Genomic DNA, 52412 nt, shown 5'->3' with positions numbered 1-52412 from the left:
CGACGCGGAACAACAGCCCCGCCGCAACAACTACCACCGACGCGAATAAGACATCCTCACAAAGCCGGGTGACCTGCGTGAGCGAGGAACGTTGCGTGGGTGTCGTCACGGCGTCCACAGCGGATGCGTAGGCGTTTCATGGCTGCGTTTCATGGCTGCGTCTCATGGCGACGTCTCATGGCGACGTCTTATGCCCTGGTGCCAGGCTCCGGCTCGCTCGATCACCCACCTGAGCTTCGGGCCGAGACCGGAGCCGCGCGGCTGACGGCGGACGACGCGCGTGTCGATGCTGCTACTCGATGCGCTGCCACAGCCCACTCGATGCGCCGCCACAGCCCACTATGCGCTGCCATCCACTCGATGCGCTGCCGCGGCCCACTCGAGGCGGTGCCACAGCCCGTCCGAGACAATCCACGGCGGCTGTTCACCCTCCTCGCAATCGAGGATTATCCACATAGGACATTCAGCCCGCTAGTCAACTTGTGAGGAACTCTTAAACCGACTCCCGACCTGCGCCGGGACGCCAGCCGGACCGAGCCCGCCGGCATCCGGCCTGGCGACGTCTAGAACACCGGAATCCGGCCCGACAACGTCCGGAACGCCAGCATCCAGCCCCGCCCAGGAGCGCATCAACCGGCCACCGATCGAGTCCGACGGACCCGAGCCCGGGCCGGCGACGATGCGCTCCACCAGTTGTTCCCTGGTGAACCAGCGCGCCTCCCGCAGTTCGTTGCCGTCCACCTCGATCCGCTCGTCGAGCGCCTTCGCGAAGAAACCCACCATCAGCCCGGCCGGAAACGGCCAGCCCTGCGAACCCCGGTACGTCACCTCACCGACCGCGACGCCCGCCTCCTCCGCCAACTCGCGGCGTACCGCGCCCTCCAGGCTCTCCCCGATCTCCACGAATCCCGCCAACAACGAGAACCCGTCAGGGCCCGCGCCGTGATGCCGGGCCAGCAGGCAGCGCGCCGGCGGCTCAGGCGACTCCACCAGGACGATGACCGCCGGCTCGATGCGCGGGAAGTGCTCCCGGCCGCATCCGGCGGCGGAGCACGCCCGCACATGTCCCGCGCTGCGGCCGATCGTCGGTGCGCCGCAGGAGCCACAGAAGCGCTGATGCCGGTTCCAGTAGAGGACTCCGCGCGCGTACGCCAGAGTCGCCGCCTCCGGCAGCGGCAACGCGGCGGCCAGCCTCCGCACGTCCGCGGTCGACTCGGCGTTCCCGAGGCGCACGGCGTCAGCCTCGCTCAGGTGCGACAGGTCCGCGGTGAAGACCGTCCGCGGTCCGTCCAGGCCGAGCAGCGCGACCTGCTCGGATTCCCCGGCCACCGCTTGCGCGGCCGCGCCGGCGAGATCAACCGGTGTACCGTCGGACGACAACAGGCAACGGTCACGCCACAGCGGAATGACGCGGGTGTCTGCCCGCGCCAGCCGATCGGCGGTCCAGCCGGGGTCGCCGCGGCGGTCGGCTGCCCGGTCATGCGGCGTACCCGTGTATGCCAGACCTTCGAATCCCATACCGAGATCCTGCCGGGCGGCGGCGTGATTCTATAGTCTCTGAGACCGGAGAGTCTTCGGACCTTCGGGGCGTCAGGTCGTCGGGTTCTTCGGATCGTCAAGGAAGCCGGAGACCGGAGACCGGAAGACGCGACCCGAGACCGGAGAATGCGCCTGCCCTGAAGGGAGTGCCCGGTGGCCACGGTCAGCGTACGGTACATCGTCGATGACGTCGACGCCGCAATCGCCTTCTACTGCCAGGAGCTCGACTTCCGGGAGGTGATGCACCCGGCCCCCACGTTCGCCATGCTCTCCCACGGTGACCTGCGGCTGGTGCTCAGCGCCCCGGGCGGCGGGCCGGGCGGTGGGCAGGCGATGCCTGACGGCACGGTACCCGCGCCCGGCGGCTGGAACCGCTTCCAACTGGAGGTCGCGGATCTGGACGCCCTCGTGGTGAGGCTGCGCGCGCACGGGGCCCGTTTCCGCAACGACATCATCGCGGGCGTCGGCGGCAGGCAGGTCCTGGTCGAAGACCCGTCCGGCAATCCGGTCGAACTGTTCGAGCCGACACTGCCCGAGGCACGCCTCGGGGCGCGTGACCCGCAGGATACGGCGTGAGCCCTTGCGGGCCAGCCACCTTTCTGGAACGGTACCTTCGCGGCGACCGCGAGAGGGTCTGGACGGACCTGCGAGACCTCGGTTCGGCGGTCCGCGACGAGTCGCTCTTCGCCGACGCTTGGGGCGTGGCCGTCGAGACGATGCGGCGGGTACGCGACAACGTCGACATCCTGCACCGGCGCCTACAGGATGTCGGCTACCAGTTCCACCAGCCCGAGCGGGCGCACGCGCCACCCGAGGCCGATGCCGCCACGCGGCTCGACACCTTCGAGACGCGGCACGGGCCACTACCGTTGTCGCTGCGCGCTTTCTACGAAATCGTCGGCACGGTCGACTTTCGGCAGTCCTGGACGCAGTTGGCCGACCGGTACCTAGGCCAGAACCGAGCGGTGGCATCCGTCGAGTATCTGGGCGCGTACGACCCGCTGGTCGTCGAGCCACTCGTCTGCGAAGACGCGGTGTGGGACCCGGACCATGGCAGGCGCGCCTGGTTCCTCGCGCCGGACGAGTGTCACAAGGCGAACCACAGCGTCGGGATGAACTACCACGTGCTGCTCCCCGATGCCGGTGCGGACTTCCGTATCTACGGGATGCCGACGAGCGAGGGTCACCTGTTCGGCGACTACTTCGTCGGGTACCTGCGGGAGACGTTCAGCGGTGGGGGCTTCCGTGGTGTCGAGACCGGGGACGACGGCGACGGGTACCGGAAGATTCCCGACTTCGACATCACCCGGCGCCTCGCCGAAGGTCTGCGCCCCATCGGAACGCCGCCCATCGAAGCACCGAACAATCGGCCTCAGCCGTTCGGCGAGTAGACGCCCTGCCGCAACACGCCCTGCCGCAACACGCTCAGCGCACACATCATGAGCCGCACGGCCTCGGCGTCACGAGAAGCGTTCGACGGTCACCGGGATCAGCCCTTGCCGGCGCATGTCCGTCCTCAACTCACGAAGCATCGGCCCGATTCCGCTGCCGGAGCTGTCACGCAGATACGCGGTCAGATCGACGCACCATGCGACAGAGGCTCCGATGCGGCGTAGGTCCCAGGTGAAGACGTCGTCAGAGACGTGACGCGAAGCGGTACCGAGGACCCGCGCCCGTGGATCGGTCAGGTCATCGACCGGCGCCAGCTGCCAGAGCGTCACGAGGTTTGCCAGCCGTTCGGCGCTCAACTCCTTGGCGAACAGGATCCGGTAAACGCGCTTGTCGATGAAACCGTCGGGTACGTCGCCGGATCCGAGGTGCAAGGGAGCGGAGTCGGCGAGCGGCTCGTAGCCGTCGAAGTGGGTACGCAGTGTGGTCTCGTCGGGCAGGTCTCCCCCGCCGAGTTGGCGATAAGCGGCTTCGGCATCGTTCCGGCCGACGGGAACGACTCGGGCGCGCAGTGCCGGGTCGACGCGCATGCCACGGCTGAGCGCCCTGGAACTCCACCAGTCAGCACCCGACGGACCGGCCGATCCCTGAGCCGAGCCCTGAGCCGAAGCCGGCGACGAAGACGACGAAGAGGGCCCCGAAGACGACGACAGAGCCGAAGCCGACGACAGAGCTGGAGTCCAACCGGTGCTGTGCAGCCCGATCGCGGAGAAATCCTCGGCGAGGACGAACTCTTCGACCACAATCCCATCGGGCGACGCCGCCATCCCTTGACCCGCCGTCCCGTGACCAGCCGTCCCGTGACCGACCGTCCCATGACCCGCCGTTTCGAACGGCGCTTCGGGAAGGATGAGGTAGTAGTCCAACGGCGGACCAACCTCGGTTGCGAGTACCGGAAGCGGTGTCGCCGTATCCATGTGCCTCAGTCCTCTCAGTGTGAAGGCTCGCTGTGCGGACGAGCCCCGTTCAGGCGGGCGGCCAAGCCGCCAAGGGCCGCGTTGAACTGAGCCAGAGTATCGGTGGCCAGCCTGCCACGAAGGAAGGGGACGAGCACGCCGCCGAGTTCACCGCCGGTGCGCACCACCTCCCGTTGGCGGGCACCGACGCGCAGCTCGCCGCTGGTCTCCACGATGGCCGGGTGCCAATCGGGGTAACTGGGCAGGTCGACGAGCACGCCAGACGTCCTCGGGGGTGGCGGCACACTCGATTCTCAGCGCGTACCCGATAGGACAGCGGACTCATTCCGGTACCTCCGCTTGCCCGGCGACGCCGCTCAACGCGGCGTCGGCCATTGCCCTCACGTAGTCGTCGGTGATCGGGTCTCCGGTGACGAGAACCCGGTAGTACAGCGGTCCGACCAGCGCGTCGATGAGCATCGCCGGATCGGTACCGGAACGCAGTTGGCCTCGCGCGGTCCCGCGCTCGATCAGTTCGGACGCGGCCTGCCGCCGCTGCGTCCACAGCTCTCGCAGGAAGCTGCCGAGGTCGTCGTGGCGAGCGCCGTAGGCGACGAGTTCCGCGATCAGCGCCCGGGTCTGCGCGCGCAGGCCGGCCGCGATGTCGAGGGTCGCGCGTACCAGATCGGCTCGCGCGTCCCCGGTGTCCCGCAACGGCGTCTCTGCGAGCATGGTGGCGACGGCCGCGGCTACCAGGTGGTCACGGGTCGGCCAGCGGCGGTACAACGTGGTCTTCGCCACTCCGGCCCGGCTGGCCACCTCGTCGACGGTGAAGCCGGCGTACCCGCCTTCGCGCAGCAACGCCCCCGCCACGGCGACCACACGGTCGGCCACGGTCGCGTCGCGCGGCCGGCCTCGCGTCACGACGGCAGCCCCCCGCCGAGAGCCGGCGCCGTCCCCGCCCGCGCCATCCCCGCCAGCGCAGCCCAGGCCAGCGCCGTCCTCGCCAGCACAGCCCCCGCCAGCACAGCCCCCGCCAATGCAGGCCCCGCCAGCACAGAGATCCCCACTCCCGCAGAGACCCTCGCCAGCGCACGGGTCGGCATCCTCGATCCTCCCGAAGAGACTCCCGAACCCGCCGGATCATCCGCGGAGCCACGCTAGCCGACCCCTGGCGAATTCCGCAACTCAAGTAGCGTAATTGGCCGCCAAGCCGGGACGGGGCGATCGGGGCCGCCACCCGCAATACCCTCGACAACATGCCGCTTGCAGCGATCCCGAGCCCGCCGGTGAACGGTTTTCACCTGGGGCCGCTCTTCGTCCACTTCTACGGGCTCATGTACGTCGTGGGCATCGCGCTCGCGGTCTTCATCGGCCGGCGCCGCTGGCGGGCCATGGGTGGCAATCCGGCGCTGGTCGAGGAGATGGCCCTGTGGGGCGTACCGGCCGGGATCATCGGCGCGCGCATCTACTTCGACGTGACCACCCCGCAGTTCATCCCGCCACACTGGTGGGGGCCGTTGGCGGTGTGGCAGGGCGGCCTGGGCATCTGGGGTGGCGTCGCGCTGGCCACGCTGGTCTGCGTCTGGCGGCTGCGTCGGGCCGGGTTCAGTGTCACGCACATGATGGACGCCGTGGCGCCCTGCCTGTTGATCGCCCAGGGGGTGGGCCGGATCGGCAACTACTTCAACCAGGAGCTGACGGGCGGGCCGACCAGCCTCCCGTGGGGACTGGAGATATCGCCCGACCATCGGCCTGCCGGCCACCTACAGGACCCGACGTTCCATCCGACATTCCTGTACGAGCTGATCTGGGACTTCGCCCTGGCCGGCTTCCTCGTCTGGCTCGGACGTACGGGTAGGGTCCGCCCGGGCAGCCTGTTCGCCTTGTACGTCGCCGGGTACGCGGCCTTCCGCATCTTCGAGGAGTCGCTGCGCGTGGATCCGTCGCAGTACTTCCTGGGCCTGCGGCTGAACTTCTACATCGCCTCCGCGGTGACGCTGGCCGGACTGGCCTGGTTCATCGTGCTCCAGCGCCGTTCACGCGACACTCCGGTGGGCCCCGCGCAGGCCGGCCCCACGCAGGCCGTGACGGAGTGACGCGTGAACTCGGCGCCTCGACTCGGTGCTTCGGTGTCGCTGTGTCGCGCGGCCACACGGCCGGCCGGCGTGACAGCCCGCGGTCTCAGGCTTGAAGTCTCAGGGCTTGGAGTCTCAGGGCTTGAACTGGTACCCGTAGCGGTGCAGCACGGGCGCCGCCACGGTGGTCGCGATGAGCCGGTCCATTGACGGCTGGTGCTTGTACCACTCGGCACTGTCCCGCAGGACGACCTCACCGGTACGGCTGCGCACCGGATTGCCGGCGACCGCGTGACTGGTCGGCACACGTACCGTCCGCTCATCGACGAAGACGGAATCGTCCAGAGTCTCGCCGACCCAGCCGGCCAGACCGGCGATCGTGGCTCGCGGCGAGGCGATGAAGTCCTCGTACTTCATCCTGCGGCTGTGGGCGCGGCCGGTCCGGTAGGTCACCAGCTCCGATCCGAGGTTCAGCAGCAGCCACCGGAGCGTCGCGTCCAGCGAGGTGCGCTGTCGGATCTCGCCGCCGGCACCGCCCTGGTACTGCCGGCTGCGCCAGGAGTAGGCGGAGGCTCGGGGATCGCGTACCAGGTGAATGTAGTACGGCGTCAGCGCCGGCACCTGGCCGAGCACGAGGGCGTGCGACGGTCGCTTGGAGGAGTCCACGATGACGCGGCAGCCGGTCACCTTGGCGATGGCCGCATAGAGTTCGCTGGTCGCATCGCGGAAGGCGGCGAGCGCCGGCCACGATTCGGGCGCCCGGGAGCGCAGGAGGCGGGCCAGTTTCGACTCCTGAAGCACCTCCCGCTGGCACCGCACGATCCAGTCCAGATCGAGGTGAGTGAGCTCAGCGAGCACCTTGCCCCACACCGGACACTCCGACAGCTGCGCGCCGCACGCACACGGGGTGTTGTGCGTGAGTGCGGGGTCCCACAGGTACCGCACTTCGCCGGCGTAGAAGAAGCCACGGCCGGCGCCGAGTGACTGTCCGAGCGTGGTGCTGCCGCTGCGGCCACGGCCGAGGATGTAGACCACCTTGACCGGGTCGCCGCTGTCGGCGTCGACGCTGTCGTTCTGGCTCGCTCTGCTGCCGTCGGCGCCGGCGTTCCTGCTTGCGCTGTTGGCGTCGCTGGCGCTCTGGCTCGTGCCGGCGTGTTGGCTCGCGCTACTACCGGCTTGGTCGGGCTTCCCGGTGTTGCTGCTGAGGGTGGCGTCATGACCCGTGCTGTCGCTGCCCGGATGTCGGGCGCTGTCGGGGTCTCCGGTGGGGGCGGGGGTGGGGTTCACGATCAGTCTCCGGGTAGGGGGCCCACGCCTGAGAGGCGCGGCGGGGCGGTACGGCTGCCGGGGCTGGGCATGATCACGGATCAGCCCAGGGCTTCGTGCGCCGGCCGAACCCGCGCTGAGCGGGCTCGCTGTGAACGGTGGTAGCCGCGTCGGGTGGCTGGTGGCGCCCGTTGCGGCCGCGGAGCGTCAGGATCTGTGCTCACGGCCGCGGCTACGCGGGCGGCATTCGGGTGCGAGCCGACCCGCGCGGCCGGGGTGCCGGCTGGCGGGGGTACGGCCGGGCCGGCGCGAATCTGAGGAGGAGCGGGCCGAGGGATTCACGGATTTCCGCAACGTCGGGTAACGCTCTCGCTACCGGGGATGCGCCGGCCTCCGTCCGGCCGAGATCCTCTCGCGAGCCGACCGTCACCGGTCACCTGTGCGCGCATGCCGCTCCCTGCTCCGCCGGCCTCTGTTCATCCGTTCGGGACCACGGGCCGGCCAGCGAATCAGCGGCGCGCGGCACACGACGATTGTCCGTCGCGTAGCTCAAAACATGCTGAAAGTACCGTGAACCATACCTCAAAGCACGCTGAGCTAAAGGTGAAGCGTGCCACCGCTTCCGGTCCCGACCCCGACACCGGCCCCGACACCGACAGCGACACCGACCGCGACAGCGACAGCGACACCGGCACCGGCACCGGCACCGGCACCGGATAACGCGGCACCCGCCCCACTCACCGGTCGACAGCCGGGGGCTGGCAGGCTCCCGGGTGTGCTCATCTTCCGCGTGCTGGCCGCAGTGGCGTCGCTGGCGTGGGTCTGGCTGGCGCTGGCCCGCGGGATGTTCTGGCGCACCGATGTCCGGCTCCCCCGCGGGCGCCCCCCGCACCACGAGACCCGCGGGCGCGGCCCGCAGGACGAGACTCGCGGGCGCGGCCCGCGAGACGAGACCCGCGGGGGAACTCCGCCGGACGAGACCCCGCAAACAGCGCCCCCGGAAAGAGAGCCCCAGCGATGGCCGACGGTGGCCATCGTGGTGCCCGCTCGCGACGAGGCCGCGGTCCTCCCGGACAGCCTCTCCACGCTCGTCCGGCAGGAGTACCCCGGCCCGGTACGGGTGATTCTCGTCGACGACAACTCGACCGACGGTACCCGAACCCTCGTCGCCAGCCGGTGGCCGGCAGTCACCATCGTCGATCCGGGTGAACCCCCGCCCGGCTGGGCCGGCAAGCTCTGGGCGTTGACGGCCGGCGTCGCCGAGGCCGGTGAGGTGGATTATCTCCTCCTCACCGACGCGGACATCGCGCACCGTCCGGACTCGCTCGCCTCCCTCGTACGGGCCGCCGAGGAGCATCGCCTCGACCTGGTCTCGCAGATGGCCCGGCTACGGGTCAGCTCGCCCTGGGAACGCCTCGTGGTACCCGCGTTCGTGTACTTCTTCGCCCTGCTGTACCCGTTCCGGTGGAGCAACCGGCCCGGGACGCGGACCGCCGCCGCGGCCGGTGGCTGCAGCCTCGTGCGCCGGTCGGCACTGGAGCGCGGCGGCGGGCTGGCGGAGATCCGGGGCGCGGTGATCGACGACGTGGCGCTGGCACGGGTACTCAAGGGCAGCGGCGCGCGTACGTTCCTGGGGCTCGCCGACCGGGTCGACTCGATCCGGCCCTACCCGGACCTGGGTACGTTGTGGCGAATGGTGTCCCGCAGCGCGTACGCGCAGTTGCGACACAGTCTCGCCCTGCTCGCGGGTACGGTCGTGGGGCTCGCCCTGATCTTCCTGGTACCGCTGATGTCCATTGTGGTCGGTGCGGCCACGGGTGACGTACCGACGCTCGTTCTCGGGGCGGCGACCTGGTTGCTGATGGCCGGCACGTACACGCCGATGTTGCGCTACTACGGGCAGCCGTGGCCGGCGGCGCTGGCGATGCCGTTCACCGCGACGCTGTACCTGGCGATGACCGTGGACTCGGCGGTGCAGCACTACCGCGGGCGGGGCGCCGCCTGGAAGGGGCGCACCTACACCGCTGGATAGCCGCCGGCGCGAGCCGGCCAGTCGCTTCCGCAAGCTGGCCAGTCGCTCGCGTGAGCCGAATCGGCCGGACGTATCGTTGCGGCTATGCGCTTGGCGAGCAACGACGACATCGCGGCGGCGGCACGGCGCCTGGACGGCCGGATCGTACCGACTCCGCTGCTGGCGTCCCCCCGGTTGAGCCAGACTCTCGGACTACCCGTCTCATTGAAGGCGGAGAACCTTCAGCACACCGGGAGCTTCAAGGTCCGAGGCGTGCTCAACGCCCTGCTGTCCCGGCAGGAGCGTGGAGACCTGCCGCGAGGTGTCACGACATTCTCGGCCGGCAATCACGCCGCAGCCACAGCTTTCGCCGCTAACGCGCTCGGGCTGCCGTCGGTCGTGTGCATGCCGCACGGTGCCGTGGTGACCAAGGTCGAGGCGGTGCGCCGGTACGGTGGCGACATCGTCTTCACCGATGACCTCCTCGGTACCTGCCAGGAGATCGCCCGCGACCGCGGGTACGAGTTGCTGCACCCGTTCGACGATCCGGACGTCATCGCCGGTCAGGGTACGGTCGGGGCGGAACTCGTACGGGACGCGCCGGACGTCGGGCTGGTGCTGGTACCGGTCGGTGGTGGCGGGCTGATCAGCGGTGTGGCGGCGGCGGTCAAGGCGACGCTGCCGGGCGCCCGGGTGATCGGCGTGGAGCCGGTGACAGCGAACGCGATGAGTCACGCGCTGCGGACCGGCACCCCGGCCCCGCTCCCCCACCGCCCGGTGTCGATCGCCGACGGGTTGGCCGCCCCGTTCGCGGGCGAGCACACGCTGGCGCACGTTCACAAGTTCGTCGACGATGTCGTCGAGCTGCCCGAGGAGGCGATCCTTCCGGCGTGGTGGGAGCTTCTGGACGCGAGCAAGCTGCTGGTCGAGCCGTCGGCCGCGGTGGGGCTGGCGGCGCTGCGGTCGAATCTGGTGGACGTGCGTCCGGGTACGCCGACCGTACTGGTGCTGTCCGGAGGCAACGTCGCGCCGGCCGGTCTGGCGCGTCTCACCGAGGCGGTCTGACCCACACTCGAACTCACTTGCCTCTGGCAAGTGAGTTCGAGAGCTGTGCGGTGGGAGCCAGTTTGTCACGTCGCAGGCAGGCCAGCCGCGGATGCTCCGCGCGCCGCGGGCACTCCGCGAGCCGGCGCCGCGACCCGGGCCGGATCGAGCATCGCGATCGGCACACTGTCGCGCAACGCCCAGTCCCGGCTGATGTCCGCGGCCGTGCGCAGCAGGAGCGGCAGGTATTCCTCGGTGAGCCGCTCCACCGACGTCTCCGCCGCGTGGACCGTGACGTTGATGGCCGCGACCACTCGCCCGTCACCGTCGCGTACCCCGGTCGCCACCGACCGGATCCCCGCCGCGAGATCCTGGTCCGCCAGCGCCCAACCACGCGCGCGGACCTCGCGCAGCGCCCGGTCCAACTCGTCACGGTCGGGGCACCACCGCGCGGTGATGCCGGACCGCGTCGGCTGCGCGAGTACCCCGGTCAGCTCGTCCGGCTCCAGAGCCGCCAGGAGTACCTTGCCCATCGAGGTGGCGGGTGCGGGAAAACGGGTACCGATGGTGACCGCCAGAGTGACGATCTTCGGTACCGCGACCCGCGCCACGTACACGATGTCGCTACCGTCGAGCTGCGCGACGGACGTCGACTCGTTCGTCTGCGCGACCAGGCGCTGCATGTGTGGCCGGGCGACGTCCCACATGGACAGCGAGTTGACGTACGTCATTCCCAGCTCGAGTACCCGCGGGGTGAGCGCGAAGCCTCGGTCGGCCCCGCGCACGTACCCGAGTTCCTCGAGAGTCAACAGGATCCGGCGGACGGTCGGCCGCGCGAGGCCGGTCTCCGCGGCGATCTCGCTCAGCGTCATCGTGGGCTGGCCGGGACGGAAGCATCGCAACACGTCGAGCCCGCGGGCCAGGGCTTCGATGAAGTCGGGTCCCGTCTCGCGCGCCATCCTGCTCTCTTCCGTCCTGACCGAGTTCCTGAAGACCGAAGGCTAATGCTTCCACTGTGCGGAGCCGGCGTCCCACGCGGTGTACGTGTACGGGTTGTCGAGCACCTTCGTCTCCGGGATGTCGGGGTTCATGCCCTTCGCCCAGGCGTCCGGCCCCATGCTTTCGACCAGGTACTCGATGGTGCGCTCCACGTCGGTGCGCGCCTTCGCCAGGTCGACACCGACGAGCCGGTGCTCGTGCTTGACCAGCCGACCGTTGATGACCACGGAGTGCACGTCGCCGCGCTGGGCCTGGAAGGCCACGTGACCGTACGGGTTCAGAATCGGGAACATGGCCGGCGAGTGCTCGTTCTTGATGAGGACGACATCGGCCTTCTTCCCGGGTACCAGGCTGCCCACCGCATCGTCGAGACCGAGCGCCCTGCTGCCGCCCCGGGTGGCCCAGTCGATGACATTCTCGGCGCGCAGGTGGCAGTGGGTGACGGTCTCCTGCCGGCCGTGCGCCTCCAGGTGCTCGCGGGAACGGTCGGCGCCCAGCGTCGTACGCATCGCGGAAAACAGGTCGCCGCTCCACCAGACGCTGGTGTCCATCGACAGCGACACCGGGATGTCGTGATGGCGCAGCTGCCAGGTGGGCGGGTAGCCCTGTCCGGCGCTCTGCTCGCTCTCCGTGGACACGGACACCGAGCCGCCGGTGGCGGCGATCCGGTGGTACGAGTCGTCGGTGAGCGTCGCGGCGTGCACGTAGACGGTGGACGGAGTCATGAACCCGTTGTCGTACATGAGCCGGATGCCGTCGTCGTTGGTGGCACCCCAGACACCGGCGTGCGTGGTGACGGGTACGCCCAGTTCGCGGGCCACCTCGAACGCGGCCTTCTCGGGGAACGCGGGGTCACCGGTGACGTCGAACGCCATCTGGAAGCCGAGCATGTCGTCGCCGGCGTGGACGCGCCGCTCCACGAAGTCGCGGAATCCCGCGCTGGTGGCCCACTCCCACGGTCCCTGCTGGATGTTGCCGTAGGCGAGCACGAACCGGCCCGGCACGGATTCGAGGGCGTCGAGCGCGGCGTCCGCGTGCTGTGGCGTCTGGAGGCCGTGCGACCAGTCGACGGTCGTGGTGACTCCGGCGTCGATCGACTCGATCGCGGCGAGCCGGTTGCCGGCATAGACGTCCTCGGGCCGGAACAGCTTGCCGGACTCAAGGTAGTACCAGACAAAATACTGCGTCAGCGTCCAGTCGGCGCCGTACCCCCGCATGGCCGTCTGCCACATGTGCCGGTGAGTATCGATCATGCCGGGCATGAGGATGCCGCCGCTGGCGTCGATCTCCAGCGCGCCGTCGGGCGCTTCGAGGTCGGTGCCGACCTCCGCGATCCGTTCGCCGACGACGAGCACGTCGGCGCCGGGCAGCACGGTGTGCGCGTCGTCCATGGTGAGGACCAGGCCATTGCGGAAAACCACGGGGCGGTGGGTGGCGGGCGTCTGCCCGTCGCTTGCGCTCATCGCCGCTCACTCCATTCCGAAGGAGGGGTACCCTGGCCGGACAGTTGTCCGTCTGACGGTCGGAGTACGAGTGGCGCCAGTCTGAGCCGGGCACCAGGACGTGTCAAGAGGTCCGTGTCAAGAGGTCGCGCGAAGCGGCCCTGGCCTCCTCATTGACATCTTCGAGAGTGCCGCTGGCAGGCGCTGCATGATTGACAGCATCCAGGGGGCAGCAGAGACTGTGGCTCGACGGACGGGAGTCCGCACAGCGGACACGGCTCACTATTCGAGAGGCGGGCGATGACCGAGCGCGCGGATGCCGGACGGTCAGCGAACGAGCGGGCACCGGGCGAGCAGCCGCCGGGGCCGCTGTCCGGGCTGCTGGTGGCCGACTTCTCCCGCGTTCTGGCCGGCCCGTACGCGACGATGCTCCTCGCCGACCTCGGCGCCCAGGTGATCAAGGTCGAGGGTCCGGGCGGCGACGACACCCGTACCTGGATGCCACCCGTCCGCGACGGCATCTCGACGTACTATCTCGGCGTCAACCGCAACAAGCGCTCGATCGCCCTGGACCTCAAAGCCCCGGATGACCTCGCCGTCGCCCGGGAGTTGGCGCACCGCGCCGATGTCATGATCGAAAACTTCCGCCCGGGGGGCCTGCGCCGCTTCGAACTGGACTACGACTCGGTGTCCGGGCGCAATCCGGGCATCGTGTACGCCTCGATCAGCGGTTTCGGCACCGGCGCGGGCGCCGCATACCCCGGGTACGACCTGATGGTGCAGGCGATTTCCGGCCTGATGAGCCTGACCGGCGACCCGCAAGGCTCCCCCTACCGCGCGGGCATCTCGGTCTTCGACGTGATGGCCGGGCTGCACGCGAACATCGGCATCCTCGCCGCGCTGCATCATCGCGCACTGTCCGGGCGCGGGCAGCACGTCGAGATCAACCTCCTGTCCTCGGCGCTGTCCGGACTGGTGAACCACAGCAGCGGGTACGTCGCGGGCGGCACGGTGCCGTACCGGATGGGCAACGCGCACCCCAGCCTGTTCCCGTACGAGCCGCTGCCGACCGCCGACGGCGAACTCATCGTCATCGCCGGCAACGACAGCCAGTTCCGCAAGCTGTGCCAGGTGCTCGGCGTACCGGATCTGCCGGACGACCCGCGGTTCACCCGCACCCGCGACCGCACCGCCAACCGGGACCTGCTGCGACCGCTGCTGGTCGAGCGGCTGACCACGCGTACCAAGGACGAATGGTTCCGCGACCTGCTGGCCGCCGGAGTGGCCTGCGCGCCGATCAACACGATCGACGGAGGCGTGGCGCTCGCCGAGGAGCTGGGCCTGGATCCGGTGGTCACGGTCGGCGAGGGGGCGGCAGCGGTCCCGAGCGTACGCAATCCGATTACCTTTTCAGACACTCCGGCCCGGTACGAGCTGCCGCCGCCGGGGCTCGACGAGCACGGCGAGGAGATCCGCAGGTGGCTGACGAACAGCTGAGCTTCCCGACGTCGATCGGCACATCGGACGCGACCACGATCCGCCTGCTCGGGCACGATCTGGCCAGCGACCTGATGGGGCGGGTGGGGTTCGGCGAACTCGCGTACTGGCTGGTCGCCGGGCGCCGCCCGACCCCGGGCGAGGTACGGGTCTTCGAGGCGGTACTCGTCGCCCTCGCCGACCACGGCTTCACCCCCACCGCGATCGCGGCCCGGCTGACGTATCTCAGCGCGCCGGAGGCGCTTCAGGCGGCGTTCGCGGCCGGTCTGCTCGGCGGCGGCTCGCGGTTCCTCGGCGTGACCGAGGACTGCGGCCGGTTCCTCGCCGACGCTCTGGCCCGGCTCGCCGAACCTGCCGAATCCGCCAAGGCGGCGGCCAAGGCGGCCGAAGCGGCCGACAGCGCAGCGACCGAGGACGAGCCGAGGGTAGCCGAGGACAGCGCAGCCGAGGACAGCGCAGCCGACGACAGGGCAGCCGAGGACGACGCCGCTGGGGCCGGGTGGGACGTTGTCAGCTGGGACGACGCCCGCTGGGACGCGGTCGCGCTGGCGGCGGTGACCGAGGCGCACGCCCAGCGCCGGTTGATCCCGGGGCTCGGCCACCCGGTGCACAAGACCGGCGACCCGCGCACGCCGGCACTCATCCGGATCGCGGACGAAGAGGGACTGCGCGGCCCGCACCTGCGCCTGTTCGAGGCGATCGGCCGGGTACACCCGCGGGTCCTCGGTCGTACCCTCCCGCTCAACGGCGCCGGAGTGTGCGGCGCCGCGCTCGCCGACCTCGGTCTTCCGGTCGACCTGCTACGCGGCTTCGCGCTGCTGGCCCGCGCCGCGGGACTGCTCGGCCACCTCGCCGAGGAGCGGCGCAACCCGATCGCCATGGACATCTACCGTACCGTCGACCGCAACGCCCGATACGTTCCGGCGAACGAGACCTGAAGCCGAACGAGACCTGAAACCGAACCAGCCTGGGAACCGAACCAGCCCTGGGAACCGAACCAGCCGTGAGACCGGATCAGACCTGAGAGGAGCCGGCATGGCCACAGTCGTCGCGGTCATCGCCTCCACCCACCATCCGTTCTACTACCGGGCGAGCACGTCGACCGGACCGGACCGGCCGCCGTTCGCCGACGAGTGGGTGCGCAAGATAACCGCGTTCCGCGAGACGCTGACCCGGGCGCGCCCGGACGTGCTGGTGATGGTCGGCTCGGACCACTTCCACCAGCTGTGGCTGGACAACATGCCGCAGTTCCTGGTCGGCAAGGCTCCGTTCTACGACGCCAACTGGTACAACGAGGAGCGCGAATTCGGCCTGCCGCGGATGAAGCTGCGCGGCCAGGAGGACCTCTCGGCGCACGTGCTGCGGGCCGGGCTGGACGCCGGGTTCGACCTCGCGTTCAGCAACGAGCTACGCATCGACCACAGCATCACCTGTCCCATCATCACGCTGCGGCCGGACGCGGACCTGCCCGTCGTTCCGGTCTACACCAACATCTTCGCGCCGCCGCTGCCGCAGCCGAAGCGGTTCGTCCAGCTGGGTCAGGCGATCCGGCAGATCGTCGAGTCGTGGCCGAGCGACCTGCGGGTGGCCATCGTCGGCACCGGTCACCTGTCGCTGGAGCTGGGCGGCCCGCGCCAGTTCGGGCCGCACGGGCCGGATCCGGAGTTCGACCGGCGCGCGGTGGAGTGGATCGCGAACGGCGACCTCGACGGCTGCCTGGCGGAGGTGACGCTGGACAGCCTGCACGCGCCGGGCAACGCGACGCACGGCTTCATGGACTTCATGCTGATGATGGGTGTGGCCGGCGCCGGGGCGAAGGCGGACTACGTCGACAGCCTCGACCTGTTCCACACCATGGAGGCGTACTTCACCTGGTACCCGAACGGAGTCCCGGAGGTGGGCGCGTGAGCCGCTATCTCGTCGACAAGTTCCTGTACACGGTCGACCGGGACCCGGAGCTGGTCGAGCGGTACCGGGAGGATCCGCGCGGCACGGTCGCCTGGTGGGAGTCCGAGCGGGCGAACGACCTGCTGAACTGCCACTCTGGCGAGGCGAGCACCTGGCTGCGGTTCGCCGACGACGAGCGCGACGCCCTGAGTACCCACGACTATGTCCGGCTGTTCGAGTTGGGCGCCCATCCGTTCCTGACGCTGACGCTGTTCATCGCCATGTTCGAGCGCGATTACGAGGAACCGTTGGGTTTCCAGAAGCAGTACGCCGAGCGGCTGAGCGGCTTCACACTCCCCTATCCGGACATCGCGACCTGAACTCCTCGCCGCGGGGCCGGGTCCGCTGGCGGGCGGACCCGGCCCCGCACCGTCCAGATTGCACAAGATATGCTGTATCGAGTGAAGCTCGGCAGCCTCGGACACGCCACCTTCGCTTCTCTCTCCACCCGCAACTACCGCCTCTTCTTCACCGGCCAGCTCATCTCGGTCAGCGGCACCTGGATGCAGACGGTGGCCCAGTCGTTCCTCGTCCTGCAGCTCACCCACTCCGGCACCGCGCTCGGCCTGACCACCGCGGCCCGCTTCGCGCCGATGTTCCTCTTCGGACCGTGGGGCGGCCTGATCGCCGACCGGCTGGACAAGCGCCGTGTGCTGTACGTCACCCAGGCGGCCGCGGGGCTGCTCGCGGCGGCGTTCGCGATACTCGTCGGCACACACGTCATCAACCTTCCGATCGTGTACGTGCTCGCCACCGCACTCGGACTCGTGAACGTCTTCGACAATCCGGCCCGGCAGTCGTTCATCTCCGAACTCGTGCCCAGCGCCCAGCTGTCGAACGCCGTCACGCTCAACTCCGTGGTGATGAACATGTCGCGCATCTTCGGCGCCGCGGTCGGCGGCGTGATCGCGGCAAGCCTGGGCCTCGCGCTGTGTTTCGGACTCAACGCCGTGTCGTTCGCCGCCGTACTGACCACCCTGGCCCTGATGTCCAGCACCGAGTTCCGGCTCGCTCCCCGGGCCCGGCGCCAACCGGGACAGCTGCGCGAGGGGCTGCGGTACGTGCGCACCACGCCGGAACTCGCGCTGCCGCTGCTGATGATCGCGGTCATCGGTACCCTCGCCTGGGAGTTCCAGGTCAGCCTGCCGCTGGTGGCCAGCGACACGTTCCACGGCGGAGCGGGTACCTATGGCGCGATGACGTCGGTGATGGGCGTCGGCGCGGTGGTCGGCGGGCTGGTCTCGGCGTCCCGGGGCCGGGTGCGGATCCAGGGGCTGAGCCTCGCGGCGATCGGCTGGGGCATCGCCATCACCGTGGCCGCGCTGGCGCCGACGCTGACCGTGGCGTTCGTGGTGCTGTTGTTCGTCGGGTACGGCAGCATCACATTCAACTCGTACGCGAAGACCGCTCTGCAACTGGCCGCCGCGCCGCACATGCGCGGCCGGGTGATGGCCCTGTGGGCGCTGGCGTGGATGGGCTCCACCCCGATCGGCGGCCCGATCGTCGGCTGGGTGGGCGAAGTGCTCGGCGCCCGGTGGAGCCTGCTCGTCGGTGGCGTACCGACGATCGTCGTCGGGCTGGTGACCTACCCGATGCTGGCCCGCCTGGACCGGACCCGCGCCGCCGGGCCGCCGGCGGAGGTGGCCGAGCCGGCGCGGGTGACTGCAAGCTCGTGACTGGCGGCTCGTGACTGGCGGCTCGTGACTGGCGGCTCGTGAGTGTCGGCTCGTGGGCCGGCTCGTGGGCCGGCTCTCGTGAGCCGGCCCATCATCCGCGGACCCCGCTGTCCACAGTGGACAGCGGGGGGTGCTACCGGTCGATCGAGGACATGTCCGCGTAGCGGTCGCCGGCCGGCGCTTCGATCGCGGACAGCCGGGCCAGCTGAGCCTCGCTGAGCGTCAGGCCGGCGCTGCCGAGGTTCTCCTCCAGCCGGGTCACCGACTTGGTACCCGGGATCGGGGCGATGCCCTCGCCCTGCGCCAGCAGCCAGGCCAGCGCGACCTGGGCCGAACTCGCGCCGATCTCCGCGGCCACAGCCTCGACCTCGTCGACGATCCGCAGGTTCCGGCCGAAGTTCTCCTCCGCGAATCGCGGGTTGGCGCTGCGGAAGTCGCTGGGATCCAGGTCGGTACGGGAAGTGATCGTACCGGTCAGAAAGCCCCGACCCAGCGGCAAGTACGGGACGAACCCGATTCCCAACTCACGGGTCAGCGGCAGGATCTCCGCCTCCGGGTCGCGGGTCCACAGCGAGTACTCGGTCTGCAGCGCGGCGATCGGGTGCACGGCGTGTGCCCGGCGGATGGTGTCCGGGGACGCCTCGGACAGCCCGAGGTACCGAACCTTGCCGGCCTTGACCAGCTCGGCGAGCGCGCCGACGGTGTCTTCGATAGGCGTACCGGGGTCGACGCGGTGCTGGTAGTACAGGTCGATGTGGTCGACGCCCAGCCGCTGGAGCGATCCGTCCACGGCCATCCGGATGTTCTCCGGCGAGCTGTCCAGCTTCCGGATCGACTCGACATCCGTGGTGGGACGGTTGTTGCCGCCCCGGTGCGAGATCTGACCGAATTTGGTGGCCAACACCACCTCGTCGCGGCGGCCGGCGATGGCCCGGCCCACCAGTTCCTCGTTCCGGTACGGGCCGTAGATCTCCGCGGTGTCCAGGAACGTGACGCCCAGCTCGAGCGCTCGCTGAATCGTCCGGATGGACTCGGCGTCATCGCTGCCGGCTCCGCTGTAGTACGCCGACATTCCCATGCACCCGAGACCGAGCTGGGAGACCTCAAGGCCGCCAAGCCAGACGTGCTTCATGGTGCCACTCCTCACAATCGCGGATCCTCGTCCGCCGCGGGTCTGCATCCATCGCGGATTCCTCATCCACCACGGATCCTCATCCACTGCGGATCCTCATCCACTGCGGATCTTCATCCAGCCTAGCGAGGGCAGCGTCCGCCTGCTCGCGGACGAGCCCGGATCCGGGCGCCCACCAGCAGGCGGTCGGCGACAACCGCAGACCCGGCCAGCGGGTCAGGGGGCCAGCGAGTCAGCGGGTCGAGAGGTCAGGAAACCAGCGACGGCAGCGTGACTCCGTGGTTGCCGCACGCGTCGGTGAGTTCGGTCCACGCCTTCGGCACCGACTCCGTACCCGCCTTGGGCTGCGTGCCGTACGGGGCGAGCATGCCGTCCATCGCGTCGACGTAGTGGCCGCCCGCGGTGCGCAGATCCGCGTAACCGGAGTCGGCGAACTGGCCGCGTACCGTGCGGTTCGTCGCCCGGGCCATGGCCGGCTGGGAATTCGCGGCGGTGGCCGGCTTGGCGACGGTCCGGCAGGCGGTGACGCCGCTGTCCGTCTTGAGCTGGGAGACCAGAATCGGTGTACCGACGGCGAGAACGACGACGACCACCCCGGCGACGATGAGCCACAGCCGCAGCTTGCCCTTCGACCCGGTCGGCGTGACTGGCCCTGCCGGCGCGAATGGCCCTGCCGGCGCACCGGTCGGCGGCACCTGCGACGGCGGTCCCTGCGGCGCCGCGTGGGGCGGGAAGGGCTCGGTCATCGTCTCCCCTTCGTTTTGCCGAACTGTAGTCTGTCGATTCCGCACGACAGTACCGGGACGTGCCGGCTCACGGTCGAGCAGGTGGCGCGAGACCGGCGAGCCGGCCCCGCGCGCGCAGGCCCAGCGCGCGCAGACCCAGCGCGGTCAGACCCAGCGCGGTCAGACCCAGCGCGGTCAGACCCAGCGCGGTCAGGCCCAGCGCGGTCAGGCCCAGCGCGGTCAGGCCCAGCGCGGTCAGGCCCAGCTGAGAGACTCAGGCGCGACAGCGAGATTCAGGCGCGGCACAGAATCTCGCCGTGCAGCACCGAGAACCAGCCGTCCTCGCTGGCGATCCAGTCGCGCCAACCCCGCGCGATGTCCCGCAGCTCGTCCTCGGTCGCGGCGCCCGAGGACACCGCCTGCCGGGCGATGTCGGAGCGCACGATCCGCTCCGCCCAGGTCTCCCCCCACCAGCCACGGTCCTCCGGCGTGGCCAGACACCAGGTCGACGAGGACGTGGTGACGTCGTCGAAGCCGGCCGCCCGGGCCCAGGACAGCAGCCTGCGGCCCGCGTCCGGCTCCCCACCGTTGTCCGCGGCGAGCCGCCGGTACAGGCTCAGCCACTCGTCCAGCGCCGGAATGGCGGGGAACCAGACGAACCCCGCGTAGTCCCCGTCCCGCGCGGCGACCAGGCCACCGGGCCGGCACACCCGGCGCATCTCAGTCAGGGCGCCGACCGGATCGGCGAGGTGCTGGAGGACCTGGTGCGCGTGCACCACGTCGAACGCGGCGTCGGGGAAGTCGAGCGCCATGACGTTGGCAACGCGAAATTCGACGTTGTCCTGCTCACGTGCGGCGACCTCGGCGCGGGCGGCCTCCAAGGCCTGCGCGCTGATCTCCACCGCCGTGACCGGTCCGGGAGCCACCAGCGCGGCCAGGTCGGCGGTGATGGTGCCCGGTCCGCAACCGACGTCGAGCAACGACATGCCGGGCCGGAGGTGCGGCACGAGGTATCCGGCCGAGTTGGCCGCGGTGCGCCACCGGTGCGAGCGGAGCACCGACTCGTGGTGGCCGTGGGTGTAGACGGCTTCTCTCCCGGACATGGCGACTCCCTCACACGCGTCAACCTCGGCAACGCTGGCCAACCTCGGCAGCGGTGGTCAACTGCGGCAACGCTACCGGCCATCCCGAATGACAGGAAGTTCGTTCCAGAATATAGGACGTGCGCTGGGTCAGTCGCGAGCCAGTCGCGAGCCAGTCGCGGGTCAGGCGCAAGCCAGTCGCGGGTCAGTCGCGGGGCAGCAGCGACCCGAGCGGACCGAGGTCGAGGTTGAGATCGCCGGCCTCCAGACCGAAGTGCTCGCGCAGCTCCACCATCCGCTCTTCCAGCGCCATCAGCGTGACGCCGATCCGCTCGACCTGCTCGTCGGTCAGGTCGCCCTGGTCGATCCGGCGCAGCGCCTGGCGCTCCATCAGCTGGCGCAGCAGCTCGACGATGGTGAGCACCAGGCTGGCCAGACCTTTCTCGACGGAGTCCCGCTCGATGTCGAGGTGTCCGGTCGTGGCCGGCACGGCTGGCGCGGGCACGGCTGGCGCAGGCACGTCGGGCCTCACCATGGCTCCACCTCAGGCCGCCGCGACTCCCGCGCCCGTACCGACGACAGGAGCGCACGCAACGACACGTGTACCAGGTCCACCTCGGCGATCGACAGGGTCAGGTCGCCGGTGACGACGACGCCGGTCGCCAGTACCCGGTCGAGCAAGTCGACCAGGGCCACCGGGGCGGAGGCGGGACCCTCGACCTGTCCGGCTCCGTTCACGACGGTCATCGGTCGGTCGCCTCGTCCACAACCGCGAACGAGTACGGCGGCCACGGCCCGGTCAGTTCCAGCTCGAGGTCCGGGTACCGCCGCGCCAACGCGGCCACGGCATCGGCGAACCGGGTACCGAGGTCTTCGCTGACCAGGTACGTTCCGTTGAGCACCATCCAGTCGGTACGCCCGCTCAGGCCCGGCGCCTGGGCCGGGTGCCGCCGATCGGCGTCGGCCTTCTGAGCCAGCGCCCGGTGGATCGCCTCCGCGTTCGCGACCGTGGCCTGCCGCGCCTCGTCGCGGCCGGACAGTTGGGCGCGGCGCTGCCGGAGGTACCGGGTGCCCGGCCGGGCGTCGTGCGCGCCGGCTCCGGCGGCTGCGGTCTCGGATCGCGCCGCACCCGCGGCCGACCCGGCCGACGCGTACGACCTTGACGCGTACGACCTTGACGCGTACGACCTTGACGCGGACGCCTTCGCAGCTGAGGCATACGCCTTGACACCCCATTCGGTCCGGCCGGTCACCCGGTCGAGCGCCGCGGCGAAGTCCGCCCTCCGTTCGGTCAGCATCGCGGCGACGCACCGGTCGTCGCGGTAGATCGTGGCCAACCGGGTCGGGATGACCGCACCACGCCGGCCCACCGTCTCGACGACGCGATGGTGGGCTCGCGCGACGGTCTCCAGCCACTGGACGTTTTCCAGGTTGCGCGCGAGCGGCTGCTCGCCGAACTCACCCAGGTCCACTGTGGACACTATCGCGGTCAGACCCGCCGCCCGTACCGCGCGCACCCGACCGCCGCCGACGCCGGTCACGCCGTCGGTCTCAGCCGCGTCGACGCCAGCCGCGCCGGTATCAGCCGCGTCGGGGCCCGGTATGCCAATGCCTGGCATACCGGCGCCTGGCATGCCGGCGCCGATGTCGCGGATGACCGCGTGGACCCACACGCCGGTCCGCTCCATCGCCGGCTCCGGCCCGGTCATCGCGATCCGCCTTCCAGCGAGCGGGATTCCTCGCCCTCCACCGCCTCCCGGCGGCCGGTGAGCCAGCGGTCCTGCTCCCACCAGTCGATCCCCATCTGCTTCGCGGTATCCACCGACGCGATCACCAACCTCAACTTGATGGTGAGCAGTTCGATGTCGAGCAGGCTCACCCGGATGTCACCGGCGATCACCACACCGCGGTCGAGGACGCGTTCGAGGATGTCGGCGAGGTTGCCGGAATCGGGAGGGGCCGGCGGAGCGCCGGTGCTCTGCGCGAGCATCGCGCCGTGCGTTCCGGCCGTCCCGGCCATCTCGGTCATCTCACCCCCTCCTCTCTGCCGTCGCCACGACCGCGCGGGTAGCGCCTGACCCTCCGGTACCCGGTCATCGATCCGTCCGGGTCGAGCTCCACCCGGTACAGGCCGAGGATGTCGCTGGACGACGGCACGCGCCGGTCCTCGACGACCTCGACCTCGACCAGCCAACCGTCGGCGGTACGCTCCAGCGCCGTCACGCCGAGGGCCTGCCGGCCGGTCAGCTGAACGACCTCGCGCACTCCGGCCTTCGCCGCGGCGGGTGCGGGCACCACGGCGCGCTGCCGGACGTCCGGTTCGCCGTCGTCTCGGTCGTCTCCGTCGTCTGGGTCGTCTGGGTCGTCACTGTCGTCCGGGTCGTCACCTTCGGTCTCGTCGTCTCCCTCGTACTCGTCATCGCCGTCGTACTCGGCGTCGTCGTCATACGAGTCGTCGTCATACGAGTCGTCGTCATACGAGTCCTCCGCCTCAGACGCGTCGTCGGCGTCGTACTCTTCTCCGCCGGACCGCTCGCTGTCGTACGCATCGCCATCCGGCGGGCCGTTCGACCTGTCGCGGCCACGGCGACCGCGTGTCGCGGCCATGGCGCTCCCTTCCGTCAACCGGCCGATCCGCCACGCGCGTCCGGCCGGACGATGACTGATTCGATGACCTTCCGCTGTGCCTCGACCCGCTCGGCCTCGGACAGCTCGCCCGCGGCGGCGGCCGCGTCGACTGCCTCGATCCGGCGGCGCACCGCCGCCGGCGAGTACAGCTCCCGAAGTACCTCCTGACGCATCACCCGCCCGAGCGAGGTCAGCACGCGCACCGGCGCGTACGGCGCGGTGAGAACACTGAGTAGCAGCCCCATGTCACTGCCCCGCCTGCGGTACGGCCACGAAGTCGTACGGCGCGAGCGGACCGAGCAGCCGTAGCTCCACCCGTCCCCGCCACCGCTTCTCGACAGCCTCCACACCCCGCTCGAATTTCCGGCGCCGGGCGTTGTCGACGAGGACGGCCACGTGAACGGCATCCTGCTCGTGAGTGGGCGGCCGCTCGATCGCGGTCACGGTCAGCGGTTCGAGTGCCGCGATCAGGTTTCCGGTGTCGGTCGTGCGAGTGGCCTCCACCGCCTGGTTCACGATCTCACCGAGCCGCACCCGGGCGTCCATTGTGGACTGTTCCGGCAGGTCGTCCGGCGCGTCTCTCAGCGAATCCCGCAGCCGGGCGGCTTCGGGCACATCTTCGAGTATCTGCTCGAGGAGCGCCCGCTCGACGTAGCGGCCCCGGATGATGAACTCCGTACGGTCGTCGAGTTCGTTCAGCGCGGCGAGGAACGCGTCGTGGCCGTCGTCCAGCAACCGCTCCACGGACTCGCGGTCGGCCAGCACGGTACCGAACCGCAACGGCAGCACCGGCGCCTCGATGACCGTACCGTCCAGGATCCGCTGGTACGCCACGAGGTCGTCGGGCTCGCCGAGCGGACCGTCGAGCGGTACCTCACTGACCAGCGCACCGATCTCCGACCGCGTCACGGTGGTGACCGCTAGCGGCGGGTCCCCCAGCCCGCGCGCCTCTTCGGTGGGTGTCACGTCGCCAGGCACGACGCCGTAGACGAAGTACGCGGTGCTCTGCTCCGACCCCTGCGCTTCGGATTCCTGCTCTGCTTCTCTCGTACGGGTGGACACGTGTCAGTCCTCCTCTCGATCGCGGCGCGAGCGCGTCCGCTGCCGTTCCTTGCCGCCGCCGACCAGTTGGCCGATGGTCTCTCCGGCCTTCTCGATGGCGCTGGCTTTGCCGCCCGCGAGGTCGGGCAGCGCCTTGCCTTCCGACTCCCCCAGGTCCAGCCGGTTCACCGCCTCGGCGAACCGGAGGTACGTGTCGACGCTCGCGATGACGATCCTCGCGTCGATGGTCAGCAACCGGATGCCGACCACACCGACCGCGATGTGCGCGTCGATCACCAGTCCCTTGTCCAGGATCGTGTCGATGACATCGGCCAGATCCGATGATGAGTCTCCGGAGCCGGCGGCACCGCCGGTCGTCGCGACCGCAGACGTCATTGACCGCGCCCCCCTTCCCTGCCTTGCGTTGCGCTGTCCCGCGCTTCCCTGTCTCTTGTCTCGCTGTCTCGTGCTGCACTGTCTCGCGTTGTGCTGTCGCGCGTTGTGCTGTCGCGCGTTGTGCTGTCGCGCGTTGTGCTGTCGCGCGTTGTGCTGTCTCGCGTCGCTGCCGTCCGGCGCGCGGGCGCGGAGCCCGTTCGGCGGGCGGACCCAGAACCCGTTTCGCGCGTGGGCCCAGAACCCGTCTGGCGCGTGGACCCAGAACCCGTTCGGCTCGCGGACTCGGAACCCGTTCGCTGGGTGGACCCAGAACCCGTTCGTCGCGACGTGGATCCGCCCGCCGTCTCACGCTCACGTGTCGGGCTCTCCGACGCCTCCCCGGCGTCCGATCGGTCCGACCGATCCGGTGAGCGGCGCTGCGGTGACGCTTCGGGCTCGTGGCCGTGCACCACGCGTCCGTCGCGGATTTCTCCGCGCCAACCCTCCACCTCGTCTTGGTGCAGGGCCGTCTGGACGGCCACGTGACGGGCGAAGTGCTTGAGTTCCAGCCGCGCCCGCCGCCCCTGTGCCCGCCAGATGTTGCCGGTGCGCTCGAACAGCCCCTGCGGGTGGTACTCGAGGACGAGCAGGATGCGGGTCAGCTCGGGAGCGAGCTCGTGAAACGTGACGCTGCCGTCGACCGAACCCTTCTCCCCGGTCGAGCGCCACACCACCCGCCGGTCCGGTACCTGTTCCACGACCGTGGACTCCCAGCTCCGGTGGGACCAGAAGACCTGTGCCTTCCAGGTGAGCTTGTCATCGCCGGTACGCTCCACGTGCTCCACCTTCTTCGTGAAGTTCGGGAAGTCCTCGAACTGCGTCCACTGGTTGTACGCGACGCGTGCCGGAACACCGACGTCGATCGTCTCCACGATGTTGGTGACCTTGAGCTTGTTTCTCTTGCCCTGCTTGCCCTTCCCGCCGAGTGCCCGGCCGATCCGCTCCTTTACCCCGGCCATGCCGGCGTGCAGCGCCGCACTGGTCGGGGACTTCCCGGCCGCGACCTGTTTCGCGCCGGCCACCGCCGCGGCCAGCCCCGGGCCGCCGCCGTTCTCGGCGTAGTCGGTGAGGCGTTCCGTCGCCGCGCCGGCCCAGTCGTTGACCGTCGACAGCGCGCGGTTGCCCGCCGCCGCGGCGAGCTTCCCCGCCTGGCCGGCGAGCGCCGCAGTTAGCCGCCCGCCCACGCCGGCGTCGCGGCCTGCCTTACGAGTCTTTCCGGTCACCCGGCTCACCTCCGTCCTCGCCGTGCCGCCGGACGAGCCGTTCCGGTCGAGGACCGGGTGACGACCGGTCGCCGAGCGGCCTTGTCGTCCCCGGCCCGGTCGTTCCCGGCCCGGTCATCCCCGGCCCGGTCATCCCCGGCCCTGCCGTGGGCTGTGTCGCCGCGGGCCCTGTCACCGCCGGCCCGGTCGCCGCGGGCCCGGTCGCCCCCGGCCCTGCCGCGGGCCTTTCGGTCCGGCTCGTCCTCGAACTCGTCGTCACGCTCACCGTCGGACTCGTCCTCGAACTCCTCGCCGGCGTCATCGGGCTCGTCATCGGGCTCGTCATCGCGGTCGTCGTCCGGCTCGTCATCGAAATCGTCGTCGCGCTCGTCGTCGTACCGCCCGCCGGTCGCGTCGCCGGGCTCCTCGTCGGCGAAGTCGTCCTCGAACTCCTCGCCGGCTTCACGTTCGGCCCGGTCATCCTCCGGCGCAGCGGCTTCGGCACCCGCGCCTCCGGCACCCGCGCGGACCTTCCCGCGCCGCGCCTTCCCGGATACACCGGACGCGGCCCTGCGCGATGCCCGCGCCCCCGCCCCCGCCTTCTCGCTGGCGACATCTGTGGCGGCATTTGTGGCAGAGGAAGCCGGCCGGCGAAGGGAATCCGTCGCCTGCGACAGCCGGTCCGTCCACGCGTCGACCCGGCCCTCGGCGGCCGCCCGCAGAGCCGCCCTGCCGGCCAAAAGCAGCGGCCGACCGGCGGCGGCGAACTTGCCCAGTTCGGGTGCCGCTCGCAACGCCTCGACTCCGGCCCGCAACGGCCCGCTCCTGCCGCTCAGCCTCCCCATCGACGCCGCCGCCCCCAGGGCAAGTGCCCACCGCAGCCGGTGTCCGCGCCCCAAGACATAGCCCGCCGCGATCGCGGCAGCGACCTGTCCCCCACGACTCTTCATCACGCCTCCTTCGACCGCAGACCGCACCGCCTCGCGCCGGTCGCGCACAGTGGACGCCGCCACACCGCGGGACACCGCCACATCGCGCGCGACTCGGCCGGTCGACAATCACGCTTCCGCTAACTTCGATTACCGCCACCGCGGTAACCTCGCGCCGGGATTCCTACCCCCGACCGGATGTCGTTGAAACGCCTTTCGTGCGCACCATTCGCGACCGATCGCGCGCTCCGGGATCGCGAACTTGTCCGCTGGTCCGGGAATCGGGTACATCGGGCGCATCGTTCAGTCGGACACGCCTCTACCTGCGTCGACACGACGGCGACACGCCGCGCGAATGCGTCAACGGACGCTTCCGCAATACGAATGGGAAACCGTCGCGGAGCGAATCAAGCGTTACCGCGCCCATTGTTCGAGCGCGGCTATTCATCCGCCGACATCCGCGCCACGATCGTCGAATTCGAATTCATGACGGCACCGCGACCCGACAGGCTCGGCCGAGCGGGGAATCGCGGGCACATCCCACGGCGCGTCGCACGGCACATCCGGCCGCGGTGGCGGAACCGTGATGCGCGCCTATGCTGATCACGTGATCCACTTCGACAGTGTTCGATGCACAAGTCGAGAGGAGTAGCCGTGCGTCCCCTCTACCTCGCGGCGGCGGTCAAACCCTGGGAATCCCACGACACCCGGCTGATCGCGGTCACCGTGCTCGGCATCGCCATCGTCGTGCTGCTGATCGTCCTGGCGAAGATGCACCCGTTCCTGGCTCTGCTGGTCGGTTCGGCGTTCGTCGGCCTGGCATCCGGGGTCAGCCTCGGAAAGATCGTCAGCAACTTCGAGGCCGGAGTCGGCAGCACGCTCCAGGAGGTCGGCCTGCTGATCGCCCTGGGCGCCATGCTCGGCAAGCTGCTCGCCGACTCCGGCGGCGCCGACCGCATCATCGACGCGCTGCTGTCCAGGGCGCCCCGGGCCGCCGTACCGTGGGCGACCGCGTTGGTCGCGATCGTCATCGGCATCCCGATGTTCTTCGAGATCGGCCTGGTCCTGCTGTTGCCGGTGGTCGTCCTGGTGACCCAGCGCTCCGGCCTGCGCCTGATGCGGGTCGCGATCCCCGCCCTGGCCGGCCTCTCGGTGCTACACGGGCTGATCCCGCCGCACCCCGGCCCGCTGATCGCGATCGGCGCGGTACACGCCCAGCTCGGTACGACACTCGCGCTGGGGCTGCTCGTCGCCGTACCCACCGTGGTCGTGTGCGGGCCGCTGCTGGCGATCCTGGTCGCCCGGTGGGTACCGGTCGACGCTCCGGCCCGCGCTGGCGGCATCGACACCGACGCCGCCCGGTCGCGCAGCGAGGACGTGAGCCGACCACCGTCGTTCCCGGTGACACTGCTGACGATCCTCTTCCCCGTGGTACTCATGCTGCTCAAGGCGCTGGCCGACATCATCTGGACCGACGCGAAGCACCCGCCGACGGCCCGCACGGTACTGGACTTCATCGGTGAGCCTCTGGTCGCGATGACGCTGGCCGTCCTGCTGGCCATGGTGACGTTCGGGTACGCGGTGGGATTCCGCGGTACCCAGGTCTCCTCGCGGATCGCCGCGAGCGTCGCGCCGGTCGCCGCGGTCATCCTCATCGTCGGGGCCGGCGGTGGCTTCAAACAGACTCTCATCGGCGCCGGGGTCGGTGACTCCGTGGCCAAGTTCGCGAACGACGCGCACCTGTCCGTACTCGTCCTCGGCTACCTCATCGCGGTCGCCCTGCGGTTGGCGACCGGTTCGGCGACGGTCGCCACCATCACCGCCGCCGGGATCGTCGCCCCTCTCGCCAGCGGCCTGAGCCCGACCCACACCGCGTTGCTGGCACTGGCGATCGGGGCCGGCTCGCTGTTCCTGTCCCACGTCAACGACGCCGGGTTCTGGTTGGTGAAGGAGTCTTTCGGGCTGACCGTCGGCCAGACGTTCAAGTCCTGGTCGGTCATGGAGACCGCGGTCTCGCTGGTCGGCTTCGGGTTCGTCATGCTGCTGTCCGCGGTGACCTGAGACGGCCGGAAGACCCGGCCGACCGCAACGGCCGCCACCGCACCGGCTGTCACCGAGACCGCCGCGGGCGGGCCGGCGGCCCCGCTCTCACCCGAGTGGGGCCGCCGCTGGATCGGTGGTTACTACGCGGCCGGCTTCGGCGGCGACGCGGCGAGCCACGGCAGGTACTGGTTGAGCCACTCGTTGACGCTGGGCAACGCGAGTACGCGGGTGATGGCACCGGTCACCACGAGCACCTGGGCGACCGTCGGCACGGTGCCGATATGTGCCTCGGCGGCCACCTCGGGCAGCAGGGTCAGGCCGCCGACAAGGCCGGCGAATACCGTGCGGGCGGTGGCCCGCCACGGGTGCCGGGTCTGCGTCGGCGCGGCCGACGCGGGTACGGACTGGGTCATGGAATTCTCCTCGGGGTAGGCGGCGGGCCGCTCGCTGCATATGACGGACTGCTCACGACGGACTGCCGCTGCCTGCCATTACGGGGCCTGAAGGCTCCCGGAGCAGTCGCGAAGCCGACCGTCCTTGAGCCCGATGCCTGTCAGCCGAGATACCCGTCAGCTGAGATACGCCTGAGCCGAGATACCCGTCAGCTGGGCGGCGCCAGAAGCTCCTGGAGCAACGGGAGGAGTTCGTCATTCGATGCCCCGGCGAGATGGGCGAAGGTACCGGTGCTGCGGGCGAGGACGACGCCGATGAACGCCGCGATGAGCAGTTCCGCGCGCAGTTCCGGTCGGGGGTCGCCGTCGTTTTCCAGCCGCTGGCGCAGCGGCGCGACGACCCGGCGTTCCAGCTCGACGCGGGCCGCGTCCTGGGCGTCCGGGTCGCCGTACGGCCGCACCGCGGCCTGAAACACCGGACCGGGACCGTGCCGCCCGATCCGTTCGAGCAGCGAGGCCAACCGGTCCGGGTCCAGGAGGTCGGCCGGGTGCGGCCCGTCCTGCGCGTGCAGGGTGGCGATGAACAGCTGGGCCTTGCCGCCGAAGTACCGGGCGATCATCGCCGGGTCCACGCCGGCGCGCTCGCCGATGTCTCGCGCCGTGGTCCGGTCGTACCCGCGGTCGGCGAACAGCTCACGCGCCGCGTCCAGGAGCCGGTCCCGGCTGGCCGACGCGTCGCGGCGGCGGGGTGTCGCGTCCTTGGTCATGAGCAGCCGATCCTCAGTAGGGCCGCGGTCCGGGTGGGTAGCAGCGGCAGCGCGAGGCTCACAGCGGCGGTCACGACCCACACCCCGCAGCCGATGAGCCCGGCCAGCGTATAGCCGCTCGCCGCGGGAAGCAGGTGACCGGGTGCGGTACGGGTCTGGAGTACCACCGCGCTCATCGCGCTGCCGGCCGCGTACCCGACGTACCGGATCACCTGGTTGAAGCTCGTCGCGCTGCCAGTCTCGTGCGGTGGCACCGCGCCCACGATCAGGCCGGGCATGACCGCGAACATGGCGCCCACTCCGAGCCCGGCGATGCCCATCAGGACGACCAGTTCCCACAGGCTCGCCCGGGCGTAGGTGAACAGCACGGTGGCGAGCAGCACCACGACCGACCCGATCGGCAGGAGCAGTTCGGCCCGCGCCCGGCGCAGGACCACCGGCGTGATCCGGTTGGCGGCGAGGCTCCCGGCGGAGAACGGCACCAGTACCAGTCCGCCCACGGCGACCGAGGCGCCGAGGCCGTACCCGCTGCTGGTCGGAGTCTGCACGAACCGGGTGACCAGCGAGATCAGCAGGTACATCGCGATCCCGGCGAGCAGCACGCCAACGTTCGCGGTGAGGACCGCCCGCCGGGTCAGCAGCCGCAATTGCACCAGCGCGTACGGGCGGCGCAGCTCCAGGACCGCCCAGCCGGCGAGTACGGCGAGCGACACGACGATGTCGCCGATCAGCCGCGGCGACCCCCATCCCCAGCTCTCCCCCTCGCTGATCGCCAGCAGCAGCCCGGCCAGGGCCGCGCCGAGCAGGGTCGCGCCCAGGACGTCGAGGCGCCGGCGCGGATGGTGCGCGGACGACGGGATCAGGATCACGGCCACGCCCAACGCCAGCGCGCTGACCGCGGCACCGAACCAGAACGCGGCGTGCAGGCCGCCGTACTGGGCGATGAGCCCGGTGATCGGGTACCCGAGGCCGACCCCGGCGACGGTCGTGATGGACAGCATGGCGACGGTCGGGCGGGCCCGCTCCGGCGGCAGCGCGTCGCGGGCCACCGCGATGCCCAGCGGGGTGAGGCCGAGACCGACGCCCTGCAGTGCCCGCCCGACCATCAGGAGGGTGAACCCGAAGGGCAGCGCGGCGAGCACGGCACCGGCGGTGACGATGCCGAGGCTGGCGATGATGACCCGGCGCCGGTGCGGGCCGTCGCCGAGCCGGCCCATCGTCGGGGTGGCCAGCGCGCTCACCAGGAACGTCACGGTCAGTGCCCACTGGGCTGCGTCGAGTGAGATGTGATCGGTGGTGGCGATGGTCGGGATGAGCGGAGCCCCGAGGCTGCTGATGATGGCCACCACCATGCCGATGAAGATCAGGCCAGGGACGAGCAAACGCCTGGTCGACGGCCTGGTCGACGGGCTGGGCGAGGGATGGTCGGGGGTGTCCACGGCGGGAAGTCTACAAGTGATGTCTACAGGCGATGACAAGGGCCCCCAGCTCGGCCGCGACTCGAATCCAGCTCGGCCGCGACTCGAATCCGGCTTGACCCCGACCCGAATCCCGGCCCGGCCCCCACTCGATTCCGGCCCGGCCCGGCCGGTCCGCTCGGATGGCGGCGACGCTTCCGACGCGGTATAGCGGAGAGATGCGGGATCTTGTGGTAACGGAGAACATCACGGTCGACGGCGTCATCGCACCGATGGACGGTTGGTTCGACCCCGCCGCACAGGACGAGGACCTGGTGGCGACGAACGCGGAGCACCGCGACGCGGCGGACGCGCTGGTGCTCGGCCGCATCACGTACCAGGATTTCGCGGCCTACTGGCCGGCCCAGGTCGACGACCCGACCGGGATCAGCGACTACCTCAACGGAGTCTCCAAGTACGTCGTGTCCGCCAGTCTCGACCGGGCGGACTGGGAGAACACGACGATCCTGCGGGGACCGGTCGAGCAGGAGCTCGCGGCGCTGAAACGCTTACCGGGACGGGACATCGTCGTCACCGGCAGCGCGAGTCTCGCGCAACCTCTGGTGACCAGCGGGCTGGTGGATGTCGTGCGGCTGTTCGTCTATCCGGTGGTACAGGGCCACGGACGGCGGCTGTTCGACGGCCCGATGCCGGGCGGCCTGACGCTGGTCGACACGAGGACGTTCGCGTCGGGCATCGTGCTGCTGGCGTACCGGTCGATGGCTTCTCCCTCGGCGGCTTAGCGCCCGGCCCTAGCGGAGTTCGCCTTCCAGCAGGCCCATCGTGAACATGTCGTACCACCGGCCGTCGCGCCGGAAGACCTCGCGCAGCCGGCCTTCGTCGACGAAACCGACCTTCTGGTACACGTGGTGTGCCGCCTCGTTCTCGACGACGACGGTCAGCATGATCTTGTGCAGGCGCATCTTCTCGAATCCGTAGCGGCACATGGTGCGCACCGCGTCGGTGGCGTACCCACGCCCCCAGTAGTCCTTCTCGCCGAGGTAGATGTCCAGTTCGGCGCGGCCGGTCTCGGGTTCGGCGTCCCGCAACCGGACCAGCCCGATGAGCTTGCCGTCCTCGCGCACCTCGACGCCGTACAGCACGTCGCCGTACCCGTTGCGCGGCCTGCTCTCGAGCCGGCTCCGGACGCCGGCCAGCGACTGCGCGTAGCCGTCGTCCATCCAGCGGACGACGTCCGGGTCGTGGTTCCACCGCCAGAGCGCCTCCGCGTCCGACGGCTCCATCGCCCGTAGCTTGATCAAATCTCCGATCACGGTCGACATTGGTAGCACGGGCGGGCAACGCCCGCCAACCGGATTTCTCGGGCGGGGGGCCGGTTCGTGGCTTACCCGTTTCCGTCGTACCCGTTCTGTCGTACCCGGTTCTGTCGTACCCGGCGGATACCGTAGGGCCCTGCCCGATCGATGGGGCAACCGATCGATGGGGCAACCGATCGATGGGGCAACCGATCGATGGGGCAACCGATCGATGGGGCAACCGATCGACGAGGCAATCGATCGATGGGGCAATCGATCGACGAGGCGCGGGCATGAGAAGGAGCGGGAGCCTGATGGGCGAGCCGAGTGACCTGGCGACGAGTGACCTGGCGACGAGTGACCTGGCCGACCCGGCAGACGTCGACGCCGTCGCGCCGGTCGTCGACCCGAGCCGGGCCGAGCCGTTGCCCACACCGGAGGCGTACACCGAGGCGATCGAGCAGATCCGCGCCTCCTCGGCGGCCTACTTCGCCGGCGCCGAGCTGCTTCTCGACGACGCCACCTACGACGCGCTCGTCGCCCGGGTCATCGCGACCGAGGCCGCGCACCCGCAGTGGCGCACCCCGGACTCCCCCACCATGACCGTCGCCGCCGGCATGGGCGTGCCCGGCGAGGTCGAGCACAGCGAGCCGATGCTGAGCCTCGACAACGTGTTCTCCGAGGAGAGCCTGCGCGCGTGGGCCACCCGGCTGGAGCGGGTCATCGGCCGGCCGGTCGCCCGGTTCACCGTGGAGCCAAAGATCGACGGCCTGGCGATCGCCGCGACCTACCTCGACGGGCAGCTCCAGCAGGTGGCCACGCGCGGTGACGGGCGCACCGGGGAAGACGTCACCGGCCAGACCCGGCTGGTGTCCGGGCTGCCGCCCCGGCTCGCGCAGCCGGTCTCGCTCGAGGTGCGCGGCGAGGTGTTCATGACCGATACGGACTTCGAGAAGGCCAACCAACTGCGCATCGACCACGGCGAGCCGGCGTTCGCCAACCCGCGCAGCGCCGCCGCCGGCTCGCTGCGGGCCCAGCGGGTCTATGACGTACCGCTGTCCTTCTTCGCCTACGCCGCTCACGGGCTGCCAGACTCAGCCGACAGCGCGCACTCCGCCGCGATGAGCTACCTCGCCGAGTTGGGCGTCGCGACCACCGCGCAGTCGTCCGCCGGACTGCAGGTCTGCGCCGACCTGGACGAGGTCTTCGCCGCGGTCACCCGGCTCGCGGCCGTGCGCGGCGAGCTGGGCTTCGGGGTCGACGGCGCGGTCATCAAGGCCGACCTGGCCGACGATCGGGCCGCGGCCGGCTCGTCGAGCCGCGCCCCGCGCTGGGGCATCGCGTACAAGTTCCCCGCCGACACCCGCACCACGGTCCTGCGCGCCATCGAGGTCCAGGTCGGCCGCACCGGTGTCATCACCCCGGTCGCGGTCCTCGCGCCGGTCCAGGTCGGCGGGGTCACCGTCACCTCGGCCACCCTGCACAACTTCGCCGACCTGGTGGTCCGCGACGTGCGGGTGGGCGACACCGTATATGTCCGCCGGGCCGGTGAGGTCATTCCCGAGATCACCGGCGCCCGGCTCGACCTGCGCCCGGCCGACGCGGTCGCGTTCGAGCCGCCGGAAGTGTGCCCCCGCTGCGGTGGCGATATCGACCGCTCGCAGAAGCGGTGGCGCTGCGTCAACGGCCGCGCCTGCGGCGCGAAGGAGGCGCTGTCATACTTCGCCAGCCGGGACGCGATGGACATCGAGGGGCTGGGCGACAAGATCCTCGATGCGGTGATCGCCGCCGGCTTCGTCACCGATCCCGCCGACCTCTACACCCTCGAGGTGCCGACGCTCGCCGCTCTGGAGCGGATGGGCACGGTGTCCGCCACGAAACTCGTCGGGAACATCCAGGGTTCCAAGACGCGACCGCTGTCCCGGGTGCTGACCGGCCTCGGCGTCCGGATGACCGGCCGGTCCATGTCCCGCCGCCTCGCCCGGCACTTCGCCACCATGCAAGCCCTTCAGGCGGCCGGTGTCGACGAACTCCAGCACGTTGACGGGGTCGGTCCGGAACGGGCCGCCACCATCGCCGCCGAAATGGTCGAGCTGGCGCCACTCATCGCCAAGCTGGCCGGTCACGGGGTCAACATGACCGAACCCGGCGCGGTCTACCGGCCGGTGAGCGAAGCGCCCGGCGACGCGGCCGGTGGCGCGGCCGGGGACTCCACGGGAAACTCAGCCGGCGCGGGCGCCCGTACAGACGGCACCGATGGAGACGGCGCCGGCACCGACCCCGCTGTTCGGCTGCCGCTCCAGCGGGCCGACGGTGCCCCGATGACCGTGGTGGTCACCGGCTCCGTGCCGGGAATGACGCGCAACGAGGGCAACGAGGCGGTCGAACGGCTGGGCGGCCGGTCGTCGGGTTCCGTGTCGAAGAGCACCGACCTGGTCGTGGTCGGCGACGGCGCGGGCTCCAAGGCGGCAAAGGCCGAGCAGTTGGGCATCCGGGTCATCCCGGCAGACCGGTTCGCCGCGGTGCACGCCGCATACCTGGCCGGGGACACCGATACCGTGACCGCGCTGTTGGCGTAAACCGGCTGGCACAGCAGCGGTAACGGACGTGCACTCCAAACGTCGAGCCCGTAGGGTGGCGCGGATGGACGACGGATTGGACGGTGCGAGGGCTCTGTTGCCCGGTACGCCGCTGGAGTCCCTGAACACTCTCGGCGGCAGCGACCGCTCCACGGTCCAACGGGTCTCGGCCGGCTCACGCAACCCGATCGGCTCACGCAACCCGATCGGCTCAGGCAACCCCATCGGCTCACGCAACCCGGCCGGCTCACGCACACTGATCGTCAAGACGTACACCGGATCCGGTGACGGCTGGGTGCGGGAAAGCGCCGCGCTGTCGGTCATGCCGCCGGACGCGCCCGCGCCGCGTCTCGTGGCCGCCGGGGACACCCCGCCGATCGTGGTGATGTCCGACGCGGGTACCGGCGGCAACGTCGCCGACGCCCTGCTCGGCGACGACCCGGACGCCGCGCGGCACGCGCTGGTGTCGTGGGCGACGGCCATCGCGGCGCTGCACGCGACCACGGCCGGTACCCGTGACGAGTTCCGCGCCGCGCTGGCCGCCCGGGCCGGCGCGCTGCCGGTGCCCGAGTCGGCGGTACCGGACGACCTCGACTCGGCCGCGCGGGAGATCGCCAAACACTGTGCCGACCTGGGCGTGAACGTGCCGGCCGGTGCGCTTGACGAACTGCGTGAACTCGCCGGGCGGCTGGGCGACGACGGGCCGGCCGCGATCACGCCGGCCGACGCGTGCCCGGACAACAACGTGTGGGCCGGCGACGGTCTGGTACTGGTCGACTTCGAGGGAGCGCAGTGGCGCCACGTCGCGTGGGACGTCGCGTACCTCGCCGTACCGTGGCCGACGTGCTGGTGCAGTTGGCGCGTACCGGATGGCGTCGCGCGAACGGCCATCGACGCGTACCGGGCGGCGCATCCGTCGCCGTACCTGGATGGTCCCGATTTCGACCGCGACCTCGCGGCCGCCACGGTCGGGTGGTCGTTCGTGTCGGCGGCCGGGTTCCTGCCCCGGGCGCTGGCTGACGACCCGCCATCGGCCGACCCGGCGACACCCACACCGACCCGGCGCGCGATGATCCTGCACCGGCTCGCCGTCGCGCGGGACATCCCGGACCTTCCCGCGCTCGCCGAGCTGGCCGGCCGCCTGCGCGAAGCGCTGGCCGACGAGTGGGGCGAGGCCCCCCTCGCGTATGCCCCGGCGTTTGCCCGCGCGACCCACCGGGAACTCCGGCCGAGAGCTGACGAAGTCCAGAGAAGCTGAAGCAAAAGCAGTCGAGGCACAGAGAAGTCGAAGCCCAGAGCAGTCGAAGCACGACAAGCCGAAGCAAGAGAAGTCGATTCACAGCCAAGCTGACATCGAGAGGGTGGGCCGGATGGTCGCAGTCGTCTTCGGAGCCGCCGGCAGTGTGGGCAGTCACGTCGCCGCGGGTCTGGCCGCCCGGGATATCCGCGTGAGGGCGACCAGCCGGCGGCCGGAATCGGGGCGATTGCCCGCCGGCACCGAGGTCGTCGCGGCCGACCTGGAGCGCCCCGAGACCCTGCCAGCCGCACTGGCCGGTGCGGAGACGGTGTTCCTGTACGCCAAGCCGGAAGGCATCGACGGCTTCGTGGCAGCGGCCGAAGCCGCCGGGGTACGGCACGTGGCCCTGCTGTCGTCCGGCGGGGTGGTGAGCCCACGGGCGGAGGAGAACCCGATCGCCCGGCTGCACCGCGCCGTCGAGGTGGCGCTGGAGGGTTCCGGTCTGGCGTGGACGTTCATCCGGGGCGGGATGTTCGCCACGAACGCCCGGTGGTGGTGGACCGACCCGATCCGTAACGGTGACGCGGTGAGGCTGCCGTACCCGGAAGCGCAGACCGCTCCGGTCCACGAGAAGGATCTGGCCGCGATCGCGGTCAGCGCCCTGACCGAGCCGGGGCACGCGGGACAGGCGTACCTCGTCAACGGACCTGAGTCGCTGACGCTGCGGGAGCAGGTCGGGCACATCGGCCGGGCCATCGGCCGGGAGATCGCTATCGAGGCGGTACCCGAAGACGAGGCGCGCGCCGACCTCGCACGCACCATGCCGCCCGCCGCCGTCGATGCGATCATGTACGTGTGGAAGGCCGGGGTCGACGCGCCGGCGCCGGTGTCCACGACTGTCCGGGACGTCACCGGGCAGCCGCCGCACAGCTTCGCCGAGTGGGCCGGGGATCACGCCGACGACTTCCGCTGACCGCACCCGGCCATTCGCACCCGGCCATTCGCGCCTGCCAATTAGCGATGGCCATTAGCGATGGCCATCAGCGCCGGCCACCCGGCGCGGTCCGGCTGCCCCCGCCCGGCGTGGCCGCCTATTCGGTGCGGTACATGCCGACGAGCACGCCGTATCGCGGCTCGTCCGGTCCCCCATCGGTCGCCGTCTCGATCAGGCGGGACAGGGCCGCACTCAGTTCCTGGGCCTGGGCGGCGGTCAACCGCAGATGGCGCAGCACCAGCAACGGCTCATCGGCGGTCGGCACGATCTCGTCGGCGACCGCCTGAAGTAGCGCCGTGGTGGACTCGGCCGGGCGCCCGGGCACGTGGATGCGCCGGGTCGTGCGCTGGTAGGAGTGCTCGGTGCCGCCGCGCACGTGGCGCGTCCCGACCACCCGCACCATGCCGGCCGCCCCGAGCACCTTGAGATGGTGGGCGATGGTGCCCTTCTGGGCGTCGAACGCGGCGGCGAGCTGGCTCATCGTCGCCGGCTCGTCGAGCGCGTACAGCAGACGCTGCCGCAGCGGATGACCCAGCGCCTTGAGCTGCGCGGGTGTCGTCGCCTCCAGCGTCTTGTCGAGAGGCTGGGGATCGGGCTCGCCGAACATGAGGAAAGCATCCGCATCTCTTGACGCTTTGTCAACGGTCTGCTCTACTCGCCTCATGGAACAGGCTGACCTCATGGCACAGGCCCCCCTCGCGAAACAGGCCGATCGCTTGGAACGGACTGATCGCTTGGAACAGGCTGATGTCGAACGGATCGTCACCGAGACCAGCGAGCTGACCGCCGAGCTGTATGTCTTTCCGGACATCGGCGCGCGGCTGGGTGAACTGTTGGGCGAGCGGGCCGCGGCCGGCAGGTATGCGGGCGTCACGTCGCCGCCGGAGCTTGCCGGGCTCGTCACCGAGGACCTCCAATCCGTCAACGGCGACCCGCACCTGAGGCTCAAGCACCACCCGGACGAGATTCCCGACCTCCCCGGGCCGGAGATGATGGTGGCGATGATCTCCGCGCAGGCGGCGCGCACCATGGGTGGCGTGGCCAGCGTGCAGTGGCTCGACGGCAACGTCGCGCTCCTGGAGCTGCGGCCGCTGCTGTTCCCGCCATCCATGGTGGGCGGCGCCTTCGCCGCCGCGATGCAGCTCATCGCCCCGGCCGAGGCGCTGATCCTCGACCTGCGCCACACCGTCGGCGGCGACCCGAACGCGGTGGCGATGCTGTGCAGCTACCTGTTCGGCGACGAGCCGGTGCACCTCATCGACATCTACGAGCGCGAGGGGGACCGGACGACGCAGTCGTGGACGCTGCCGTACGTGCCCGGCGCCCGGTTCGGCGACACCAAGCCGGTGTACGTGCTGACCAGCGCGACCACGTTCTCCGGTGGCGAGGAGCTGGCGTACGACCTGCAGCAGCACGGCCGAGCGGTGCTGGTCGGCGAACGCACGAAGGGTGGCGCACACCCCCGGATCGGCCGCCGCGTGCACCCGCACCTGGAGGTGACGATCCCGACCGGCCGGGCCATCAGCCCGATTTCCGGCACGAACTGGGAGGGCGTCGGCGTCCTACCTGACATCGAGGTACCGGCGGACCAGGCGCTCGACCGGGCACACGAGCTGGCCCGCGTCGCGATCAAACCCGTGCCGCACCAGGCCGGCCCCGCGGACGAGACCGGCCCCGCGGACGAGACCGGCCCCACGAACGAGACGAGCACCGCGCCGGGCGGGAATGGCCGCGCGCCGGACCCGGCGAGCGCGTCGCGGGATTCCGGTTCGGCGGTGCCGGCCGGAAACGGGTCGGCGGCGTGATCCCACTGACCGAACGGCTGTGGAAGGACAACTCGTCCGTCTACGCCGAGATCGTCGCGCACCCGTTCATCACCGGGCTGGTCGACGGGACGCTGGGAGCCCACCAGTTCGGCCACTATGTCGCGCAGGACGCCCACTACCTGTACGACTACGCACGGGCGCTGATGGTCATCGGCGCGAAGGCTCCGACTTCCGAGGATGTCGCGATGTTCGCCCGGCACGCCGCGGACACCATCGAGGTGGAGTTGGCGCTGCGGACCACGACGCTCCCCTCGCTCGGGGTGGATCCGGTGACCGTCGCGGTGAGCCTGCCGAGCACCCGCGCGTACACCGACCATCTCCTGGCGGTCGCGACGACCGGTACGTTCGCCGACGGGCTCGCCGCGATCCTGCCCTGTTACGTCATCTATGCCCGGCTCGGGTCGGACCTGATCGACCTCCCGATCGGCAACCCGCTGTACCGGGAGTGGGTCGACACCTACGCCGATACCCGGTTCGTGAAGGCGGTCCACGACGTCACCGCGGTGGCGGACCGGGTCGGCGTGTCGCTGAATCCGGAGGACGAGAACCGTGCCCACGCACATTACGCCGCGTCGGCCCGGTACGAGTGGAGGTTCTGGGACGCGGCGTACCGGGGCGAACAGCCGTCCACCGACCACACCGGATCGCCGTGATTTCGGGCTAGCCCCGCGTCACCCTGCCGGCGGGACAGCGCGGCGCACGACTCCCGGTGTTCAATGTGGAGGGTCGCGGTCGGATCGCGCGCGAGGGGCGGCACGGTGGACGACGAGTTGTGGCAGCGGGTCTCGGACCTGTGCCGCGAACGGGACTACCGGGCGGCCCTCACCGCGGTCGACGTGGCCACTGTGGACAGTCAAGCCGTGGACAGTCCGACCGCGACTGTTCTGCGCGCCTGGGTCCGCGCCGAGCAGGGCGAGCGTCGCGAGGCGCGCCTCGCGGTCGAACGCCTGCTGGCGACGCGGGGCACTCCAGAGACGGGCGATCCAGGGACGGGCGACCCAGCGACGCGGGACGGCCCAGGGACACGGGACGACCTGGAGACGCACCTGCTCGCGGTGCGGTTCTTCCACCGGCTGGGCGACCACGGCGCCAGCATCCTGTACGCCCGCCGGGCCACCCGAATCGCCCCGGACAGCGCGGAGGCGTGGCGGTTGCTCGCCCGGGCATACCGCGAGAGGCGGCGGCAGGGCCGGGCGCTGGTGGCGGCGCGGCGGTCGGTCGCACTCGCACCGGACAGCCTGGACAGTCGCCTTATGCTGGCGAGCGTGTTGTCCCGGTTCGGGCCGCTGCACGACGCCCGGGAGGCGAACGAGCAACTGGCCGAGGCGGCACTGCTGGCACCCGACAGTCCCAAGCCGCAGGAGGTGGCGGCCGCCGAGCGGCGCGTCACCCGATCGTTCTGGGTGATGCTGCTCGTGTGCGCCGGGGCGAACGGGTTACGGCAGATGCTGTTCAGTTCGCTCGGCCACCGGCTGGCCATGGTGGCCGGTGGAATCTTCGTCACGCTCCTGCTGGCGCTGAGGATCGGGATGTGGCTCTCGGACACCCGGTCGTATGGACAGACCATCCTCGGGCGCATCAGCACCCGCAGGGCACGGGGGCGGGAGGACACCGCCGCCGTCGACGGGGTACTGGGCTGGACCGCGTCGAACGATCGCGCCCTGCTACCGCTGGTACCCGCGCTGGCGCTCGGACCGCACACGGTCGCGGCGGCGCTCGGCTCGCCGTTCCCCCGGTGGACCCTGGTGTTTCCGCTCGCCGGCACCGCACTGCTGGCCGCCGCCGCCTGGTACGGCGTCGATAGCTGGCTCGGTGCCGGCGTGTTCCGGCGGGCGGTTCGCCTGTCCGCCCCACTTCGCCGGCAACTCGGGCTGACCGCGGCGCTGATCGGCGCGGGCGTCGCGCTGCTGGCCGCCGATCAGTTCACGCCGGGGCCGATGTTGACGACCCGGCTGTGGATCGTGGCGGCGGTCTCGCTGGTCGCGTGGGCGTTCGTGGGCCCGCTGGCGGTCGGCTGGCTCTCGCGTCACACGCTGCCGGAGGAATGAACTCCCTGAACCAGGGATCAGGGATCAGGGGACAGGAGTCGGGGACCAGGCGTCAGGCAACGGCCGGGCGATCTGGAAGAGGCCGTGCACGAACAGCAGCCGGTAGCGCTCGCCGGGCTCGGCGCCCACCTCGAGGACCCATCGGGACGGCGCGTCGGACTCGACCCCCCGGGCGTCGGGGAAGCGCGCGACGGCGTCGTTCACGACGCACGACCACGGCGCCAGCCGACCCGGCGGGGGCAGTTCCGGAACCGGGTCGCCGGGCGGCCGGACCAACCATCCCTGAAGTACGGCACCGCCGTGGCCGACGATAATCTCCCAGCGCAGCCCGGGCCACAGGCCGCCGCGCACCCGCTCCCCGCCGCCACCACCGGGACCCGGCTCCGGTCGCGCCTCCGGTGGCAGCGCCGTCCCCGATGACAGCCGCCAGGTGTGCACGCTCAACGTGGAATCGCCCCACCGCCGGGTACGCTCGTCGTCCTCCGGGCCGAGCACCGCCCGGTACAGGCCGAGACCGCGCGGGCCACGCGCCGACCGCAGCATCCGCTGCCACCGGGTGTGCGCCGCCAGGTACTCCGCGCGGGACGCCCCCGCCTCCTCGCAGGCGACGGAGACCAGGTCGGGCTGGAAGTCGGCCATCCGGCGGAGCAGCATCAGCTGGAACTCGTACCGGGCGAAGCCCTTCACCGGCTGACCCGTCGACCGACCATGTCCGCAACATACGCCCCGCACCGTCGCGTCCCGCACCGTGCCGTCAAGCACCGTGCCGTCAAGCACCGTGCCGTCCCCCCGCTGTGCCGTCCCGCGTCACGGTCCGGTCAGGGCAGCCGGGCGGCGATGCCGTCGAGGAGCATGTCGAGGCCGAGGTCGAACTGCTCGTCCACGGTCGGGCCGCTGGGCCGGGCGAGCCAGCCGGTCAGGTGAGGCAGGTCACCGCGCGCCGCGGCCAGGTCATGGACGGTGGCGATCGCGGCGAGGAACGCCTCCGGGCTCTCCAGTCCCTGGCTGCGCAGCGTCCGGGCCTCCTGGGCCTCCTGCAATCCGCTGCCCAGAATGTGCCGGTCGACGAGAGCCGCGTAGGTCATCGCGTCCGGTACCGTCAGGCCCCGGTCCACCAGCACGCTGAGCATGAACTCGGTGCGCCGCATGAGGTGCGGCCCGGCCGGTGGGCGGGTGTGGATCAGCACCGGGTACCAGCCGTGTCGTTTGATCATTCCCCGGGTGTCCACGGCCAGCGTGCGTAGGTCCACCCGCCAGTCCGACCCCGGCTCGGTCGGCACCGGGACCTCGGCGGCGGCCGCGTCGAGCATGAGATCGACCAGCCCCTCCTTGCTGTGGACGTAGCGGTACAGCGCCATCGGTGAGTACGGGCCGAGCCGGGCGGCGACCGCCTTCATGGTCAGGCCGGCCGCGCCGGACTCGTCGGCCACCGCGATCGCGGCCACCACGATTTCCTCCCGTCCCAGGGCGCGCTGCCGGGGCGGCGGTGGCGGCTGCGTCCAGACCAGTGGGGCCGGTCTCTTCGCCTCGGCGGCTTTCTCAGGCTGGGCGAAATCCTCAGGCTGGGCGGAATCCTTGGGCACCTCGAAAGTGTATAACGTACACTCGGGTTTATCACGTAAACTTTCGCGAGTTGGAGGGCTTCGATGATCACCATGCCGGACCTGCCGGGCATCCGCCTCGGAGTGGTGCGGGGCATCAGCTACGGACTGTTTGGCCGGCCCGACGAGTTCCTCCCGGCGGCCCGCGGAATCGGCGCCGGCCTCGTGCGCGTCTACCTGTACTGGGGGCAGGTCGAGCCCGAGCCCGGCCGGTACGTCTGGGACACGGTCGACGCGCTGCTGCGCCAGCTGGACGGTGACGAGGAGATCTGGGTCACGGTGTGCTCCAGCTCGCCCTGGGCGACCCGGGTCGCGACGGACTTCCTGCCGCCGTCTCCCGCCAAGGATCCCGACACGTACGGCGCGTTCATCCGAGCCCTGGTGCGGCACTGCGCGGGCCGGGTGAGGTACTGGCAGTGCGACAACGAGCCGAGCAACGACCTGCTGTGGTCCGGCACCGCCGACGAGTATGTGGCGCAGCTCGCGACCATGCACCGCGCGGTCCGCGAGGCCGATCCCACCGCCGCGGTGGTGCTCGGCGGCTGCGGGTACGACGTGTTGTCCAGCGCGGAGGGCAGCGAGCCGCGCCGGTTCTTCGACCACGTCGTCCGGGAGGGCAGGGAATGGTTCGACCTCTTCGACGTCCACCTGTACGGCGACCCCGCCCGCGTTCCGGACTACCTTCAGACCGCGCGGCAGCTGATGAGGGCGCACGGGTACGCCAGGCCGATCGTCGCCGGTGAGCACGGCGGCCCGGTGCCGTTCGAGTTCCCGGAGGTGGATTCGGTTGTCCAGGAGGTGTTCGTGTCCGCGTTCGCGACCCCGCCGGCTTCGCAGAGCACCGACGAGCTGATCGCCCAGGCGACCCAGCTGACTCCCGAACGGCGCGCGATGACCGCGCTCTACGCCCGCATGTCCGACCTGCCGCCCCGACTCCAGATGTTCCTGCACGGCTGCCCGCCGGAGTGGGAAGCCAAGCGCCACCGGATCAACTGCCGACAGATCGTCGCGCGTACCGTGCTGGCGCTCGCCGGTGGCGTCGGCCGCCTCGCGTACTGGAACCTCGCCCCCGAGGTACCCGGGGCAACCGACCCGTACCAGATGATGCACCTGATGTTCGGCAAGCTGCCGATCCTCGACTACCGGGACGGTGCTCTGCGGCACCGCCACCCCGGCGCGGGCACCTTCGCGCTGCTCGCCGGGCAACTGGCCGGAGCGGTCGCGGTGAGCCGGCTGGAGACACCCGGGTGGCCGGGTGGGTACGCGTTCGAGGTCGAGCGCGCGGATCGCGACCGGCTGCTGGTGCTGTGGGACGGACGCGACACGTTCGACGGCGAGGACGAGCCCCCGGTCAGCGTCGCTCTCCCCTGGCCCGCCGATGCCGCGACCGCGATCGACGCGTTCGGCGAGCCGGTCGCCTCGCGGGTCGACGGCGGCACGCTGCGCCTGGAGGTCACGGACACTCCGGTGTTCGTCTCGCCCGCCTGACCACCGCCGCTCTGCTTACCCCGGCGCAACAGGGGCCCATCCGCCCGGGTCGGACCGGCGCGCCGGGGTGGCCCGTCCGCCCGGGTCGGGCCGCCCGCCCGTGCGGATCAGCCGCGTCGGATCGGACCAGCCCGGCCGTGGTGTCCGTTGCCAACCTTTGCTCTGCTTACCTGGACGCAACACTCGAACGCCGTTTCCGTTGCGTGGAGGTAAGCAGAGCAAAGGTTGCCGGAGCGAACCCCGGTCGGGTGCGGCGAGACCGATGCGGCGCCACCCAACCCCGCGCCACCCAACCCGGCGCCGTCCAACCGGCGCCACCAACTCGGGTCGCGGCTTTTTGCACGCGCCGGTAGCCGGCAGACTTCGCGCCCGGCCTGGGAACGACCGCAGGCATTGATCGACCACGGTAACAGCGCCCCCCGCCACCGCGCCACCAGGGACTGTGGATCAGTCGCCGTCTTGCATTCTGAAGTAAGAATCAGGCAGAGATGTGTCTGGATATTGCGCACAAGTGTCGATGGAGTTACCGTCCCTTATCCGAGCCCGTGCTCGCCTCCGCCATAACCCGGCTCCGGCTGTGCTCAGGCTCTGTACCTGTCCGGGCTCCGCTCCCGACCCGCCCGGGTCGGGCCCGATCGGCATCCGTTCCCCAACGCTCCGTTCGCTCCCGTCCCCCACCGCTTCCGTCCCAAGGAAAGTGAGCGCACATGTCCGGACCCACTCACGGCGCGCGACGAAGGAGCCTCCTCGTCGCCGGCGCCACGCTGGCCGCGGCCGGTCTCGTCGCCCTGCCGGCCAGCCCGGCGTTCGCGGCCGCGACCGGCGGCGTCGGCGCGACGCTGCCCTACGTCGAGGTGCAGGCGGAGAACTCCGCCACCAACGGAACGATCATCGGCCCGACCGCCGCCTACGGCACGCTCGCCGACGAGGCGTCCTACCGCAAGGCGGTGACGTTGCAGGGCACCGGCAAGTACGTGGAGTTCACCACGCCGGCGCCGACGAACTCCATCGACTTCCGGTACAGCATCCCGGACTCGTCCGGCGGCTCGGTCTACACGTCGCCGCTGTCGCTGTATGTCAACGGTACGAAGCAGGCGAACTTCACGCTGACCAACGCGTACAGCTGGTACTACGGCGGCTACCCGTTCACCAACTCGCCGGGCAGCAACCCGCACCACTTCTACGACGAGGTGCACCGCCTCTTCTCGACCACCTACCCGGCCGGCACCAAGTTCCGCCTGCAGGTCGACTCCGAGGACACCGCCTCGTCGTACACCATCGACTTCGCCGACTTCGAGAGCGTCGCGGGCGACCTGGCCCAGCCGTCCGGCTCGGTCTCGGTCACCAGCCAGGGCGCGGACCCGACCGGCGCGAACGACTCGACGGCCGCGTTCAACGCCGCCATCTCCGCGGCCGGTTCGGGCGGAACGGTCTGGATCCCGGACGGCACCTTCCGGATCCCCGGGCACCTGATCCTCAACAACGTCACCATCAAGGGTGCCGGCATGTGGCACTCGACGATCGTCGGCGCCGCCCCCGGCATGTACGGCAACAACGCGCCGTCGGGCAGCTCGAACGTGCACCTGTCGGACTTCGCCATCTTCGGCGACGTCCAGGAGCGCAACGACTCCGCCCAGGTCAACGGCGTCGGCGGTGCCCTGAACAACTCCACTGTGGACCGGTTGTGGATCGAACACATGAAGGTCGGCGCGTGGATGGACGGGCCGATGAACAATCTGGTGTTCAGCGGCATGCGCATCCGCAACACCACGGCGGACGGCATCAACTTCCACGACGGCGTCACCAACTCCAAGGTCACCAACAGCGACCTGCGCAACCTCGGTGACGACGGCCTGGCGACCTGGGCCGACACCAACGCCGACGCGAACGACTCGTTCGACCACGACACGGTGCAATACCCCATCCTGGCCAACGGCATCGCCATCTACGGCGGCCACGACAACTTCGTGACCGACAACCGGGTCATCGACGCCGGCCTCACTCAGGGCGGTGGCATCCACGTCGCGCAGCGCTTCGCCTCGACCCCGCTGGGCCGCACCGACGTGCTGCGCAACACGCTGATCCGGGACGGCAGCCTCGACCCGAACTGGCAGTTCGGCGTCGGCGCGCTGTGGTTCGACGCCCGCGACGCCGCCATGAGCGGCCTGGTGAACGTTGACAACATCCTGATCCAGCAGAGCCCGTACGAGGCGATCCAGTTCGTCTCGGGCTCCAGCATCACCAATGTGCAGATCAACAACGCGACCATCCAGAACACCGGAACCTGGGTCGTTCAGGAGCAGGTCGGCGGCTCCGCGAAGATCACCAACAGCACCGCGACCGGTACCCAGGCGCCGGGCTCGATCTACAACTGCGGCGTGGGCTTCACGCTGACCGACGGCGGCGGCAACTCGGGCATCATCGGCCCGAACTCGTGCGCGAACATCACGCCGACGTTCCCGCCGTACCTGCCGGACAACGGCTCGCTCATCTCCATCAGCCCGACCGCGGTCGGCTTCGGCACCGTGGCCACCGGTTCGTCCAGCCCGGCGCAGTCGGTCACGGTCACCAACAGCGGCACCTCCGCCGCCCCGGTCTCATCGATCGCCACCACCGGCGACTTCAGCCAGACCAACACGTGCGGCAGCAGCATCGCGGCCGGCTCGTCGTGCACCGTCAGCGTCACGTTCCGGCCGACGGGTACGGGTTCCCGCACCGGTACCCTGACCGTCACCGCGTCCGGGATCGCCAACAGCGTTCCGTTGTCCGGCACCGGAGTGGCACCCGGACCGATCCTGACCGCCAGCCCGACCGGGCTGAGCTTCGCCGGTACCATCGTCGGCAGTTCCTCGGCGACCCAGGCGGTGACGGTGACGAACACCGGTACCACCTCGGCGACGGTCTCCGGCGTCTCGGCGAGCGGCGACTTCAGCCAGACGAACAACTGCTCCACTCTCGCGGTCGGCGCGTCCTGCACGGTGACCGTGACGTTCACCCCGACCACCTCGGGCACCCGCACCGGAACGGTGAACCTCACGAGCAACGCCAACAACAGCCCGACGGCCATCTCGTTGAGCGGCAGCGGCATCGGTACCAACACCAACATCGCGGCCGGACGCCCGGCCACGGCCAGCAGCCAGGTGAATGCGACCCAGGTACCGGCGACGGCGACCGACGGCGACCCGAACACCTACTGGGAGAGCGCGAACGGCTCGTTCCCGCAGTGGCTGCAGGTGGACCTCGGCTCGTCGTACAGCATCGGCAAGGTGACGCTGGACCTTCCACCGTCCACCGCGTGGGGCACCCGGACCCAGACCCTGTCGGTGCAGACGAGCACGAACGGCTCGTCGTTCGACACCGCCGTCGGGTCGGCGACGTACACGTTCAACCCGGCGACCGGCAACACCGTGTCCATCACGGTGCCGGGCAGCACCGCCCGGTACGTGCGGGTGAACATCACCGCCAACTCCGGCTGGCCGGCCGGCCAGGTCTCGGAATTCCAGGTGTACCCGAGTGGTGGCGGCACCACGCCGCCCACCTCGGCGGTGCTGTCCGCCAACCCGTCCTCGCTCAGCTTCGCCAGCCAGGCGCTGAACACCACGAGCGCGGCGAAGTCGGTGACGGTCACCAACACCGGTACCGCGACCGCATCGGTCTCCGGGGTCTCGGTCTCCGGTGACTACACCCAGACGAACACCTGCGGTACCTCGATCGCGGCCGGTGCCTCGTGCACGGTCAGCGTCAGCTTCCGGCCGACCGCGTCCGGTACCCGCACCGGCACGTTGACGGTCAGCGGCAACGCGACGAACAACCCGCTGACCGTAGCGCTGTCCGGCACCGGGGCCGGCACCACGAGCACCAACCTCGCGGCCGGCAAGCCGACGAGTGAGTCCAGCCACACCGACGTGTACCCGTCCTCGAACGTCACGGACGGCAACCAGAACAGTTACTGGGAGAGCGCCAACAACGCGTTCCCGCAGTGGGTGCAGGTCGACCTCGGGTCGGCGTCCAGCGCCAGCCGCGTCGTGCTCCAACTGCCCGCCTCCTGGGGCGCGCGCAACCAGACGCTGTCGGTGCAGGCGAGCACCAACGGTACGAGCTGGACCACGGTCACCGCGTCGGCGAGCTACGCCTTCGCTCCGGCCAGCAACAACACCGTCACCATCACGTTCACCGCGACGACCGCCCGGTACTTCCGGCTGAACTTCACGGCGAACACCGGCTGGCCCGCCGGCCAGCTCTCGGAGTTCCAGGTCTGGAACGTCTGACGGCCCAGAACCTGATGGCCCAGAACCTGATGGCCTAGAACCGGTGCGGTGCCGCCGGGTCGATGTCGACCCGGCGGCACCGCACCCTCCGGATAAGATCGCGCACCATGACCACCCCGGTTCCGGTGAACCTCGCGCTGTCCAGGCGCAGGATCGATGTCTTCTTCGCGGTCGTGTTCGCGGCGTTCACGGTGACATCCGTCATCAGCGACCTGCTGCCCACGATCGGTGTCAATTTCTCCCACCCGTCGGGCAACTTCTTCGTGCAGTCGAACTACTGGTACGCGCACGACGCCGACCCGCTGTTCATGAACCCGCCGGACTGGATGCGCATCGTCACCGGGCTGTCGGCCTTTGTGTACATGCCGTTCTACCCGGTACTGGTCTACGCGCTGCTGACCGGGAAGAACTGGATCCAGCTGCCGGCGGTCATCTACGCGACCATGATCGTGTCGCTCACCGGGATCGTCGTGTTCGGCGTGGAGTTCTTCGGCGAGCCGGCGTTCCGTACCCACAACCCGGCCAAGTTCCTGTCGTTCAACCTGCCGTACGTGCTGGTCCCGCTGCTGCTGCTGATCCGGATGCGCAAGCCGCTGCCGTTCGCCCGGAAGTTCTGAGAAACCGCGAGGGGACCTGGGCCCGATCGCGTTCGCCGGCCCAGGTCCCCTACGGTCAACAGACAGCTACGGTCGACCGGTCACCCGATCATTTGGTGTTCACCGTGCACAGCGAGTCGAGCTTCGACGCATCGGTGTCGAGCTTGTCGCTGAGCTCCTGCGACGGCGACGTGCCCGAGTTGACGTCCTTCAGCAGCTCGCTGTAGTCCGCCGCGACGGCCTGGACCGCGCTGCGCACGTTGTCGTGCTTGGCCTTGCCCGCCGCCGAGTTCAGCCCGTCGATGGTCGCCTGGAGACCCTCCTTGATGGTGTCCGGGCTGTTCACCTTCGACTCGTTGTCGATCATCGCCGACTTGCCGGAGAGGCATCCAGGGTCGGTCAGGGTCGACACCTTGCCACCGAGCGCAACGATCGCGGCGGTGCTGCCGCCCATGATGAGCACCGAGATGATGATGCCCGCGATGGCCAGGCCCTTGCCCTTCTGACCCCTGCGACCCGCCAGCACCAGGCCGATGATGCTCAGGATGAAGCCGAGCGGCGCGACGAAGATGGCCAGGATCAGACCCGCGATGGACAACCCGTTGGTGCCCTGGGCCGCAGGCGGAGGGGCGACCGGCGGGAACGATCCGACTGGCGGCGGCGGACCCTGTTGGTCGATTGACATGTACGTCTTCCATTCCGGGGAATTGGCGTTGAACTAACGGCGGAACGATACGCGACGGGTTCTCGGATCGTTGGCCCATTGCCGGTGCGGAAATGAACGGAATAGTCCGGTCGGTGGCGGTCGGTCATTAGTACCGGCGCCGTCCCTGGGAACGGAGGCGCCGCGGCGGCGACACCTCCGCCACATCGGTTGGCGTGCCGGTTTTCTTCGTATTGGTCGGCAAAGGCACTCGCCTTGACGGGCAAGCGCACTCGGCGAACCGGTGTCGCGTGCCACCCGATTGGCCGCCACCGCGCCAGCCGATCAGGCGCGCGGCTCCGGCCTTTAAGATCATTTTCTCCGGTCGCGGCAACCGGGCACCGCCGGCAATAGTGCGACCAAATCGCGATGCTTCCGCGCGTGCCGGGCGCGGGCGCACCGCGCCGCGCCGGCCACCCGCCGGGCCTGTAGCGTGATGCTGGTTCCGGACGGTGGGGAGGACCATGACCAGCGAAGACCGGTCGCTCGACGGCGGCACCGCCGCGATCGCACCAGGCTCCGACCGCGCTGAGTTCGACCGCAGCAGTTCCGACCGCGCTGAGTGGGACGTCATCGTGCTCGGAGGTGCGGCCGCCGGTGAAAACGCGGCGCAGTACGCGAGCCAGTTCTCCGGCCTGACGTCCGTGCTGGTGGAGGCGTCGCTGGTGGGCGGCGAGTGCTCGTACTGGGCGTGCATGCCGAGCAAGAGCCTGCTGCGGCCGGTCGAGGTCGTCGACGCCGCCAACCACCTGTCCGGGGTGGCCGCGAGCCTGGCGGATCCGCAGGCCGTACTGGCCCGGCGCGACGAGGTCATCAACCGGCTGGACGACGCGTCGCAGGTGAAGTGGGCCACGGACAACGGCATCGACGTGGTGCGCGGGTACGGGCGGCTGGCCGGCGAGCGCACGATCGAGCTGACCGCGCCGGACGGCAGCACCCGACTGCTCCACGCCCGGCACGCGGTCGTGGTCGACACCGGCTCGTCCCCTTCGGTACCGGCGACTCCCGGCCTGCGCGAGGCGCTGCCGTGGACGTCGCGGGACGTGACCAACCTGCACGAGATACCGCGACGCGTGGTGATCCTCGGCGGCGGGGTGGTCGCCTGTGAGGCGGCGACCTGGCTGCGCGGCCTCGGCGTCGCCGAGCTGACCGTGGTCTACCGCGGCGACGGGCTGCTGACCAACCAGGAACCGTTCGCCGGTGAGCTGGTCGCCGACGGGTTGCGGGACAGCGGCGTACAACTGCGGCCCGGGCGTACCGTGTCGGCCGTCGCGCGCCCGGACGTGCGGGACACCGGTACCGGGCTGGTGCACGGTGGCGAGGTGCGGGTGACGCTGGACGACGGGTCGGTCATCACCGCCGACGAGATCGTCGTCGCGGCTGGCCGCACCCCGAACACCGGCGACATCGGGCTGGAGACCGTCGGCCTGCCCACCGGTGGCTTCCTGGACGTCGACGACCAGCAGACGGTACGCGGGGTCGACGGCAGTTGGCTGTACGCGATCGGCGACGTGTGCGGCAAGGCTCTGCTCACCCACATGGGCAAGTACCAGGCTCGGATCGCCGGCGAGGTCATCGCGGCTCGGGCGGCCGGCGGGGCTGACCCGGCCGGGGCAGGCAACACGACCGACCTGCCCAGCGCGACCGACCTGCCCAGCGCGGCTGCCGGACACCTCGGGCTGCCCCAGGTCACGTTCACCAACCCGGAGGTGGGTTCGGCGGGCATGACCGAGCGGCGGGCCCGGGAAGCCGGGCTGGACGTCGAGACGGTCGAGCACGATCTGGCCGCGCTCGCCGGCACCTATGTGCTGCGCGAGGACTACCGCGGGCGCTCCAAGCTGGTCATCGACCGGGCGACCGACACCGTGGTGGGCGCCACGTTCGTCGGGACGGGCACCGCCGAATTGGTGCATTCGGCGACGGTGGCCATTGTCGCGAAGGTGCCGTTGTCGACGCTTTGGCACGTGGTACCCAGTTACCCGACGGTGAGCGAGACCTGGCTGCGGCTGCTGGAGTCGCTACGGGCGACCCGCCACGCCGCCGCGAAGGGCTGACCGGGATCCCGGCGCCTCCCGATCGCCCTGCCGGAGGCCAGCGCACCCGGCCGAGGCGGCACCAGTGGAGGGTCGGGCGCCGCGC

Annotated in this window: 50 protein-coding genes and 1 pseudogene; 23 read left to right on the top strand and 28 right to left on the bottom strand. The window is 70.4% G+C overall.

What is annotated here, in order from left to right; translation table 11 throughout:
• Positions 1–471 precede the first annotated feature (471 nt).
• A complete protein-coding gene (gene nudC, locus Raf01_RS44360) occupies positions 472–1518 on the bottom strand; it encodes an NAD(+) diphosphatase (RefSeq protein WP_203924179.1) in 1047 nt (348 codons plus the stop codon).
• 174 nt (positions 1519–1692) lie between these two features.
• On the opposite strand from nudC, the gene Raf01_RS44355 reads away from it, so the two are divergent.
• Both Raf01_RS44355 and Raf01_RS44350 read left to right on the top strand, forming a co-directional pair.
• Entirely contained in the window at positions 1693–2115 is a 423-nt protein-coding gene (locus Raf01_RS44355) for a VOC family protein (protein ID WP_203924178.1), read from the top strand.
• On the top strand, positions 2112–2930 hold the full coding sequence (locus tag Raf01_RS44350) for a hypothetical protein (protein WP_203924177.1): 819 nt from the start codon (positions 2112–2114) through the stop codon (positions 2928–2930). The genes Raf01_RS44355 and Raf01_RS44350 overlap by 4 nt, the downstream gene beginning before the upstream one ends.
• A gap of 69 nt (positions 2931–2999) precedes the next feature.
• Here Raf01_RS44350 and Raf01_RS44345 read toward each other — a convergent pair whose 3' ends face one another.
• The 3 genes from Raf01_RS44345 to Raf01_RS44335 all read right to left on the bottom strand — a co-directional run bounded on the left by Raf01_RS44345 (position 3000) and on the right by Raf01_RS44335 (position 4808).
• On the bottom strand, positions 3000–3518 hold the full coding sequence (locus Raf01_RS44345) for a hypothetical protein (protein ID WP_203924176.1): 519 nt from the start codon (positions 3516–3518) through the stop codon (positions 3000–3002).
• Between the two features lie 401 nt (positions 3519–3919).
• Positions 3920–4162, bottom strand: a complete 243-nt coding sequence (locus Raf01_RS44340) for a hypothetical protein (protein WP_203924175.1) — start codon at positions 4160–4162, stop codon at positions 3920–3922.
• 64 nt (positions 4163–4226) lie between these two features.
• Positions 4227–4808, bottom strand: a complete 582-nt coding sequence (locus tag Raf01_RS44335) for a TetR/AcrR family transcriptional regulator (protein WP_203924174.1) — start codon at positions 4806–4808, stop codon at positions 4227–4229.
• 335 nt (positions 4809–5143) lie between these two features.
• Between Raf01_RS44335 and lgt the strand changes: the two genes are divergently transcribed.
• Positions 5144–5983, top strand: coding sequence for a prolipoprotein diacylglyceryl transferase (gene lgt / locus Raf01_RS44330; protein ID WP_203924173.1), 840 nt, complete (start codon positions 5144–5146; stop codon positions 5981–5983).
• A gap of 114 nt (positions 5984–6097) precedes the next feature.
• Here the strand turns inward: lgt and Raf01_RS44325 are convergent, their stop codons facing one another.
• Entirely contained in the window at positions 6098–7249 is a 1152-nt protein-coding gene (locus Raf01_RS44325; RefSeq protein WP_203924172.1) for a sulfotransferase, read from the bottom strand.
• Positions 7250–8003: 754 nt separating this feature from the next.
• Between Raf01_RS44325 and Raf01_RS44320 the strand changes: the two genes are divergently transcribed.
• Both Raf01_RS44320 and Raf01_RS44315 read left to right on the top strand, forming a co-directional pair.
• The gene (locus tag Raf01_RS44320) at positions 8004–9260 is read left to right on the top strand and encodes a glycosyltransferase (RefSeq protein ID WP_239134459.1); all 1257 of its coding nucleotides are present in this window, start codon (positions 8004–8006) and stop codon (positions 9258–9260) included.
• Positions 9261–9344: 84 nt separating this feature from the next.
• Positions 9345–10304, top strand: a complete 960-nt coding sequence (locus Raf01_RS44315) for a threonine ammonia-lyase (RefSeq protein ID WP_239134458.1) — start codon at positions 9345–9347, stop codon at positions 10302–10304.
• A 65-nt stretch (positions 10305–10369) separates the two neighbouring features.
• On the opposite strand, the gene Raf01_RS44310 is transcribed toward Raf01_RS44315, so the two are convergent.
• Positions 10370–11242: an IclR family transcriptional regulator domain-containing protein gene (locus Raf01_RS44310; protein ID WP_203924171.1), complete on the bottom strand. Its 873-nt coding sequence runs from the start codon at positions 11240–11242 to the stop codon at positions 10370–10372.
• Between the two features lie 42 nt (positions 11243–11284).
• Complete coding sequence (locus tag Raf01_RS44305; RefSeq protein ID WP_203924170.1) at positions 11285–12745, bottom strand: amidohydrolase family protein; 1461 nt, start codon at positions 12743–12745, stop codon at positions 11285–11287.
• Positions 12746–13024: 279 nt separating this feature from the next.
• On the opposite strand from Raf01_RS44305, the gene Raf01_RS44300 reads away from it, so the two are divergent.
• The 5 genes from Raf01_RS44300 (at position 13025) to Raf01_RS44275 (ending at position 17844) form a co-directional block, all read left to right on the top strand.
• Entirely contained in the window at positions 13025–14221 is a 1197-nt protein-coding gene (locus tag Raf01_RS44300; protein WP_203924169.1) for a CaiB/BaiF CoA transferase family protein, read from the top strand.
• Positions 14203–15159 (top strand): citrate/2-methylcitrate synthase, encoded by a 957-nt coding sequence (locus tag Raf01_RS50250; protein ID WP_239134457.1) that lies wholly within the window; start codon positions 14203–14205, stop codon positions 15157–15159. Before Raf01_RS44300 ends, Raf01_RS50250 begins: the two co-directional genes overlap by 19 nt.
• Before the next feature lie 97 nt (positions 15160–15256).
• A complete protein-coding gene (locus tag Raf01_RS44285; protein ID WP_203924168.1) occupies positions 15257–16129 on the top strand; it encodes a DODA-type extradiol aromatic ring-opening family dioxygenase in 873 nt (290 codons plus the stop codon).
• On the top strand, positions 16126–16488 hold the full coding sequence (locus Raf01_RS44280; protein WP_203924167.1) for a hypothetical protein: 363 nt from the start codon (positions 16126–16128) through the stop codon (positions 16486–16488). The genes Raf01_RS44285 and Raf01_RS44280 overlap by 4 nt, the downstream gene beginning before the upstream one ends.
• Positions 16489–16569: 81 nt before the next feature.
• Complete coding sequence (locus Raf01_RS44275; RefSeq protein WP_203924166.1) at positions 16570–17844, top strand: MFS transporter; 1275 nt, start codon at positions 16570–16572, stop codon at positions 17842–17844.
• Between the two features lie 133 nt (positions 17845–17977).
• Here Raf01_RS44275 and Raf01_RS44270 read toward each other — a convergent pair whose 3' ends face one another.
• The 11 genes from Raf01_RS44270 to gvpJ (Raf01_RS51290) form a co-directional block, all read right to left on the bottom strand.
• Positions 17978–18976: an aldo/keto reductase gene (locus tag Raf01_RS44270; protein ID WP_203924165.1), complete on the bottom strand. Its 999-nt coding sequence runs from the start codon at positions 18974–18976 to the stop codon at positions 17978–17980.
• A gap of 248 nt (positions 18977–19224) precedes the next feature.
• Positions 19225–19722 carry a hypothetical protein gene (locus Raf01_RS44265; protein WP_203924164.1) on the bottom strand — a complete coding sequence of 166 codons (498 nt, stop codon included), beginning with the start codon at positions 19720–19722 and terminating at the stop codon, positions 19225–19227.
• Positions 19723–19994: 272 nt separating this feature from the next.
• Positions 19995–20804 (bottom strand): methyltransferase domain-containing protein, encoded by an 810-nt coding sequence (locus Raf01_RS44255; RefSeq protein WP_203924163.1) that lies wholly within the window; start codon positions 20802–20804, stop codon positions 19995–19997.
• Positions 20805–20988: 184 nt separating this feature from the next.
• Complete coding sequence (locus Raf01_RS44250) at positions 20989–21303, bottom strand: gas vesicle protein K (RefSeq protein ID WP_239134456.1); 315 nt, start codon at positions 21301–21303, stop codon at positions 20989–20991.
• Between the two features lie 8 nt (positions 21304–21311).
• Positions 21312–21530: a gas vesicle protein gene (locus Raf01_RS44245; protein ID WP_203924161.1), complete on the bottom strand. Its 219-nt coding sequence runs from the start codon at positions 21528–21530 to the stop codon at positions 21312–21314.
• On the bottom strand, positions 21527–22492 hold the full coding sequence (locus Raf01_RS44240) for a GvpL/GvpF family gas vesicle protein (RefSeq protein WP_203924160.1): 966 nt from the start codon (positions 22490–22492) through the stop codon (positions 21527–21529). The genes Raf01_RS44245 and Raf01_RS44240 overlap by 4 nt, the downstream gene beginning before the upstream one ends.
• On the bottom strand, positions 22489–22812 hold the full coding sequence (gene gvpJ, locus Raf01_RS44235) for a gas vesicle protein GvpJ (RefSeq protein ID WP_239134455.1): 324 nt from the start codon (positions 22810–22812) through the stop codon (positions 22489–22491). The genes Raf01_RS44240 and gvpJ (Raf01_RS44235) overlap by 4 nt, the downstream gene beginning before the upstream one ends.
• Positions 22809–23390: a gas vesicle protein GvpO gene (gvpO, locus tag Raf01_RS44230; RefSeq protein ID WP_203924159.1), complete on the bottom strand. Its 582-nt coding sequence runs from the start codon at positions 23388–23390 to the stop codon at positions 22809–22811. Before gvpO ends, gvpJ (Raf01_RS44235) begins: the two co-directional genes overlap by 4 nt.
• 14 nt (positions 23391–23404) lie before the next feature.
• The gene (locus tag Raf01_RS44225; RefSeq protein WP_203924158.1) at positions 23405–23656 is read right to left on the bottom strand and encodes a gas vesicle protein GvpG; all 252 of its coding nucleotides are present in this window, start codon (positions 23654–23656) and stop codon (positions 23405–23407) included.
• A gap of 1 nt (position 23657) precedes the next feature.
• Positions 23658–24473, bottom strand: a complete 816-nt coding sequence (locus Raf01_RS44220; protein ID WP_203924157.1) for a GvpL/GvpF family gas vesicle protein — start codon at positions 24471–24473, stop codon at positions 23658–23660.
• Between the two features lie 3 nt (positions 24474–24476).
• Entirely contained in the window at positions 24477–24848 is a 372-nt protein-coding gene (gvpJ, locus tag Raf01_RS51290; protein ID WP_203924156.1) for a gas vesicle protein GvpJ, read from the bottom strand.
• A 90-nt stretch (positions 24849–24938) separates the two neighbouring features.
• Here gvpJ (Raf01_RS51290) and Raf01_RS51105 point away from each other — a divergent pair, with 90 nt between their 5' ends.
• Positions 24939–25373 carry a hypothetical protein gene (locus tag Raf01_RS51105; protein WP_373319763.1) on the top strand — a complete coding sequence of 145 codons (435 nt, stop codon included), beginning with the start codon at positions 24939–24941 and terminating at the stop codon, positions 25371–25373.
• A gap of 17 nt (positions 25374–25390) precedes the next feature.
• Here the strand turns inward: Raf01_RS51105 and Raf01_RS51100 are convergent.
• Positions 25391–25846: pseudogene (locus Raf01_RS51100) on the bottom strand (SRPBCC family protein); the annotation flags it as partial.
• Positions 25847–26115: 269 nt separating this feature from the next.
• Positions 26116–27039 carry a hypothetical protein gene (locus Raf01_RS44205; RefSeq protein ID WP_203924155.1) on the bottom strand — a complete coding sequence of 308 codons (924 nt, stop codon included), beginning with the start codon at positions 27037–27039 and terminating at the stop codon, positions 26116–26118.
• A 633-nt stretch (positions 27040–27672) separates the two neighbouring features.
• Here Raf01_RS44205 and Raf01_RS44200 point away from each other — a divergent pair.
• Positions 27673–29079, top strand: coding sequence for a GntT/GntP/DsdX family permease (locus Raf01_RS44200; RefSeq protein ID WP_239134453.1), 1407 nt, complete (start codon positions 27673–27675; stop codon positions 29077–29079).
• A 122-nt stretch (positions 29080–29201) separates the two neighbouring features.
• Here the strand turns inward: Raf01_RS44200 and Raf01_RS44195 are convergent, their stop codons facing one another.
• The 3 genes from Raf01_RS44195 to Raf01_RS44185 all read right to left on the bottom strand — a co-directional run bounded on the left by Raf01_RS44195 (position 29202) and on the right by Raf01_RS44185 (position 31659).
• Entirely contained in the window at positions 29202–29474 is a 273-nt protein-coding gene (locus tag Raf01_RS44195) for a hypothetical protein (RefSeq protein WP_203924153.1), read from the bottom strand.
• A 188-nt stretch (positions 29475–29662) separates the two neighbouring features.
• The gene (locus Raf01_RS44190; protein WP_203924152.1) at positions 29663–30220 is read right to left on the bottom strand and encodes a TetR/AcrR family transcriptional regulator; all 558 of its coding nucleotides are present in this window, start codon (positions 30218–30220) and stop codon (positions 29663–29665) included.
• On the bottom strand, positions 30217–31659 hold the full coding sequence (locus Raf01_RS44185; protein ID WP_203924151.1) for an MFS transporter: 1443 nt from the start codon (positions 31657–31659) through the stop codon (positions 30217–30219). Before Raf01_RS44185 ends, Raf01_RS44190 begins: the two co-directional genes overlap by 4 nt.
• Before the next feature lie 197 nt (positions 31660–31856).
• On the opposite strand from Raf01_RS44185, the gene Raf01_RS44180 reads away from it, so the two are divergent.
• Positions 31857–32420, top strand: coding sequence for a dihydrofolate reductase family protein (locus Raf01_RS44180; protein ID WP_203924150.1), 564 nt, complete (start codon positions 31857–31859; stop codon positions 32418–32420).
• A 9-nt stretch (positions 32421–32429) separates the two neighbouring features.
• Here the strand turns inward: Raf01_RS44180 and Raf01_RS44175 are convergent, their stop codons facing one another.
• Positions 32430–32960 (bottom strand): GNAT family N-acetyltransferase, encoded by a 531-nt coding sequence (locus Raf01_RS44175; RefSeq protein ID WP_203924149.1) that lies wholly within the window; start codon positions 32958–32960, stop codon positions 32430–32432.
• 287 nt (positions 32961–33247) lie between these two features.
• On the opposite strand from Raf01_RS44175, the gene ligA reads away from it, so the two are divergent.
• The 3 genes from ligA to Raf01_RS44160 all read left to right on the top strand — a co-directional run bounded on the left by ligA (position 33248) and on the right by Raf01_RS44160 (position 37722).
• Positions 33248–35512 carry an NAD-dependent DNA ligase LigA gene (ligA, locus tag Raf01_RS44170; protein WP_203924148.1) on the top strand — a complete coding sequence of 755 codons (2265 nt, stop codon included), beginning with the start codon at positions 33248–33250 and terminating at the stop codon, positions 35510–35512.
• 64 nt (positions 35513–35576) lie between these two features.
• Positions 35577–36770 carry a protein kinase family protein gene (locus tag Raf01_RS44165; RefSeq protein ID WP_203924147.1) on the top strand — a complete coding sequence of 398 codons (1194 nt, stop codon included), beginning with the start codon at positions 35577–35579 and terminating at the stop codon, positions 36768–36770.
• Positions 36771–36882: 112 nt separating this feature from the next.
• On the top strand, positions 36883–37722 hold the full coding sequence (locus tag Raf01_RS44160) for an NAD(P)H-binding protein (protein ID WP_203924146.1): 840 nt from the start codon (positions 36883–36885) through the stop codon (positions 37720–37722).
• Positions 37723–37840: 118 nt separating this feature from the next.
• On the opposite strand, the gene Raf01_RS44155 is transcribed toward Raf01_RS44160, so the two are convergent.
• The gene (locus tag Raf01_RS44155) at positions 37841–38350 is read right to left on the bottom strand and encodes an ArsR/SmtB family transcription factor (protein ID WP_203924145.1); all 510 of its coding nucleotides are present in this window, start codon (positions 38348–38350) and stop codon (positions 37841–37843) included.
• 127 nt (positions 38351–38477) lie between these two features.
• Between Raf01_RS44155 and Raf01_RS44150 the strand changes: the two genes are divergently transcribed.
• From Raf01_RS44150 to Raf01_RS44140, 3 genes are all read left to right on the top strand, one after another.
• Positions 38478–39548 (top strand): S41 family peptidase, encoded by a 1071-nt coding sequence (locus Raf01_RS44150; RefSeq protein WP_239134452.1) that lies wholly within the window; start codon positions 38478–38480, stop codon positions 39546–39548.
• On the top strand, positions 39545–40222 hold the full coding sequence (locus tag Raf01_RS44145; RefSeq protein ID WP_203924143.1) for a TenA family protein: 678 nt from the start codon (positions 39545–39547) through the stop codon (positions 40220–40222). The genes Raf01_RS44150 and Raf01_RS44145 overlap by 4 nt, the downstream gene beginning before the upstream one ends.
• 105 nt (positions 40223–40327) lie before the next feature.
• Positions 40328–41617 carry a tetratricopeptide repeat protein gene (locus tag Raf01_RS44140; protein ID WP_203924142.1) on the top strand — a complete coding sequence of 430 codons (1290 nt, stop codon included), beginning with the start codon at positions 40328–40330 and terminating at the stop codon, positions 41615–41617.
• A 24-nt stretch (positions 41618–41641) separates the two neighbouring features.
• Here the strand turns inward: Raf01_RS44140 and Raf01_RS44135 are convergent, their stop codons facing one another.
• Entirely contained in the window at positions 41642–42304 is a 663-nt protein-coding gene (locus Raf01_RS44135; RefSeq protein WP_203924141.1) for a hypothetical protein, read from the bottom strand.
• Positions 42305–42435: 131 nt separating this feature from the next.
• Complete coding sequence (locus Raf01_RS44130) at positions 42436–43200, bottom strand: TetR/AcrR family transcriptional regulator (RefSeq protein WP_203924140.1); 765 nt, start codon at positions 43198–43200, stop codon at positions 42436–42438.
• Between the two features lie 63 nt (positions 43201–43263).
• Between Raf01_RS44130 and Raf01_RS44125 the strand changes: the two genes are divergently transcribed.
• The 3 genes from Raf01_RS44125 (at position 43264) to Raf01_RS44115 (ending at position 49591) form a co-directional block, all read left to right on the top strand.
• The gene (locus tag Raf01_RS44125; protein ID WP_203924139.1) at positions 43264–44706 is read left to right on the top strand and encodes a hypothetical protein; all 1443 of its coding nucleotides are present in this window, start codon (positions 43264–43266) and stop codon (positions 44704–44706) included.
• Between the two features lie 707 nt (positions 44707–45413).
• Positions 45414–48974, top strand: coding sequence for a choice-of-anchor D domain-containing protein (locus Raf01_RS44120; protein ID WP_203924138.1), 3561 nt, complete (start codon positions 45414–45416; stop codon positions 48972–48974).
• 107 nt (positions 48975–49081) lie between these two features.
• Positions 49082–49591, top strand: a complete 510-nt coding sequence (locus tag Raf01_RS44115; RefSeq protein ID WP_203924137.1) for an EXPERA domain-containing protein — start codon at positions 49082–49084, stop codon at positions 49589–49591.
• An 88-nt stretch (positions 49592–49679) separates the two neighbouring features.
• Here Raf01_RS44115 and Raf01_RS44110 read toward each other — a convergent pair whose 3' ends face one another.
• On the bottom strand, positions 49680–50255 hold the full coding sequence (locus Raf01_RS44110; RefSeq protein WP_203924136.1) for a DUF4190 domain-containing protein: 576 nt from the start codon (positions 50253–50255) through the stop codon (positions 49680–49682).
• A gap of 482 nt (positions 50256–50737) precedes the next feature.
• Between Raf01_RS44110 and Raf01_RS44105 the strand changes: the two genes are divergently transcribed.
• Complete coding sequence (locus Raf01_RS44105) at positions 50738–52327, top strand: dihydrolipoyl dehydrogenase family protein (RefSeq protein ID WP_203924135.1); 1590 nt, start codon at positions 50738–50740, stop codon at positions 52325–52327.
• Positions 52328–52412 lie beyond the last annotated feature (85 nt).

The sequence above is a fragment of the Rugosimonospora africana genome, from assembly GCF_016862975.1.
Classification (GTDB): domain Bacteria; phylum Actinomycetota; class Actinomycetes; order Mycobacteriales; family Micromonosporaceae; genus Rugosimonospora; species Rugosimonospora africana.
This window is presented reverse-complemented; position numbering and strand designations above follow the sequence as displayed.

Coding starts and splice junctions, on each gene's coding strand:
- nudC (WP_203924179.1), bottom strand. CDS start 1,518: ATGGGATTCGAAGGTCTGGCATACACGGGTACGCCGCATGACCGGGCA.
- Raf01_RS44345 (WP_203924176.1), bottom strand. CDS start 3,518: ATGCGCGTCGACCCGGCACTGCGCGCCCGAGTCGTTCCCGTCGGCCGG.
- lgt (WP_203924173.1), top strand. CDS start 5,144: ATGCCGCTTGCAGCGATCCCGAGCCCGCCGGTGAACGGTTTTCACCTG.
- Raf01_RS44315 (WP_239134458.1), top strand. CDS start 9,345: ATGCGCTTGGCGAGCAACGACGACATCGCGGCGGCGGCACGGCGCCTG.
- Raf01_RS44310 (WP_203924171.1), bottom strand. CDS start 11,242: ATGGCGCGCGAGACGGGACCCGACTTCATCGAAGCCCTGGCCCGCGGG.
- Raf01_RS44305 (WP_203924170.1), bottom strand. CDS start 12,745: ATGAGCGCAAGCGACGGGCAGACGCCCGCCACCCACCGCCCCGTGGTT.
- Raf01_RS44300 (WP_203924169.1), top strand. CDS start 13,025: ATGACCGAGCGCGCGGATGCCGGACGGTCAGCGAACGAGCGGGCACCG.
- Raf01_RS44285 (WP_203924168.1), top strand. CDS start 15,257: ATGGCCACAGTCGTCGCGGTCATCGCCTCCACCCACCATCCGTTCTAC.
- Raf01_RS44270 (WP_203924165.1), bottom strand. CDS start 18,976: ATGAAGCACGTCTGGCTTGGCGGCCTTGAGGTCTCCCAGCTCGGTCTC.
- Raf01_RS44265 (WP_203924164.1), bottom strand. CDS start 19,722: ATGACCGAGCCCTTCCCGCCCCACGCGGCGCCGCAGGGACCGCCGTCG.
- Raf01_RS44255 (WP_203924163.1), bottom strand. CDS start 20,804: ATGTCCGGGAGAGAAGCCGTCTACACCCACGGCCACCACGAGTCGGTG.
- Raf01_RS44245 (WP_203924161.1), bottom strand. CDS start 21,530: ATGACCGTCGTGAACGGAGCCGGACAGGTCGAGGGTCCCGCCTCCGCC.
- Raf01_RS44240 (WP_203924160.1), bottom strand. CDS start 22,492: ATGACCGGGCCGGAGCCGGCGATGGAGCGGACCGGCGTGTGGGTCCAC.
- gvpJ (WP_239134455.1), bottom strand. CDS start 22,812: ATGACCGAGATGGCCGGGACGGCCGGAACGCACGGCGCGATGCTCGCG.
- gvpO (WP_203924159.1), bottom strand. CDS start 23,390: ATGGCCGCGACACGCGGTCGCCGTGGCCGCGACAGGTCGAACGGCCCG.
- Raf01_RS44225 (WP_203924158.1), bottom strand. CDS start 23,656: ATGGGGCTGCTACTCAGTGTTCTCACCGCGCCGTACGCGCCGGTGCGC.
- gvpJ (WP_203924156.1), bottom strand. CDS start 24,848: ATGACGTCTGCGGTCGCGACGACCGGCGGTGCCGCCGGCTCCGGAGAC.
- Raf01_RS44205 (WP_203924155.1), bottom strand. CDS start 27,039: ATGAAGAGTCGTGGGGGACAGGTCGCTGCCGCGATCGCGGCGGGCTAT.
- Raf01_RS44195 (WP_203924153.1), bottom strand. CDS start 29,474: ATGACCCAGTCCGTACCCGCGTCGGCCGCGCCGACGCAGACCCGGCAC.
- Raf01_RS44190 (WP_203924152.1), bottom strand. CDS start 30,220: ATGACCAAGGACGCGACACCCCGCCGCCGCGACGCGTCGGCCAGCCGG.
- Raf01_RS44180 (WP_203924150.1), top strand. CDS start 31,857: ATGCGGGATCTTGTGGTAACGGAGAACATCACGGTCGACGGCGTCATC.
- Raf01_RS44175 (WP_203924149.1), bottom strand. CDS start 32,960: ATGTCGACCGTGATCGGAGATTTGATCAAGCTACGGGCGATGGAGCCG.
- ligA (WP_203924148.1), top strand. CDS start 33,248: ATGGGCGAGCCGAGTGACCTGGCGACGAGTGACCTGGCGACGAGTGAC.
- Raf01_RS44165 (WP_203924147.1), top strand. CDS start 35,577: ATGGACGACGGATTGGACGGTGCGAGGGCTCTGTTGCCCGGTACGCCG.
- Raf01_RS44160 (WP_203924146.1), top strand. CDS start 36,883: ATGGTCGCAGTCGTCTTCGGAGCCGCCGGCAGTGTGGGCAGTCACGTC.
- Raf01_RS44155 (WP_203924145.1), bottom strand. CDS start 38,350: ATGTTCGGCGAGCCCGATCCCCAGCCTCTCGACAAGACGCTGGAGGCG.
- Raf01_RS44125 (WP_203924139.1), top strand. CDS start 43,264: ATGATCACCATGCCGGACCTGCCGGGCATCCGCCTCGGAGTGGTGCGG.
- Raf01_RS44120 (WP_203924138.1), top strand. CDS start 45,414: ATGTCCGGACCCACTCACGGCGCGCGACGAAGGAGCCTCCTCGTCGCC.
- Raf01_RS44115 (WP_203924137.1), top strand. CDS start 49,082: ATGACCACCCCGGTTCCGGTGAACCTCGCGCTGTCCAGGCGCAGGATC.
- Raf01_RS44110 (WP_203924136.1), bottom strand. CDS start 50,255: ATGTCAATCGACCAACAGGGTCCGCCGCCGCCAGTCGGATCGTTCCCG.
- Raf01_RS44105 (WP_203924135.1), top strand. CDS start 50,738: ATGACCAGCGAAGACCGGTCGCTCGACGGCGGCACCGCCGCGATCGCA.